Here is a 46,266-nt window from a genome sequence, read left to right as displayed (position 1 = left end):
ACACTGCCGCCCTTGACCGCCACTTCGGAAGCGGACACCGCAAGCTGATTGGCCTGGCGCGCGTTGTCGGCGTTCTGCTTGACGGTCGAGGTGAGCTCTTCCATCGAAGCGGCGGTCTGCTCGAGCGAGCTCGCCTGCTCTTCGGTGCGTGAGGACAAGTCCTGGTTGCCCGTGGCGATCTGGCTCGATGCCGTCGCGATGGTGTCCGTGCCCGTACGCACTTCGGCCACGATCTTTGCGAGATTGCTGCGCATGTGCTCGACTGCATGCATGAGGCTCGATTCGTCGCCTGCGTTGACGCGGATGTCCGCCGCAAGATCACCGTCTGCAATGCGGCGCGCCACTTCGACAGCGGTTGCCGGTTCGCCGCCCAGCTGCCTGAGCATCGCACGCCGGATGATCCAACCGACAGCCAGCAGGAGCACCGCCAGCAGGAGTGTGACGAGAGAGAAGTTCACCAGCCGTCCGAGGATGGTGGTGTTCACGGTGTCCACGTAGACGCCCGACCCGACGATCCAGCCCCAGGGCTTGAAGCCCTTGACATACGACACCTTGGGCACCGGCTTCTCGCTGCCAGGCTTGGGCCAGTCGTAGGCCACGAACCCCGCGTCCTTCGCCTTGACCGTGTTCACGAACTCGGTGAAGAGCTTCAACACCGACAAGTCCTTGCGTTGCGAGAGGTCCGAGTTTTCGAGCGCCGGGGTGATCGGATGCATCAGAACCAGCGGCCCCATATCGTTCACCCAGAAATACTCCTTGTCGTTGTAGCGCAGGCCGCGAAGGGACTGCAACGCCTGCTCCTTGGCCTGTGCTTCGCTCAGCTGGCCTTTCTCCGACAGGCCGTGGTAGTAGGCAACGAGGCCGTAGGCAGTCTCGACGGTCTGGCGGACGCTGGCCTGCCGCTCTTCCATGATGAGCTTCTGCTCGGAATGAAGAAACAACCCTGTCAGGGCGATGACGCCGACGATCGCGCCGCAGACGAGCATGCCAAGCATTCGCGCAATGCTCATGGATGGGGAGTTCAGCGACTTTGGCATGGAATGCTCTTGGGTGAATTGATCGGGTTGTCTCCCCCGTTGTTATCGGCAGTCGCCGGCGAGTGTTGAAGGGTTCAGTGGTGCCGAACGCCGTACTTTCTGTAATACGCTAACGGATCCCCGATCAAATCCAAGCTGCAAAATCCCAAAAACCGCCATCTAGAATCAACTCAACATCAAAGGCCGTTAGCGTATTCATGACGCCGATTTCTCTCTTCGACGAAGCACCCGCTGAAACCCATCGCCTGGCATTCGAGCGATGGCTCGATGCGCACCGGGCCTCAGGCTCGATGCGTCGGCCCGCTTCGATTCAGGTCTATCGAGACATGTGGGGCGCGTTCACCGCCTGGTGTCTGGGCCAGTCCCCTGCCGTCACACTGGCCTCGCTCGATCTGCAAGATCTGCAGGCCTTTCAGTCCGCGCGTTTCGGGCGCAAGAGTTCGGACCTTTCGCTCTCGCCGCGCCATGCGCTGAAATTGGTGCGGCTGATCGATCGCGTGCTGCGGCACCACGCCGCCGAGACCGACACGCCGCCGAACATGGCAGCGCACGACTGGCTCGCCGCGCATCCCGAGGTGCGCTATGCCGAGTCTGCACACGCCGATCCATTGCCCGAGTTTCTGTCCGTGGCCGAAGCCCGTCTCCTGATCGCCTTTCTGTCCAACGCCCGGCCGCGGCCGGGCCTTTCGGCAGCGCGGAGGGACACCCATGCGGCTCTCACCTGGCAAGAACTTCGCAATCGCACCTCGGTGGCGTTGCAGTTGGGCGGCGGACTGACGCCCGGCGACGTGCGCGCGCTGACGCTGGCCTCGCCCATATCGCGCGGAGGGCAGGTCCGGGACCGTCCCTGGAAAGTGGCAGTGCCGGGCGACGGCAATTCGCTGGCGCGGGAGACACCGATCGCGGCCTGGGCGGGTGAACTGCTTCAGCACTGGCTGCACGTTCGTGCGAGTTCGCGCATCGAGGGAGGCTTTCTGTTTCCGTCGACGCGCAGCGGAAAGCCATGGGGCAAGGAGTCCCAGTACAAGTGCGCCAGGGCCGTGCTGGAAGATGCCGGCATCGACAGCCGCGAGGGTGGCTCGTTCCGCCTGCGGCATACCTTTGCGCTGCGGCAACTGCGCCGTGGCTTCGAGCCCGAGGCCGTCGCGCGTTGGCTCGGTGTTGAGCCTGCGGTCATGGACCGCTACCGACGCGTGGTGGCCACTCCCATCGACATCGCCTGAAACGGGCGGCGCCAATGTGGACATGCCCGGGATTCACGCCGGTGGCTATGAGGCACGATTGCGAAGCACGACAAGCCGCGAAAGATCCAGCAGGTTGACCGATTCGACATCCACCAATTCCCAATCGTAGGAGAGCACCTGCTCCTCGAAGCGAAAGTCGGAACGAAACCCCACATGTGCCGCAGCGGAGCGGATGGAGCGTTCGAGCAACCACCAGAACTTGCTTCCGCTGAAGTGATTGAGGATGAAGATGGTGCCGTCGGGCTTGCAGACTCTGCGGATCTCTCGCACCAGTTCGGCCGGATGGGGCGTGACGGACAGCACATAGGGCACCGTGACACAGTCGAAGCTCGCATCGGCAAAACTCATCCGCTCCGCATTCATCTGCGCAATGTGAATGTCGTGATGCTCAAGATGGGCGGCACGCTCGCGTGCACGCGCCAGCATTTGAGGCGACAGATCGATGCCCACGATGCGAGTCTTTGCAGGGTAGCTCGCGAGAGCGAGCCCTGTGCCCACGCCGACTTCCAGCAGCGAAGCCGGCCCGAGTTGACTCACCCGCTCGCCCATGCGCTTGCGCCCTGGTTCCAGCACCTGGCCGAAGAGCAGGTCGTACAGGGGCGCCGCCTGGTTGTAGACGCGCTTGACGCCAGATTCGCAGATCTGCACTTGAGTACGCTTCATCGGCCAACTTGCCGGCGGCGCCGGCTCCTGGCGCGCGTTGCTTGCCGCACGGGCGCGTTGCTGTTGCTCTGCGCGGCCCCTGTCTGTCATAGCGTCCTTTCAGTGGTTCGCAAGAAGCTGTGCCGACACAAAGCCGGGCAGTGTCAGACGCCTCGGATTTCCGATGAGGACGTTGCTCCTCTCTCCGACATGGCGTGTGCTCCGCTTCTCACACCGGGCAGACTCAGCATTGCCAGATTGGGTGGGGTCATCCATAGAAAGGAAAGCCATGGCCACCAGCAGCCTCCTCGGCGGCGAGCATGCTTCGCCCAAGCCCTCAGGCACGGAAATCGATGCGCTCGGCCCCAGCGACAGCAGCGACAGCGGCAGCGACGTCCAGACAGATCGAAACCATTCAGCACTGCCTGACCAGAGTTCCGAAGGCGCCTTGCCGATCGCGCACGAAAGCGATACCGCTGCCTCCGGCACCGGCGAACTGGCATCGGCGGACACGAGCGCGCCGGAAGAAAACGCGGACATCCTGCCTGATCGCGTCGGCTACGTGCCCGGCGATGGCGGGAGCGCAGACGGCATTGCCGACGAAGATGCCGCGCAGCCCGACCAACTCGCGGTGCCCGAAGGCGATCGCTCCGATGAAGACGAAGACGAAGACGACGATGACACCGCGTGACCTCGAGATGACTCAGCGGGTCTCTTCGGCCTCGGGCTTGTCTCCGCTCTCCGGCGCGCGCGATGGGTCGTCCTTGGCGCGCTCCGGGCGGGGTTTGCCTTGGGATTTGTCTGTCAATTTGCCGGTCGTGGACGTCTCCGAGTCCTGCCTCGCGCCGCCCGTGTCTCTCGCTTGATCTGCTTGGCCGCCTTGCGGCTTGCCGCCGGGGACTGTCATCCTTGCTGCTCCTTTAAGACTTTGGAGTGTCAAGGCACAGTCCGGCGCGCCGGACGCGGTGGGCGTAGGAAATCCGCGCATCGCATTACCGGACTGTTCGACGTCGAGCGGTTCCGCCTGCCAAACCGGCAGGCGCCTACATCCCCGGCTTGCGATTCCGGATAGCTTTGCAGCACTCCCATGGCCGAATCCAAACTCGCCGTCTACGGTGCCATTGCGGCGAACGTCGCGATCGCGACCACCAAGTTCATCGTCGCCGGCATCACGGGCAGCTCGGCCATGTTGTCCGAAGGCGTCCACAGTGCCGTCGACACCTTCAACGGCATCCTGCTGCTGGTGGGCCTGCGGCTGAGCAAGCGTCCGGCGACGGACGAGCATCCATTCGGCCACGGCAAGGAGTTGTACTTCTGGAGCCTGATCGTCGCGGTGCTCATCTTCGGACTGGGCGGCGGAGCTTCCTTCTACGAAGGCTTCCAGCACATCGCCCAGCCTGAGCCCATGCGGGACCCCACCTGGAACTACGTCGTACTGGCCGCCGCTGCCCTGTTCGAGGGGTCGAGCTTCGCGATTGCACTCCGGCAATTCAGGAAAGAGGCCGGCGCCCGGCCTTTCTGGCGCGCACTGCATGCGAGCAAGGATCCGACCACCTACACAGTGCTGGCCGAAGATTCCGCGGCGCTTCTGGGTCTCGCGATCGCGGCGGCGGGCGTGTATCTGAGTCATCGACTCGGCATGCCGGAGCTCGACGGTGTGGCATCGCTCCTCATCGGGCTCCTGCTGGCGGGCGTCGCGGTGCTGCTGGTCCGCGAATCGCGCGGGCTCTTGATCGGCGAAGGTGTGCGCCCGGAGACCGCACGAGCCATTCGCGCCATGGCACGCGAGCAGCCCGGCGTGCATGCGGTCGGGCGCGTCCTGTCGATGTATCTGGGGCCGAGCGAGGTGCTGGCGGTGATCGATCTCGACTTCGATGACGGCACCTCGACCGAGGAGGCCGGCGATGCCATTGCCGCGATCGAAGCTCGCGTGCGGTCGCGCTATCCGATGATCAAGCGCCTCTTCATCGAGGCAGGCGCTGCCGCTTCAAGCGAATCGGCGCCTGCCGTTCACTAGGGCGTGGTGCGCATGACGGCCGTGGATTCGCGCGGGCTGGAGGCCTGGAGCCGCTCCAGCAGCACCCCGAGCGCCGTCACCCCGATGATCAGCGTTCCCCAGATGGCCAGGGTCAGGAAGGGGCTGAAGTCGAGCAGGTTGAAGGCAGACGAAATCACCTGCAGGATGATCAGGGCCATGATCAGCCCGCCCACCTTGCCGAAGCCGCCGAACGGGTCGACGCCCCCCAGAACGGCCGCCAGGATGGTCACCAGCAGATAGCTCTCGCCGTAGCTCGCGTTGGCCGAGTTGAAGCGAGCCATCATGACCAGCGCCGCCACCATCGCGAGAAGGCTCGACAGTACGTACACGCCCAGCAGAACACGCCGCGTATCCACGCCCGAATAGCGTGTGGCCTTCTCACTCGATCCGATCATGTAGAGCTTGAGGCCGAACGGGCTCTTGCCGAGCATGACCGCCATCGGCACGCACAGCGCCAGAAAAATGAGGAGCGCCACCGGCACACCCAGCAGCGTTCCGTTGCCGAGGAACACGATCGACTCCGGGAAGCCCGAGATCACGTTGCCGCGAGTGAGGCCGATCGACAGGCCCTTGCACATCGTCATCGTGCCGAGCGTGGCGAGGATGGGCGACACCCCCAGCCACGCAATGATGAAGCCGTTGATGAGGCCAACCAGAAGCGCCACGCCAAGGCCGGCAAGGACGGCGATGACCTGCCATGCGACCACCATGGAGCCTTGCGCGCCGGGCACGTGCGTGGTCAGCACCCAAGCCATCGCGAGTGCGCACAGGTTGGCGCAGGCGATGATCGACAGATTGAGTCCGCCCGAGAGCAGGGTGACCATCATCGCCAGCGACAGGATGCCCAGCTCGGGCAGCTGGAAGGCCATCGACTGCAGCGCGCCCACACTGAAGAAGCGGTCGCCCAGCAGCAGGCCGAACAGCGCGAGCAGCGCCACCAGCACCAGCGAAAGCATCGGCACGGTGCCCCCGTGCAGGAAGCGTCGGAAGCTCATCAATTGATCGCCTTTGCCGCGCGGCGCCGGCGCTCCGACCAGGCGGTCATCGAGACCGCCACCAGGATCGTCAATCCCACGAACCATTGGTTCCAGTAAGACGACACACCGATGAGCACCAGCCCGTTTTGCAGAATCGCCAGCAGCGCCACGCCCAGCATCGCACCCCAGACAGTGCCCACGCCACCCGTGAGGCTGGCCCCGCCCAGCACCACCGCCGCCAGCACGTCCAGTTCCTTGCCGACCAGCACCGTTGGCGTGACCGACTGCGCGAGTTGCGCCTGCACGAGCGACGCAACGCCGGCGACGAAGCCAAGATAGCCATACACCAGCAGGTTGAGCCGGAACATGTGAAAACCGAGCCGTTGCGCCGCTTCCTTGTTGCCGCCCATGGCGTAGATCTGTCGACCGATGTTGGTCCGGTTGAGCAGCAGCCATGCGGCCGCGAAAGACAGCACCAGCACGATGATCTGCAGGTTCAGCGCATAGGGCACGCCGCCTGCGTCTTCCTGCTCGAACCACCAGATGCCGTCGCGGAAGAACTTGGGGAGCGAAGTGATGTACTTCCCGCCGGTGGTGAAGATCAAGAGGCCATAGAAGATGTTGAGCGTCGCGATCGACACGATGATCGACGAGATGCGCAGCTTCGTGATGAACACTGCATTGATGAGCCCGCACATCAGCCCGACCGCCGCTGCAATGGCGAACAGTGGCACCCAGCCGAGCCCATGCTTGATGCCGAGTGTCAGCGCTACGTATTGCGCCACCGATGCTGTCGCGGTGAACGAGATGTCGATGCCGCCCGACACCAGCACGACGAGCAGTCCCGAAGCCAGGATGCCGACGAAGGCATTGGAGGTGAGCAGGTCGTACGCGTTCTGCATCGTGAGAAAGCTGCTTGTCGCCAACGAGAGCACGAGCGACAGGACCAGGATCACCGCCAGCAGCCAGAACTCGTGGCTGCGAACAAAGCGCCTCGCGAAGCTGCTATGCATCGACCACCGCCTGCAACTGTGCCTCGGACGCCTCACCCGGCACGCATTCGCCCGCCATGCGTCCGCGGCGCATCACGAGCACGCGATGTGCGTGATAGAACACTTCCGGTATTTCGTCTGATATCAGCAGGATCGCCATGCCCTTCGCGGCCAGTGCGCGCATCACCTCATAGATCCCGTCCTTGGCTGCGATGTCGACGCCGACCGTCGGGCTGTCGAGGATCAGCAGCCTGGGCTGCGTCGCCATCCATTTTGCAAGCACCACACGCTGCTGGTTTCCGCCGGACAGCGTGCGCACCGCGTTGGCCGGATCCGGCGCCTTGATCGAGAGTTCGCGTATCCAGTGCTGCGCCGTGCGCTCGCGCGCAGGCTCCGGCACGAGGCCGATGCCATTGGCCAGCTTGTCGAGCACCGTCAGCAGGATGTTCGAGGCGATGGGCTGCTCCAGCACCAGGCCCAGGTTCAGCCGGTCTTCGGACACATAGGCGATGCCCTCCTCGATGGCTTGCGCGTTGCTCTTGAGCGCAAGCAGCTTGCCTTCCAGCCGGATCTCCCCGGAGGTGGGGCGGTTCATGCCGAAGAGCGAAAGCGCGAACTCGGTACGGCCAGAGCCGAGCAAGCCCGTGAGCCCGACGATCTCGCCAGCGCGAATGTCCAGGCTGATGTCGTCGTACTGCCCGCGGCGCGTGAGATGACGCACCGACAGCACCGTCTTTGCCTGAGGCATCGCCGACACGGAGGTCTGATAGGCAAACGCCTTTCCGGTCATGAGGTGCGCGAGCTTCCTGTCGTCCATCTCGGAGGCCGGGTAGTCGCCGACCTTCGCTCCATCGCGCAGTACCGTCACGCGCTCGGCAATCTTCATCACCTCATCGAGTCGGTGCGAGACAAAGACGATGCAGATCCCATGGCGCTTGAGATCGGCAACGAGGCGCACCAATGCGTCGACCTCGTGCCGCGACAGGGACGCAGTCGGCTCGTCCATGATCACCAGCTTCGCGTCAGCGGCCATCGCACGGCAGATCGCAACCAGCTGCCGGTTGGCAATGGACAAGTCTTCCACGCGAGCATCGGGGTCGAGCGAAGCGCCGATGCGCGCCATCGCCTCCGCGGCAGTGGCACGCAGGCGCTTCCAGTTGACCGTCTGCAACGGCCCCAGGTGAGTGGCGACGGAGATGTTCTCCGCGACGGTCAGGTTCGGAAACAGCGACAGGTCCTGGTAGATCACCTGAATGCCTGACGCCGTCGATTGCACCGGATCGAGATGCAGGTACTCCCGCCCGTCGATGGCGATGCGCCCGCCCGGTTCCGGAGCCAGCACGCCCGCGATGATCTTGATCAGCGTCGACTTGCCCGAACCGTTTTCGCCGACCAGGCAGTGCACTTCGCCCGCCGGCAACGTCAGATCGACATTGCGCAGCGCGACGACGCCGCCGAAGTGCTTCGAGATGCCCCGCAGTTCGAGGAAGTTGGCCAAGCCCTAGAGCCCACCGGCGATCAGGCCCGCGATCGTGTCATTGTTGATCCGCATGATCTTGTCGACCTTGATCAGCTTGCCGGGCACGTCGACCGAAGCCTTGCCCAGGCCGGGGATCTCCACGCCGTCGGTGATCGGCTTGCCGTCCACCACCAGGCGGGCGACCGCGACCATTGCATAGCCTGCATCCGTCGGGTTCCAGAGAAAGCCCTCGCGGATGATGCCGTCGGCGATGAGGTCCTTGGCCTGCGAAGGCAGCACCGTGCCGACGATGGCGATCTTCTTTCCAAGCCGCTTCTCGCGCACCGCATTGCCCGCACCGATCGGGCCGTTGGAGCCAAAGCCCAGGATGCCCTTGAGGTTCGGATAGGCCTTGATGACGTCGAGCGTCGTCTTGTAGGAAGAGTCGATCTCGTCCGCGCCCGGAAAGCGATCGGCCGCGAGCTTCATCTTCGGGTAGTTCGCCTTCTGGTAGGCGATCGCCGCGTCGGCCCACTTGTTGTGCAGCGGCGTGGTCAGCGTGCCCACGTACACGACGTACTCACCCGATTCGCCCATGTCCTTGGCGATGCGCTGCATCTGCACTTCGCCGAACTTGACCGAGTCGATGAGCTCCACATTCCAGTCGCGCCCGGCCTGCTCCGGACCTTCGTGCGTGATGACCTTGATGCCGGCCGCCTGCGCGCGCTTGAGCACTGGCTCGCACACCTTCACGTCGAGCGGCACCAGCCCGATCACGGTCACCTTTCGGGCGATCTGGTCTTCGAGCAGCTTGACCTGCTGTGCCGGATCGACATTGGCAGGCCCGACCATGGTGGCGTCGATGTTGAACTCCTTGCCACCCTTCTGGATGCCCTTCTCGACGGCGTTGAACCACGGGATGCCCGCGATCTTGACCACCGTGACCATGGTCGGGTTCGCCGCAAAGGCCATCCTCGCCGTGAGTCCGCTGGTTCCGGCCACGGCCGCGCTTCCCAATACCTTGAGAGTCTTGCGTCTGTTCACTGGATGTCTCCATGTAGTCCCGCTCATGGCAGGTTCTGTTTTCCTCCCAGGTCAAAACAGCAAGCTGAGCGATGCTAGTCCCGCCGCTGCCGGTTGACAACGGGGTCTGTACCGCGAAGACGCAAGCTCGAAGAGGCGCTCAGCCGACGGGCGCAGCCAGATTGAGCAGGCCGGCGGCCTGAAGGTCGCGCCACAGCGCAGGCGGCACCGCCTGGTCGGCATCGGCGGAGTTCGCCAGCGCCTCCTGCGGCGTCACACCGCCGAGCAGCACCGTGACAACGGCGGGATGCGCCATGGCAAAGTGCAGCGCGGCACGGCGCAGCGGCGTGGCGTGCGTGGCGCAGATGGATTCGATCTTGCGCACGCGCGCCATGATCGCGTCCGGCGCGGCCCCATAGTCGAATTTGGCGCCAGGGATGGCACCCGTCGCGAGGATGCCGGAATTGAACACACCCGCCAACATGACGCCGAGGTTCTTCTCGAGCGCGAGCGGCAGGAATTCGTTCAGTGCGTCTTGAACCAGCAGCGAATAGCGCCCTGCCAATATCGCCACGTCGAAGTCCCCGGCCTTCGCGAACTTCACCGACACGTCCGACTCGTTGATGCCGAAGCCGATGGCTGCGACAGTCTTCTCGCTGCGCAGCTTGTCCAGGGCCTTGTAGGCGCCGTCCATCGCCTCCTTGAAGCGCACTGGCGCATCGACTGGACCGTGTGTCCACACGTCGCAATCGTGGATCAACAGGATGTCGAGTCGATCGAGCCCGGTGCGCAGCAAGGATTGTTCGACCGAGCGCATCGTGCCGTCGTAGGAATAGTCGAAGCGCGCGGCATGGGGGTGGCCTCCCGCGAAGCCGGGAGAAAAGACATCGGGGTTCTTCGGTGGCGGCCTGGAGAAGGGATCCATCACGCGGCCGACCTTGGTCGACACGATCACGTCCTCGCGCAGCACGTGGCGCAGACCCGCACCGATGCGCGCTTCGGCGAGCCCGTTGCCATAGTGCGGAGAGGTATCGAACACGCGCACCCCGCTGGCGTAGGCCTGCTCAATGGTGACGATGCAGGTTTTCTCGTCGAGCAGCTCGTACAGGTCGCCCATCGGCGCCGTCCCGAGCCCAAGGGCCGAGAAGGCGAGCTCCGTTCCGTTGCGAGTCGTGAATCGACGTGACTGCATGGCATGTCTCCTCTTTGGGTGCCGGGTAAACAACCTCGGCCCGGAGAATAGCGCCAGACGGTCGGTTTCGACACCCTTCCGTCATGCCATGCGGCGCGTCAGGGGTTCCTTGAAGATGTCGATTTCGCGGGGTCTCGCTTGCCGCGCACATCTTCTTCGTCGCCGACACGGTGCCCCTCGGTGACCGGGCCGTTGTAGACGGAATCGAGGACAGGGCCGCGGTCGGTATCGACACTCGTCACCGCGTCGTGATAGGCGGCTTTGCCGACGTGCTCCATTGACGCATTGCCCGGCTCCTGACTGCTGGCGGATTCGTCGATCTCGTTCGGTTGCTGTGGCACCGGCTTCTGAAGCCCCTGTCCGCTGGCTTGCGACCAGCGGGTTTCGCCAGGGGCAGCGGTTTGCTCGGCCCTGGTCTTCGCACCGTGGGTTTCGGCTTTCGCGGCTGGATCTTTGCTGTTCATGTGTGGTCCTGTTGGGGCGCACGGGCTGAGACAAAGTCGCTCTAAGCCCGGCGAAACCTTCAGGCTGCGCCAACCGCGGCCGGATCCGGTAGGCGCGTATTTACAGCGTCCGTAGGAAATGTCGCGCGACCGCCAAGCAGGAGCGCGCGTCAACCCGAGATGGAGATGGGGAGATGTGCCCTGCAAAGCAGGTCGGCCATTCAGAGCACGGTTTCGCCCCGGATCACATCCGATGACCTGCGCAGCTGCGCGGCCAGAAGGCGTTCGAGGCGTGTGGGTGGCGTACGGTGCACGAGGAGATCGATGCCCCAGCCGACAGCCACCAAAGCGCCAAGTGCTGCAAGAGTGAAGATTGCTGATTCCATAAAGCCGGCTCCGTCGGTGTGCTCGCTGTCGCAGCGCGCACTTTGCCTGCGTCGGATCGCCCGCCGAAGGCATCAATGACACCTTCGGAAGTGACAAATTCACTTTTCGGACCCGGAGGGATTTGATAAGTCCCGATCGTCGAAAGGTATTGACGAAACGCTGCCTCTCGCATAATCTGCAGGTTATATAACATTTTGGTTATGCACAAGACCATCCGGCTATGCAAGAACAGGCACTGAACGCGGCGTTTGCCGCACTGGCGGACCCCACCCGAAGGGCCATCCTTTCGCGGCTCGCCCTGGGCGAAGCGAATGTCACGGAACTTGTCCAACCCTTCGAGCTGAGCCAGCCCGCGATGTCGAGGCATCTCAAGGTCCTGGAGGAGGCGGGACTGATCACGCGAGGCCGGGTGGCGCAGTCGCGTCCGTGCCGCCTCGCTCCCCAAGCGCTCAAGGAGATGGCCGATTGGCTCGACGGATACAGGGAGTTTTGGGCCGAGAGCTTTGACCGGCTCGATGGCTATTTGGACGAACTTCAGCAACTGGAGAATCAGCATGCAACTCACAAGACAAAACACCGTTGACGCGCGGGCCGACAACGAGCTTTCGATCACCCGCACGTTCAAGGCGCCGCGCAGCCTCGTGTTCAAAGCCTGGACCGAGCCCGAGCACTTGGCGCACTGGTCGGGGCCACTGGGTTTCACGACTCCGCACCACGAGATGGACCTGCGCGTCGGAGGGGTGTATCGCGCATGCCTGCGGGCGCCGGACGGCGTGGACCACTGGGTCAAGGGCAGCTATCGCGAAATCACGCCGCCCGAGCGGCTTGTGATGACGCACTGCTGGACCGATGCCGAAGGGCGCCCGACGGGTCCGGAGACCGTCATCACCGTCACCCTGACCGAAAACAACGGCGAGACACTGATGCGCTTTCATCAAGCGCTCTTCGAGACTTCCGCATCTCGCGACGGGCATTCGCAAGGTTGGTCGCAAAGCTTCGATCGACTCGTCGACTACCTCGGCAACGTTGCACCACGAGCGCAGTCATGAAGCTGTACTACAGCGAAACCATGAACCCGCGAAAGGCATGCGCCGCGGCTCGATACCTTGGCTCGCCTGTTGAGTTCGTCCGAGTGGATCTCCAGGCCGGCGAGCACAAGACGCCCGAATTCCTGAGTCTCAATCCAAATGGACGAGTCCCCGTCCTGCAGGATGGGCCAACGACGCTGTGGGAGGCCAACGCCATCATGTGCCGCCTGTCGGACAAGGCGGGCCGGGATTTCTGGCCCCATGACGAGCGGCAAGTCGAAGTGCTTCGATGGTTCAGCTGGGACTCCCAGCATTTCACGCGCCATGCCGGGACTCTTTATTTCGAGAACCTCATCAAACCGGCCATAGGCTTGGGTCCTGCCGATGTTGCCGCAGTCGAAGCAGCCACATCCAACTTTCGTACGGCTGCGGCGGTGCTGGAGTCTCACCTGGCTCGAAACAGCTATCTGGTAGGCGAGACGTTGACGGTCGCGGACTTCGCTGCCGCCGTGACCTTGCCTTATGCCGAGCAGATTCAATTGCCGCTCGGTGATTTTCCGGCAATCCGAAGGTGGCATGAGCGGTTGAACGAGTTGCCCGCCTGGCGAGAACCCTTTCCCTGAAGCCATCCACTCGCAGCGGGGTGCTTCAGATGGTTTGCTCATTTCGAATCAACGATTCGGTCGTTTGGGAAACCGGGCCGCGACCACAGAATCGCGCGCTCCGATTCATCACCTTCTTCCGAGCACCATCCGATGAGCACCCATGCACCCTCCTCCATCGACACGAGCTTCGGCGATCTGCGAATTCGCCGTGTGGCCGGCCACATCGGCGGCGAAGTCGAGCATTTTCAGCTCCGGCCTGACCTCGCGCCGCAACTGATCGAGCAGCTGAACGCGGCCCTGGTCAGGCACAAGGTTCTCTTCTTCCGGGGACAGGGCCACCTCGACGACGCATCGCACCAGGCTTTGGGCGCACGCTTCGGCCGCACGGTGTCGCACCCGACAGTGCCCTCGCCCGAGGGCACGCGGCTCTTCGAGCTCGATGCGTCCAAGGGCGGCGGCCGCGCCGACTCGTGGCACACCGACGTCACCTTCGTGGAGGCATTCCCGAAGATCTCGATCCTGCGCGCCGTGAAGATCCCGGCCTTTGGCGGCGATACCGTCTGGGCCAACACCGCGCTGGCGTATGAGCGGCTGCCCGAACAGCTCAAGCAGCTCGCGGATCGGCTGTGGGCCGTGCACAGCAACGACTACGACTATGGCGCCGACCGCGTCCAGGTCGAGTCGGCGCGGCTCGACCATCACCGCAAGGTGTTCGTCTCTGCCGTGTTCGAGGCCGAGCATCCTCTCGTGCATGTTCATCCGGTGTCTGGCGAACGCGCGCTGCTCCTCGGGCACTTCGTGAAGAAGCTCGTGGGCCTGTCGAGCAGCGAATCGGCACGCATCTTCGAGCTGCTGCAGAACCGCGTGACACGCCTCGAGAACACAGTGCGTTGGAGTTGGCAGCAGGACGATGTGGCGATCTGGGACAACCGGGCCACGCAGCACTTCGCGATCAATGATTACGGAGACCAGCCGCGCCTCGTGCGGCGTGTGACGGTGCACGGCGAGCCGGCAGTGTCCATCGATGGCCATCGCAGCCGCACGCGAAGCCGCCCCGAAGCCATCAATGACGCACGCATCGATGAAGTCATCGTTGCCACCGCCTGAATTTCCCGTGACTCCGCAAGCCCTGACCCATGACCCATCCTGATTTTCAGCGCCGCCGTCTACTCCAGACCTCGGCCGCACTCGGCGCCAGCGCACTCCTGCCGCACATCGCCGGTGCCCAGGGCAGTGCCAAGAAGTTCGCAGGCGTCACGCTGAACGTCTCTACGTTCAGCGCGGCCTATCCCAAGCTGCTGCAGCAGTGGCTACCGGAATTCGAGGCGCTCACCGGTGCGAAGGTCAACTTCGATGCGCCATCGTTTCCGGTCTACAACCAGCGCGCGGACCTGGAACTCTCCACCAAGGGCTCTGCCTACGACGTCGTCAATGTCACGTTCATCTACTCGAGCCGCTGGATCAATTCGGGCTGGCTCACGCCGCTGGACGACTACATCCGAAACCCGAACCTCACGCCTGCGGATTGGGACATCAACGACTTCCTGCCCGGCGCGCGCGCGCCGGAGACCGGCAGGGACGGGAGGCTCTATGGCGTGCCATGGACGGCCGAAGCGCTGCTGACGGCATCGTCGCGCTTCGATCTCGTGGAGAAGGCCGGCCTGGCCTTTCCGGACACCACCGACGATCTGGTGAAGGTGCTGCGCGCCGTCAACAAAAAGGAGCGCGTGGCCGGCTTCGTCGCGGACAACCACTATGGCTGGACCTTCGTGCCCTATCTGCAAGCCTTCGGCGGCGACGTGTTCCGGAAGGCGCCGGACGATCTGTTTCCGACCCTTGATACGCCCGAAGCGATCGCGGCCGGCGAGTACTACGCCAACCTGCTGAAGGAGTTCGGCCCGGACGGGGCCATCACGTACCAACCCGACCAGGTGACGCAGGCGCTGAAGCTCGGGCGCGTCAACTTCACGGACGCCGGCCAGCTGTACCTGACGCAGCTGGGCGACCCGGCCACCAGCAAGACGGTCAAGACCGTCAAGTTCGGCCTCGTGCCGAAGGGGCCCGCGGGACGCTTCCCCGGCACCGCCGTGCACGGGCTCGGCATCCCGGCCGGTTCGAAGCAGAAGGAGGCCGCCTGGGCGTTCATTCAGTGGGCGCTGAGCAAGCAGATCACTTCGCGCGCGGTGGCGGCAGGCTATGGCTCGCCGGCGCGGCGCTCCAACATCGACTCGCCGGAGTTCCGCAGGAAGCAGGTCATCAACGGGAGCGACCTCGCGAAGCTGTCGCTCGACTCGATCGAGTTGGCGGCGAAATCGGGCCACATGAAGTACAGGACGGTCTCGGTCTATCCACAAGTCGACCAGCAGATCAACAAGGCGATCGAACTCATTGCGAGCGGCCAGCTCTCCGCGAAACAAGCCTTCCAGCAGGCCCAGGCGAACACCATTGCGGAACTGAAGCGCGGCGGCGCCAAGCTGTAGCCGACTCGCCATGGCGCATGCACTTCCCGCGGCGCATTGGCAGGCCGAGCGGCGCCGGGCGTTGCTGCTCGGCCTCTCGCCATCGCTGGTGGTCCTGCTGCTCATCACCCTGGTACCGGCCGCGGCTCTGGTGGTCGCGAGCTTCACGCCGCTGAGCCTGACCGACCCTGTCGCAAGCTTTCGCTTCGATGATCCGCTCGTCAACTACCGGCAGCTGTTGCACGACGACCGGTTCCTGGCGTCTGCCCTCGTGCAGATCAAGCTTTCAGCGTCGAGCGTGCTCCTGCAGTTGATGGCTGGCCTCGGACTGGCCCTGCTGCTCAACGGCAAGTCGCGCCTGCTCGAAGGCATGCGCACGCTGTTCCTGATCCCGATGGTGCTGCCGCCGATCGTGGTCGCGCTGATCTGGAAGATCATGTACACGCCCGACGTGAGCCCGATTCACCGCACGCTGGAGACGCTGGGCTGGCCGGTTCGCTCAGTGATAGCGAATCCGGACACTGCGCTGTGGGCCATCTCGCTGGCAGACACCTGGCAGTGGTTTCCCTTCACCATGCTGATGGTGCTCGCGACTCTGCAGATGATCCCGGACGACCCGATCGAAGCTGCCACACTGGAAGGCGCGAACCGCTGGCAACTGTTTCGCCACATCGTCCTGCCGTACCTTCGGCCCGTGCTGGTGGTCTGCGGATTGTTTCGCCTGATCGACAGCTTCAAGGCGTTCCCGCTGATCTACGTCCTGACCAGCGGCGGCCCCGGTTCGGTCACCGAAGTCACCAACTTCTACGGCTTCATCCAGGCCTTCAATTTTTCATACTGGGGCTATGCGAGCGCGATCGCGACCGTGATGCTGGCCGCGGTGTTCGTGCTGAGCTGGCTTGTGGGGCGGCTCGGCTGGAGTGACCATGACCGGCGCTAGTTCCGTGATCGACACCGCCGCCGTGCGGACCATGGGCTTCGACACGCCCCCTCCCCTTCGCGCGACTGAAGCAGGCTGGTTCTCGGCCCATGGACGCGCCATTGCAGTCTCGCTGTTGCTGCTGCTCGTGTTGTCGCCTTTTCTCTGGCTCGTTCAGCTGGCTTTTCGGCCCGCGGCCGACGTCTTCGATGAGCGCCTCCTCTTTGTGCCCACTCTGGAGGGCTTTGCGAGCCTGCTGCAAGGCAATTTCCTGAAGTCCTTCTGGAACAGCCTGGTCGTGAGCGCGCTGTCGACCGGCTTCTCGCTGGTGCTCGGGGTGCCGGCGGCCTACGCGCTGACCCGCTGGAATTTCAAGGGCCGCGACCGCATCGCGCTTTGGATCCTGGTCACGCGCATGGCGCCGCCAATTGCATTCACGATCCCGTTCTTCCTCGCCTACCAGTACCTCGGGCTGCAGGACACGGTGATTGGCCTGGCGATCGTCTACCTGACTTTCAACCTCGCGATCGTCATCTGGCTCATGCAGACCTTCTTCGAAGCGGTGCCCGCCTCGCTGGAAGAAGCGGCATGGATCGACGGTTGCGGCATCTGGCAGGCCTTCTGGCGCGTCGCGCTGCCGCTCACTGCACCCGGGCTTGCGGCGACAGCGGTGCTGTGCTTCATCTTCTCGTGGAACGACTTCTTCTACGCACTCATCCTCACGCGTACCAACGCGATCACGGCGCCGGTGGCGATCGTCAACTTCCTGCAGTACGAAGGCTGGGAGTGGACCAAGATCGCCGCGAGCGGCACTCTGGTGATGTTCCCCGTGGTCATCTTCACCGTGCTGGTTCGCAAATACCTCGTGCGCGGCCTCACCGCCGGCGGCATCAAGGACTGACATTCATGGCTTCCATCCAGGTTCGCGGGCTCTTCAAGAATTTCGGCAATACGCCGGTGATCCGAGGCATCGAGCTCGACATCCATGACGGCGAGTTCGTTGCCCTCGTCGGCCCTTCGGGCTGCGGCAAGTCGACGCTGCTGCGCATGATCGCCGGGCTCGAGAGCATCGTCGAAGGCGAGATCGTGCTCGGCGATCGGCGCATCAACGACATGGCACCGCGCGATCGAGACGTCGCGATGGTGTTCCAGAACTACGCGCTCTATCCGCACATGACGGTGGCGCAGAACCTCGGCTTCGGCCTCAAGATCCAGGGCCACAAGCCCGGCGAGATCGAGCGCCGCGTGCGGCAGGCCGCCGAGACGCTCGGGCTCGGCGGCCTGCTGCAGCGGCGACCGCGCGAGCTGTCAGGCGGCCAACGCCAGCGCGTGGCGATGGGCCGCGCCATCGTGCGCAAGCCGCAGGCCTTTCTCTTTGACGAGCCGCTGTCGAACCTGGACGCCAAGCTGCGCGTGCAGATGCGCACCGAGATCAAGTCGCTGCACCAGCGGCTCGGGACGACCACGGTCTACGTGACGCACGATCAGGTCGAGGCGATGACCATGGCCGATCGCATCGTCGTGCTCAGGGACGGACGGGTCGAACAGGTCGGCACGCCGCTGGAGCTCTATGACCGCCCTGCAAATGCCTTTGTCGCGGGCTTCATCGGTTCGCCGTCGATGAACCTGCTTGCAGGTCGGCTGCAGTTGGACGGGGCTCCACACGTGCTGACGGACGACGGACTGCAGCTCCCCCTTGCACAGGTTTCGCGCGGAGCCCATGGCGATCGCGTGCTGTATGGCGCCCGGCCGGAACACTTCACGATCGACGCGGAGCGCGGCGTAGCGGCTGACGTGGTGGTCGTCGAGCCCACCGGTTCCGAGACGCAGGTGGCGTTGCGATTCGGGGGCCAACAGGTGGTGGCGGCCTTTCGGGAGCGCATTGCCGCGCGCGCCGGAGACCGCCTGGCGCTTCGGCCGCTCGCGCATGAAGCGCATCTCTTCGATGCCGTCGGAGGACAGCGGCTCAACTGACAACATCGCATCCCTGCCGACGAACCGCCCGGACCTTCGCTTCGCCATAGGCCTTTTGCACACTGCCCGCCGCATTCGATCACTGCCATCATCAAACCTCGCAAGCAAACCTGCTTTCGCTTTGGGGCGGACATGCAGGGCAAGGAGGTATCTCGTGGCAACGACTATCGAAGCGCAAGGCGGAGCGAGGCTCGCTGCCGTTGACGAACACACCTCCGCCAGCCTCGTCGTTCAACCCACGGCTTCGCATCCGATGCCGCAGTTGATGTCCGGCGTCACTCAAGCTCATGCAGCGCCTGCATCCCTGGCGATCCAGTCGAATCTCGCCGCTAGCGCCCTGCTTGCGACGCCGGACAGTTCTCTGGACGTCCTCGCCTTCGGTCGGCAGGCGGCCCAATTCACCGCGCCCGCCAATCAAAAGCCCTTGGTCGAACCGACCGACAGCTTCATGGCGTACATCAATGCGAACCTCTACCTGCCGCAGGTCGAAGGCCCTCCCATCCAGCTGCCTGGAGCACTGCCACGCCGCGTGGACCATCGTGCCTGGCAAACCGATTTCCGAGTCAGCCAGGGCGGTCGCGGAACCTGCTGGGCTTTCGCGGGCTGCGCCGCGCTCGAGGCTGCGTATGCGCGCCAGGGCATTCATGTGAAGCTCTCGGAGCAATATCTCTTTCATATCTCGAAGGCGCACGAGAACCAGCGCGCGGGCGGCGGCATCCATTCGCTCATCGGCTTTCAGGGAAGCGCCGACGTCGTGCATCACATCAAGTATTGGTATCTGCCGATCTACGACTATGGGCCGTACATCGACCAGGGGCCGCTGCAGCAGCTCGCGGACTCGATCCCGGGCACGGGCGGCGGACTCGCCAATGCGGCCGGCGGCACGCTGGCGCAGGCTGACTGGTTCGAATACGACCTGCGCAACATTCCGCTGAATGCCTCGTGGTTCTGCCAGTACAGCGTGGACAACTTCAGCGTCATCACGAACTACACCGACAACGACCTGAAGAAGGTTCTGGCCGCGGGCTATGACGCCGTCATCGACGTGCCTGGCCACACGATGGTCTGCTATGGCTACGACGATGACCTCGGGGTATGGCTGATCAAGAATTCACAGGCATTGCCGGGCTTCCAGACGATGAAGTATTCGGGCGATCCGGTGTTCACGCTGACGAGGAATGCGGCCTACTACATCACCTCCGTGCGCGCGCCGCAGATCCAGTGGGGGCCGCTGTGGGTTGGCCGCTGGGAGATCGATCATGACGGCTGGCGCGGCCGGCTGGTGATTCGCCGCTATCTGGACATCCGAGCGGAATCTGGTCCGCCGCCCGCCAGCGCCCCGATCTCCCTGGGCACCTGGTATGGCCTCGATGGCGGCGTGCTGCCGGTGAGCGGCGGCTTCGTCGATGGCGGCCGGGGTCTCAGATGCAACATTGGCACGCAGCCTTTCGAGATCTATCTGCACTCCAGCGATCCTTACCGTGCCGCGGGCCGATGTCTCTGGAACAACATCTGGTTCGGCGTGGTGATGTCGCGCGGGACCGAGCTCGGCGCCGGCGCGACATTCGACCGCAGCGAAACGATCGGCCTGTGGGACACGGTGCACGATGGCTGGAAGGGCCAGGTGCGCGTGGGCGTCGACGCCAGCTACAAGCAGGCCGCCGATGGTGTGGCGCGCGCTGCGTGGATCGATGCAGCCCCCGCGAATGCATTGCACCAAGTCGACCTGCACGTGGACTTCGGCGGCGACAACCGCAACCAGCACTTTCAGCTGCTGCATCACACGCATGAAGATGGCCTGATGGGCGGCGTCACTCAATGGAGTCAGCGCGACTGGCCGGTCGAAGCGAGGATGTCGGCCAATTTCTATGTCGTTCGCGATGACGGCACCCTCAACTGGTATCGCCATCTCGGGCGCTACACCCGGAGCTTCGACTGGGACCCGCCGAAGGCTGTCGGTACCGGATGGAACGGCTTTCACTCGCTGTTCGGTGGTGGCGATGGCGTGATCTACGCCATCCGAAACGACGGCGTGCTGCTCTGGTACTACCACGAGGGCCGCAACCAGGGCGCCTTCCAATGGAATGGACCCAAGGAAGTGGGCACCGGCTGGAGCCAGCTCTCCCGCGTGTTTGCCGGTCCGGGCGGAGTGATCTACGCTGTGAAGTCCAACGGCGACCTGGTGTGGTATCGGCATCTGGGGCGGCGCGACGGCGCCTTCTCATGGGAGGGGCCCTACACCGTCGGCTCAGGGTGGAACGCCTTCACCGACGTGACGGGGACACCCGGCGGGTCCATCTATGCACTGACGCCGGACGGCCGGCTGCTGTGGTACAGGCACTATGGCCTTGACCATGGCTATCCCGTCTGGGTCGGCGCCGTTCAGGTCGGCGTGGGTTGGCAGGCGTTCGACCGCATCTGGGCGGCAGGCAACGGCTTCGTCTACGGCCGCAATCGCAATGGTCAGCTCTGGGTCTGGCGGCACCACGGTTTCGAGACAGGCGCGGGCGATTGGACGTCGGGGGTGCAGGTGGGAACGGGCTGGGGAGGCCAGGGAGTTCGGGACGTGCTCTTGACCTGATGCCTGGTCAATGACGCCGAGCGCGGTTCATTGCGTTCATTGCGTTCATTGCCTCGCCAGGTTTTCTTTTCGCGCGATCTGGCCAAGCGTCTCATACACCAGGCGGATGGGTGCGATGTTCCAGCCCAGGCGTTCGCGAATGCGCAGCACCGCGCGCATGGCCAGCAACGAGTGGCCTCCCAGGTCGAAGAAATTGTCCGCGGGCGAGATGTCTTCCTGGCCAAGCAGGTCGGACCAGATTTCGGCGATGGCGATTTCTTCGGGTGTCGGCAACCGTTCGCTGGGTTGCTGCGATGCCGCCCCTGCATCGCTGGCGGGCTTTGGCAGCGCGCTGCGATCGATTTTGCCGTTTGGGAGCAGCGGCAGTTGGTCCAGGCAGACGAAGTGCTGCGGCAGCATGTAGTCCGGCAGGCGCTCGCGAAGAAACTGCCGTAGCGCGGCCGGATCGGTCCCCTGTGTGTGCGTTACGCAATAGGCAACCAGTCGGACATCGTCTTCGCCTTCGGAGCGCGTGTGGACCACGCACTCGCGAACCGAAGGGTGTGCCGACAAAGCCGCCTCGATCTCGCCCAGCTCGATGCGAAAGCCGCGCACCTTCACCTGATGATCCAGCCGGCCCATGTGTTCGAGCACGCCGTCGTGGCGCCATCGAACCAGGTCGCCCGTACGGTACAGGCGCGCGCCGGGTTCGTCGCTCCAGTGATCGGGCACGAAGCGCTCGGCCGTCAATTGATCGCGCCGGTGGTAGCCCAGCGCGACACCCATTCCGCCAATGCATGCTTCACCAGGCGCACCGATGGCACACGGCTGGCCAAGCGAGTCGAGCACCCACACAGAGGTATTGCCGATCGGGCGGCCGATGCTGATGCCCTGCTCTGGCGATTGCACCTGCCAGCACGTCGACCACACGGTGGTTTCGGTCGGGCCATACATGTTCCACAGCGCCGTGCTGCGTTCCATGAGTTGCTCGGCCAAGGCGGGCTGCAGCGGCTCGCCGCCGATGAGCGCGCGAAAGCCCGGCCCACCGGTCCAGCCGGTGTCGAGGAGCGCGCGCCAGGCCGACGGCGTGGCCTGCATCACGGTGGCCTCATGGCGCTCCAGCAGTTCGCGCAATTGCGTCGGGTCACCGACCTGCTCCCGGCTCGCCACGATGACTTGCGCGCCCACTGCAAGCGGCAGCAGGAGTTCGAGCACTGCGATGTCGAACGACAGTGTGGTCACCGCCACCAGCCGATCGCTCTCGAGCAGTCCTGGCTCACGCGCCATCGCCACCAGGAAATTGACCGCGGCCCGGTGCGGCAACGCGACGCCCTTGGGTTGGCCCGTTGAGCCCGACGTGTAGATGATGTAGGCCGCATCCAGCGGCTGGGCATCCAGCGCCGCATCCGGCGCCAGCGCGAGAGTCGATGCATCGGCGGTTCCGAGGACATTCGGGTCGAGCAATGGCACATCGACGCCATCGAAAGGCGCGGCCAGAGCCTGCGGGACCAGGATGGCGGAAAGGTCGGCATCCTCGGCCATATAGCCAATGCGGGCCGCAGGAAAGGTTGGGTCCAGCGGGACATAGGCTGCGCCCGACTTCAGCACGCCGAGCAGCGCCACCAGCATGGAGGCGTCGCGCGGCAGGCTCAGCCCGACGCGGTGCCCCCGCGCGATGCCACGCGCACGCAGCGCGCGGGCCAGCATGTTCGATTGCGCCTCGAGTTCGCCGTAGCTCATCTCGCGCCCGGACGCATCCACCACGGCGACCTTGTCGCGCCATGCTTCGCTGGCTGTGCGCAGATGCCGATGCAGCACCGGCTGCTCGGGCAGCGGCATCTGCGTGGCGTTCCAGTTGTTGCGAAGCAGGGCCAGTTGGGCCGGAGCAACCACCGAGTAGGCGGACAACGGCCGCTCCGGGTCGGCCAGCACCTGTTCGATCAGGGCAATGAAGTTCTCCAGCATGCGCTCGGCGGTCACACCCGCATAGAGCTCGGTCGAGTATTCGAGGTGGATGCGGTGCGCGAACTCGGTGTCGATGTGAATCGAAAAATCGAACTGCGATGCCGTGCGCTCGTGCTCGAATTCCTCGTAGCTGAAGTCGACGGGCTCCAGTCCGCCCACCGGCGCATTGAGCACATTGAACAGGACGCGCACCAGACCTTCGGATTGCGTCATTCCGCCCTGCCCCAAGGCTTCCACGAGTTCGTCGTAAGGCGCGTCCTGGTTGGCATAGGCCTCGAGCGCCGTGTCGCGCACGCGCCGCACCAGTTGCAGGAAGCCGGGGTCGCCGGAGAGATCCGTGCGCATCACCAGAGTGTTGACGAGCGTTCCGACCAACTGCTCGGTGGCCAGATGGTGACGGTTGGCGATGGGCGTGCCCACGGCGATGTCGGTCGTGCCCGCTTGCCGTGAGAGCATGAGCTTGAAAGCCGCCAGCAGCATCACGAACGGCGTCACGCTGTGCCGTGAGCAGAAATCACGTACTGCTTCGCGCAGCCGCAAGGGCAATGCGGCCGAGACTTTCGCGCCTCGGTAGGCGCCCTGCTGAGGCCGCGCAAAGTCGATCGGCAGCGACATCGGCTCCAGGCCGCGCAGGCGATCGAGCCAATAGTCCATCTGGCGCTGGCGCTGCAACACCATCTGCGGCGAGCGCTGCCAGACGGCATAGTCGGCGTACTCGATGGGCATGGGGGCAAGCCGGGGCTCGCGACCGTCGCGCAACGCCGAGTAGAGAGCGAGCATCTCGCGCATGAGCACCGCCATCGACCAGTTGTCAGTGATCGCATGGTGCATGAGCCAGAGAAACACGTGGTCGTCCGCGCCCAGCCGCAGCAGTGTCACCCGGTGAAGCGGCGGCTGTGCCAGATCGAACGGCGTGGCCGCGCGCTCGCGCAACAGCGCACGGGCAGTGGCCAATCGTTCGCCGGGCTGCAGCGCCTGGAGATCGATGTGCTCCACCTGCACTGGGAAGCTCGGCAGGATCAACTGGACCGGCTCGCTCCCCTCCATCCTGAAGTAGGTGCGCAAGCCCTCGTGGCGCTCGACCAATCGTTCGGCTACTCGCTGGAAGAGCCCATGGTCGAGCGGCCCTCGCAGCCGAAGCGAGACTTCGACGTTGTACGCGACGGAGGCCGGGTTGAACTGCTGGATCACCCACATGCGCCGCTGCGAAAGCGAGACGGGCAGCGGCTGGCCCCGCGGCACGGTGACGATGGTCGCGGCCGCCGCGGGCGCATCGTCTCGCATCGCCTCCGCGACACGGGCAGCCAGCGCTGCGACCGTGGCGTGCTCGAAGAGCGCCTCCAGGGGCAGCAGCACGCCCAGCCGATCGTGAAGTCGCGATGCGACTTGCGACATCATGAGTGAATTGCCACCGAGTTCGGCAAAGGTTTCGAGCACGCCGAACGCGCTGGTGCCCAGCACCTCTTGCCAGATGTCCCACACGGCCTGCTCGCCGGCATCGCGCGGCGCAACCTGCGCTGTCCCGCGACCCTGCCGCTCCACCGCCAGCAGGTCGAGTTCGCCGGCCAGCCACGCTTGGCGGGTCGACTGGCGCTGGACCTTTCCGCTGGACGTGCGAGGCAGGACGCCGGCCCGAACCACCGCCACCGCTTCAATGGGCACCTCATGCGCCTGCGCCACTGCCCGGCGCACCGCGCGCGCAATGTCTGCCGCGTCTGCGCTGGCGGTGAGACGCTCGACTTCGAGCACGATCACCACGGCCTCGCCCTGGTCGCCCTGCTCGCCTTCAATCCCGCCTTCAACGCCGAAGGCCGTGCTGAAGCCTGCGCGAATCGCGGGATGAGCCAGCTCGGCCGTTTGTTCGATGTCCTGCGGATAGTGGTTCTCGCCGCGGATGACGATGAGGTCCTTGTGCCGGCCGGTCACGAACAGTTCCCCGTGGTCGACAAAGCCCAGGTCGCCGGTGCGCAGCCATGGGCCCGGTCCGTCGGCCAGCGTGGCGCCGAAGACGGCGCGCGACTGCTCGGGCTGACGCCAGTACGCCTCCGCGACTGCGGGCGAGCGCACCCAGATCTCGCCAACGCGATCCGCCGGACAACGCATGCGAGTGTCCGTGGCAACGATCGCCACTTCTGTGTCCCGCAGAGGCGCTCCGCAGCTGACAAGCGTGCGCGTCGTGCCATCTGCAACGAACTGCTTGCGCACCTGGTGCGTCTGCAAAGCCGCAGCGTTCAGGTGGAGCAGTCTCGGAGGCTTGTCGTGCGCGACGCAAGTCACACCGAGCACCGATTCGGCCAACCCGTACCCTGGCGAGAACGACGCGGGCCGCAAACCTGCCGGCGCACAAGCCTGAAGAAAGCGCTGCACCGTACCGGCTCGGATCGGCTCGGCGCCGCAACTAAGCGACACCACAGTGGACAGATCGCCGCCATAAGGCTGCCCCGCCAAGTGGCGCAGACAGGTGGCATAGGCGGAATCCGGCGCGCCGCTGTGTGTGATTCGCAAAGCGCCGAGCGCGTCCAGCCAACGCAGGGGCCGGCGCAAGAAGGTCAAGGGCGACATCAGCCAACTGGCGATGCCGAGTTCCATCGGCGCCAGGACGCCGAACATCAGCCCGTAGTCGTGAAACTGCGGCAGCCACGTGAGCACCCTGCTCTCGGCGTCTGCGCCGCTGGCGACGATCAGAGCGCGTGCATTGGCAAGCGCGTTGCCATGGGTGATGCACACGCCGCGCGGCGCCAAGGTCGATCCTGAGGTGTATTGCAGATAGGCGAGTGTGTCGGGCGCCACGGGCCCCTCGGGTGCTTCGGCTGGCGGCAGGGCCATGAGTTCACCGGGCGTGAGCCAGCGCGCGTGGGCGGCGTCTTGCGGGCCGAGCAGATCGCCCGCGGATTGGCGGATCGATTCACCGATCAAGACGAGGCTTGCACCCGCGTCGTCCACGATGAGGCGCAGACGCGGACCTGCGCGCAGCAGCCGGATCGGATCGGGCGGCGGAACAGGTACGGCCACACGGCCGGTCAGCATGCAGGCCCAGAAGGCGCGCACGAAGTCCAGCCCGGTCGCCAAGGCGAGCAACACCCGGTCGCCCGGCTGCGTGACCGTGACAAGACGTGCGGCCATCGCGCGTGACTGCTCGCCCAGTTCAGCGTAGGTCAGGCTTTCGGCCGTCGTCAGGTCGTCTCGCAGCACCGCGTAGGCTGGACGATTGCCGCCGCCAGCGCATCGGGCTTCGAAGAGCGAGGCCAGGGTGCCGGATGAGACCACCTGCTGCCCGCTGTTTCGGGAAGGGACGCCTTGAATCAAGAGAAGTCGAGCGGTCATTGATCGCGAACTGCGACAGTGGCAGATGTGGGTGCACTGCACAAAAGATTAGTCGGACGCATGATAGTGACGCCTGCATCCGCTCTGCGCCCCTTGCGGCGGGACGGTCGCAAGTCCTACAAAAGTCGACAACCACCACTGACTCGGACACCCCGTTTACGCTAACGCCGGCCTCGATACCCGGCCTTAATCCGCATAGCGCAGAAAGACAGGCGTCACTTCCCGCAAGAACTTCACCTCGTCCGGCGAAATGATTCGCGGCTCGACGTCGAAATGGATGAAGGTTCCATACGGCGTGCCATCGCTGCGGGTGAGCAAGCGTCCGTAATAGGACTCGATGAGACCGGCATGGGGATGGTCCGCCAACGCCAGATCCTTGGAGGCGTGGCTCGTCATGAATTGCCCCTTCTCGATCGCGAACCTGCAAAGGCTCTTGCTGAGCGGAACGACTTTCAGCCACGTGCGGTATTCGGCGCTCCGGTCGAACACATGCGCCGCGCGCATTGTGTCGCCGTCCAGCTTGTAAAGGCCGGTGTACCGATATTCGGTCCGGTCGTTGAGCATTGCCAACGCACGGTGAATTCCGTGAGTCGCAAGGACATTGCGAACCGCGTCGGCTTGCACGGACAAGTCAATCTCAAGCATGGAGGAGTCTTGGAAAGGAGGGCAGAAGGACTGGCGCCGCCAGTGGCTGCGGATTATTGGCGCGGGCGACAAAACCCCGCCCGGGCGGGGGCACTCGGTGGCCGTGACCTCAGCACCCTTGGCTCGCGGGAGGCGGCTCGTTCCACCGCTTTCGGGCAAAGGCTTCGACGAAGCGGGGTAGCTCTTCCAGCGCCAGGCCGTCGATGCCTGCGGCTCGCGCTCGGCCTCCGCCGCCGAATTCGCGGCACAACTCATGCGCTCCCCACGGCGAGGCCAGCGGTGCGCGGACGCTCACGGCATACCCCTGCCCCTGCGCTTTCAGCACTGCGTGCGCGCGCTCGGGCTCGGCGTTCGCGAGTTCGTTGGCAAAGCAGCCGAGCACGCGCCGACTCCAGGGCGCATCGGGCAGCAGGTGCGCACTGGCGAGCGCGCCCTCGCACAGCGGAGGCACCACGAAAGCCTGCCGGAGATCCTTGCGGCGCATCGCATCGATCTCGTCGACGACAGGCTCGTGCGCCAGCATGTCACGCGGGTCCTCATAGCGCACCATGACTTCATACAAGCGCCGCGGCGCGATGCACACGTCGCGCTCGTCGTCGCCATAGGCGTTGTAGTTGATCGCCTCGCCGAGCCGCTGAAGCAACGCATGGTCCCCCGTGTCGAAGCCGGTGCCTGGCGAGAGTCGCTCGACGGTCATCGACAGGTTGTCTCCATACGCGCCCACCATGGCCCAGGCACGATAAGCGCCGTCGAGATGCCGATCGACGAGCAGGCTGGTGCAGACGTCGCTCGCGCAATCGATGTGCGATTCAAGCAGCCGGTGGTCGGGAATGCGCTTGACCACATGGTGATCGAAGTAGCGCACGCGAACGCCGGCCTCCAGCAGGCGAAGCAGGTCGGCGCTGTTGCGCTCCATCGAAAGATCGAACACGTTGACTTCATCACCGGGCTCGGCGTCCACCTGCGCGAGCAAGGCGATGTCATGCTTCAGGCCGGTCAACAAAGTCGCCGGCGACGGATCGTGCCAGTGCCATTGCACGGCCGCACAGAGGCCGTCCGCGTCACCGTTGCACACGTCAATGCGCCGCGGGCTTTGTAGGTTTCTCGGTTGACCTGGAACGTGCAAGCGAATCCTTTCAATCAAGGACTTGACCGAAGCCGCCGTCATGAGCATACGCACAGCGCGCGAGCGGTCAAGCACCCGACGCGCGCGAGGGCCCTGCCGCGGACCTGAGAACTAGGGCACCAGAATGGCCGACCCCGGGCGACGGCGGGCCGCGATGTCCTGGTGCGCACGGGCTGCTTCGGTCAGCGGATACCGGGTGATGTCGATCTGCCCAAAAGTACCGGCGCGAAGCGCATCGAAGACGGCTTTTGTCGCCTCGGCACGCGCGTCACCCTTCAGGTGCTGCGCCATTGGGCCGCCCGTCAACTTGACGCCACGCGCCGCGAGCGCAGAAGCTTCGATGTCCGGGGCGCCCGAGGCCGCGCCGATGTTGACGATCGTGCCCCCTTCGCGAACGGCCTGTGCCGATGCTTGAAAGGTCGCCCTCCCCACGAACTCGTAGACGACGTCCACGCCTCGCGGCGCGATCGCGCGAACCTGCGCCGCCAGGTCTTGATCGCTTGAGACGAGCGCGTGGTCTACATCCGGCCGCAGCGCGTCACGCTTATTCGCGCCAGCCGTGCCGATGACGGTCGCACCTCTGGCTTTGGCCCAGCGCGACAGCAACAGGCCGACGCTGCTGGAGGCGCCTTGCACAAGGATCGTTTCGCCCGGCTGGAGCCTATGGAATCCGTTCAAGGCGGTCCAGGCGGTCAGGCCTTTGGTCAACACGGCGGCGGCCTCTTCCGTCGATACATCCTCGGGGAGGCTCACCAGCGCTTCGGCCTCGATCAGCCGCTCGGCTGCATAGCTGCCCGGCGACAGGAAATAAGCCACGCGGTCGCCAACGCCAAACTCGCTGACACCAGGACCCACTGCCTTGACGACGCCGGCGCCTTCGACGCCGGGGACTGAAGGCAATGCAACCGGATAGATCCCTTGGCGAAAGATCGTGTCGATGAAGTTGATGCCGATGGCCTCGTGCCGCAGATGCACCTGGCCTGGCCCTGGATCGCCAACCGTGGCTTTCCACTTGGAGGACTTCGGGTCCACCGTATGCGTGAAAACGAATGACTGTGCTCATGGCTGACTTTCCTGGTTTCTAGTGGACGAGTAGTGCAAGGCCGTATGCGATGAGTGCCGCCACGAACGGAACCACAAGGCACGGAAGAATGAACAACGCGGCGCCGAGCTTCTCGTGGTGCGTTTCGACAAGTCTCCAAAGCTTCATTTCGGTCTCCTGTGATGAGTCAAGCCTGCACACACGCGTCGCCTGGTCTAACGCAGGCGACCCTCCGCGCGAAGCCGCCTGCCGATTCGAGCGATCTCCGCCTCGCCTTCCTGGAGAGCTGCGCGCGACGTGTGAACGGAGTAGTAGCCCAGCACCAGGTCGTGCGGATGCGGGACCGCCGATCCGAGGATGAAATCGGTCATGCCGTCCGCCGTGAACGCCAGCGCATCTTCCGATGGCTCGAAGACACCGAGTTCATCCTGCAGGCGCTCTCCGGACACCTGCAAGGCGCCTTCAAGCGCGATGTGCAACATCCCGCAGCACGTCATGGAGCCGATCCTGCTCGATGTGGCGCGCGAACTCGGGGGCAAGTTCCTCTTCAATACCGAGCTGGTTTCGATGACGCAGACCGATGATGCCGTTCGGTCCATCTGCCGTGACCGGCTCAGTGGCGAAGAGTTCGAGGTCGTGTCTCGCTATGCGATCGGATCAGACGGCGACAACAGTGTGGTCGCAAGTTCCATGGGTTTCGAGATGGAAGGAGAGATGGGCCTGGGCGCGGCACTGAACGTCTGGATCGAAGCGGATCTCACTCCCTACGTAGCCCATCGGCCCGGAGTCCTCTACTGGATCACTCAACCGGGCAATGACTACTTCGTGGGCAGCGGAACCTACATCTGCGTGAAGCCCTTCACCGAGTGGGTGATGGTCTCGATGTACGACCCCGCCGCCGGGGAAGCCGACTTGAGCGAGCAAGCCCTCATCGCCCGGGCCCGCGCAACCATCGGTAGTGACGACGTGGCCATCCACATCAAGGGCGTATCGAAAAAAACATGCGCCCGATTTCCAGGGCACTCGGATTCGCACCGGGGCAGACTGAAGCCGAAGGCTGGGCCAATCTCGACGAGCTATTCAGCGACACGGCGCGCGGCCGCGAGCGGCGTGATGCACTGCGCGATGCGGTCGATCTGCAGAACTATCAGTTCAACTGCCACGGTGTGGAACTCGGCCAGATGTACGACTCCGGCGCAGTCGTTCCGGACGGGCGCGTGCGCCCTCCCCCGGTGCGAGACAGCGAGCTCTACTACACGGCCACGACGCAGCCGGGCGCCAGCCTTCCGCATGCGTGGCTCCAGCAGGGGCACTCGCGGGTATCGACCCTGGACCTGGTTGGAAACGGCCGCTTCACCCTGCTGACCGGCGTCGGCGGCGAAGAGTGGCGCATCGCGGCTGCCGCAGTCGCCCGGCGCCTGGGCATCGACCTCAACGTCCATTCCATCGGCGGACCGAACTGCGACGCCCATGACGTCGACGGACGCTGGCACAAGGTCTCCGAACTGTCGGATACCGGCTGCGTGCTCGTGCGCCCGGATCGCCACATCGCCTGGCGAGAGCGGGACATGCCTGACAAGCCTGCCGAAAGGCTCGAACTGGCGATGCGCACCGTGCTCGCATTGCCAACACACCCCTGACACCACCCCCAAGGAGACCGCCATGTCCTGGAACATCGCTGACGAGTCACGCTTCGGAATTCACTCCATCGACCATTTCGCCCTCGAAGTGCCTTCGCTGCCGGAGGCCGAGGCATTCTTCTCGAGCTTTGGACTGCGGGTTGCCAAGCGGCAGCAAAGTCTCGAGCTCAGCGCGCAAGGCCACTCGCACACCTGGGCGCGCATTCACGAGGGGGCTCGCAAGCGACTGGCTTACCTGAGCCTCAACTGCTTCGCGGAAGAGTTCGAAGGCTTGTGTTCCCAACTGCAACGTGCTGGTGCGCGTCCTGCGATAGGGTTGCCCTATGTGGATCGCATAGGCACATGGTTTCTCGATCCGGACGGGAACCTGCTTCAGCTCAAGATCGGACCCAAAACAACCCCCTCGGGCCTGGCGCCCATTGAAGGGATTGCCCGGCGCGCCGGTCAGCGTGGCTCGCAGTCCCGCGCAGGCGCCAGTCGAGTACACCCTGGACGCCTGTCGCACGTCGTCCTGTTCACATCGAGCGTCGACATGTCCCTCGCGTTCTATCGCAACGCCTTGGGGTTGCGCCTGTCGGACCGCTCGGGCAATGCCGTCGCCTTCACACACGCGCGACACGGCAGCGACCATCACCTCATCGCATTCGCCGCAGGCGGCGCCAAAGGCTGGCACCACAGTGCATGGGACGTGGCCAGCGTCGACGAGGTGGGCGCTGGTGCAGAGCAGATGCGCAAGGCGGGCTACACGCAAGGCTGGGGTACCGGCCGTCACGTTCTCGGCTCCAACTACTTTCACTACGTGCGAGACCCCTGGGGATCGTTCGCCGAGTACTCCGCCGAGATGGACTTCGTTCCGAGCGGCACGCTATGGCCCGCCGCGAACCACCCGCCCGAAGACTCCATGTACCTCTGGGGTCCGCAGCTGCCGGCGGACTTCGTGAACAACAACGAGTTCGTCGCATCGCGCGGCGCATCCGCATCCGCATCCGAGATTCGCAACTCCCAACTCAACCGCAAGGAAGCCAGATGATCCCGATTCCAACCATCGCAGCCGCCGCCATGCCCGCAGCCTCCGACTCGGATTCCGATCGGCCCAAAGGCTATGAATGGGATCTTTCTGCTTGTCGCGGTTCCCGGACTCATTGTGGCGATGCTGTCGCAGAAGGTCCTGCGCCAGTCTTCGCCGCGCCAGATCGCCGCTCACAGCATGACGCATGACGCATGACGCCGGGCAGCATTGCTGGCACGAGGTCTTCAGGTACCGCAACGTGCCACTCGCGGTCCTCTGTCAGTTGTTCTGGCTGACCTGCATCGTCGTTGTCGCGGCACTCTTTCCAAGCTATCTCGTCGACTATCTGCACCTCGGCATGGACCAGATGGGCTTTGTGCTGTCTTCGCTTGGTTTCGGGGGAGCGATCGGCGCGTTGACTTTGCCGGCGCTGTCGGACCGCATCGGCCGAAAGCCCGTCATGGTTCTGTCAGCAGTAGGTGCCTTCGTATCGTTCTGGATCTTCCTGCGCACGGGAGCGGAAACGACAACGTTGTTTTTCTGCCTGTTGATTGCAATGGGATGCCTCTGCAGTCTGTTGACGCTGACCGTCGGCCCGATCACTGCCGAGGCGGAGGGCTCTGACCTCGAACGCCTTGCGCCTTATGCGGGGAAGGCTGAACTTCGACAGTCAAGGAAGAAGCTCGAACTTCAGGTCGGAAAGTGGTGTGACCTTTTCCTCGCGCGTCATCTTGTACTCGGTGTTCGGGCCTAGCCATTTGTTCCAGATTTTGTCCAACTCGCCCTTCTTCTCCAACGAATAGAGCGCTTCATTCACCTTGGCCAGCAGCACGGGCTCGTCCTTCTTCATTCCGACACCGACGGGCTGGAAGACCATCGGCTCTTTGATCATCTTGAGTGCGACGCCCTCGCTCTTCGACTGATTGACCAGTTTCGTGATGGTCATGGTGTTTGCCACCATGCCTTGCGACTTGTTCTGCTGGACGGCCATGAAAGCGGACCCGGTATCCTGGAACGTCACCGGGTCGGAACCATTCATCTTGATCGACAGCTCCGATGTCGAGCCTTTGGTCGAGCTCAAGCGCTTGCCCTTGAAGTCGGCCTTGGTCGTGCCTGGGTCTGAAGCCTTCACCGCCAGCATTTCCTTAGCGACGTAGTACGGATCGCTGAACTGAATCTGCTCGCCACGACTCTTCGTATAGGCCAGGTTGGCAATGGTCACGTCAACCCGGCCGAGCTTGACCTCCGGCACCCGCGCTTCAACCGACAACGGAGTGACCTTGGCCGTCAGACCGAGTTCCTTCGCGATCGCGTTGCAGAGGTCAACGTCATGACCCACCATCTCGCGCGTCTTGGGGTCCGGCGCTGCGAAGGGCGGCACGTCGGCGAAGGTGCCGCATTTGAGTTCCTTGCGCGCACTGATCTCGGCCCACTGGTCGGCTTGTGCCGCGAGCGAGCATGCGCAGAGGACCGCGGTGAGAGCGGCATGACGGGTGACGTTGGTTTTGGGCATGGAAACTCCTGGAAGATGTTCAGGCGTGAAAGAGCGAATAGGTCCCGCGGTCAATGCGCACGCAGGTCAGACAGGAAGCGCTGTGCGCGCGGATGCTGGGGCCGGGTGAAAAAGGTTTCCGGGTCGGCCTTTTCGAGGATGCGGCCGGCGTCCATGAACCAGACCCGGTCAGCCACCTCGCGCGCGAAGTTCATCTCATGGGTGACGCACATCATGGTCATGCCGTCATTGGCCAGACTTCGCATGACCGAGAGCACCTCTCCCACCATCTCCGGGTCGAGCGCACTGGTCGGCTCGTCGAAGAGCATCGCGGGCGGCTCCATCGCGAGGGCGCGGGCGATCGCGACGCGTTGCTGCTGACCGCCAGACAGTTGCGCTGGATATGAATTGGCCTTGTTCGACAGGCCCACGCGCTCCAGCAACTGGCCGGCCCGGACTTTGGCATCACTGCGCCTGACACCCAGCACGCGCACGGGAGAAAGCACGATGTTGTCGAGCACGGAGAGATGCGGGAAAAGGTTGAAACTCTGAAAGACGAAGCCAATGCGGCTGCGCAGCTTGTTGAGTGCATTGCCGCTCATCGGCGCATGGATGTCATGGCCGTCGAAGAGCAACTGGCCGGACCTGATTTCCTCGAGCCGGTTGACCGTGCGGATGAGGGTCGACTTACCGGAGCCCGAAGGACCGCAGACCACGACCACCTCCCCCTTCTTGACCTCGGCGTTCACATCCGTCAGGGCCTGGTACTCGCCATACCATTTGTTGATGTTCGAAAACAGAATCATGGTGTCGTCCTCGCCCGGCGGTTTGAGCTCAGCAGCTTTGTGTTCAAGAGAATCCATGGTTTTGTCTCCGTTTGGCATAGGGTTCACCGTCGAATCGCGGTGTCACGGATTGGCTGCTACCGAGGGCAGCGGCGGGTCGTCTTCCGAAGTGGCGGGGGTTGTCGTTCCAAGGCGCTTGTGGGCGACGCGCCGCTCGAGCCATTGCGCGAGTTGCGTGAGGCTGAAGCACACCACGTAGTAGGTCATCGCGAGGATGAAGAAGACCTGGAACGGCTTGGTCAGCAGCTGGTTGTTGATCTGGTTCGCCGCAAAGGTGAGTTCCTGCACGTTGATGACATAGCCCAACGTGGTCTCCTTGATGGTGGAGATGAACTGGCTGAGCATGCTCGGGAGCATGTTGTAGAGGGCTTGGGGCAGGATCACGAAAGCCATGGTGCCCAGGTGGCTGTGGCCCAGCGCGCGGGCTGTTTCCGTCTGTCCCTTGGGGAGGGCCTGGATGCCGGCGCGGACCACTTCCGACAAATACGCGCCTTCATAGATAACCAGCGTGCACAGCATGGTCGTGAAGCCAGAGATCTCCGTTCCGGTCAGAAGCGGCAGAAGGAAGTAGACCCACAGGATGACCATCAGCAGAGGCACACCGCGCACGACGTACACGAGCACAGTGGTAGGCCAGCGCAGCGCGCGCCAGGGAGACAGGCGTGCCAGCGCGAGCGCCACCGATACAGGAAACGCCAGCACAATGCCGAGCACCGAGAGAATGAGGGTGGCGCATATCCCCCCCAGCGGCCCGTTCGGATATTGACCTACCAGAAGCAGCAGCCAGTTGTCGCGCAGGATGTCGAAGATGCCGAACATGTGCCTTACCTCGCCGCGGCAGTGCGATAGTGCCGCGAGATCGCCGCGCCGACGGCCATGATCAGCAGCGAGACCAGCAGATACATCACCGTCGCGAGGCTGTAGGTCTCAAAGGTACGGAAGCTCTGGCTCTCGATCTCCTTGACCGCGTGGGTCAGTTCCGCCACGCCGATGGCCATCGCAAGGCTGCTGTTCTTGAACAGCGACACGCTGTGGTTCACGAGCGCGGGTACGGCGTTGCGCACCGCCTGTGGCAGCAAGACATGCCGCATTGCACCGAAGTAGCCATGGCCGAGTGCACGCGCTGCCTCCGATTGTCCCGGCGCAATCGCACGCAGCCCCGAACGCATGTCTTCGCTGAAGTAGGCCGCCTGGCAAAGGCCCAGCGCGACCACCGAAATGAGTGCCTCTGCGTTGTTGTTTGACAGCCAGGCCTGAACGGCGTCAGGCAACAGGCTGAAGATGCCGAAGTACCAGAGCATCAGCTGCACCAGCGTCGGCACGTTGCGGTGGTAAGACACATAGGCTGCTACCACGCGCTCCGCCACGCGGTTGGTGCCGAGACGGACCACCAGCAGAAGGATGGCCATCGACATCGCGAGCAGCCATGAGCCGAGTGCGATCTTCAGGGTCAGCGCCAATCCATGCAGGAGCATGGCGCCGAAATCGGGCTTCAGCAGGATGGCGAAGAGGTCGAAGTCCTTCATGAGGTCCTCTCGTTGGACAGGCGGCTTGGTCAGGCCCGCACCATCTCCGGCTTGGCGGTGGAAAGGCCGCCGGGTACCTGCAGCGTGGGCGTGATCTCCATGTGGCCGATGTTCACAGCGACAGGTGCCGCGATCGCGAAAGCAATGGCGCTGGCGATGTCCGGGGCCTCTGGCAATTCGTAGCCATCGACGAAGCGCTTGCGCGTCTCCTCGGAGTCGCCATGAACGTGCGCGAAGATATCCGTAGCGACCCGCCCCGGGCAGATCTCGGTCACGCGCACTCGCTTGCCGAAGCAGTCCACGCGCAACTGGCTCGATAGCATGCTGACGGCGGCCTTCGTCGCGTGGTAGGTACTGTTGCCGCCAAAGTTGTAGGCGGCGGCGATCGAACTGATGTTGACGACGTGACCGTTGTCGCGGGCCACCATGCCCGGAACGACGAGGCGGCAGAGATGCAGCACGGCGCGCAGGTTGACGTCCACCAGGAGGTCGATTCCTTCGGCATCGGCCGTCAGGATCGAGCCAGGGCGATCGACGCCGGCGTTGTTCACGAGCACATCGAACTTGACCTCCTTCGTGAGCCTGGTCACGCCTTCCAGGTCGCTCACGTCGATCGCGTGAGGGATGCAGCCCGTGCGCGCGGCGAGTTCCTTGAGCTTGTCGCCGCTCCGGGCCAACGCGTGGACCTCCAGGCCTTCCTTGCGAAGGCGCTCGACGACTGCGGCGCCGATGCCGGAGGAGGCCCCTGTCACGAGGGCGGTCTTGTAATCGGAGAAGGGCATGGGATCACTTTCTTTCTGAAGAGGGGCGACCTGTTTGACCGTGGCTATTTGGCCCTTTTTCGTCGGCTTGAATTCACTGTATCGACCGCACGTCGGTCGCGCCAAGACGGATTGGCTGTGGAGAGATAAGCCACTCTTATGTCGCCCTCGAAGGGTGCAGGTGGGCTTAGGGAAAGCACCATGTCCGTGCCGTTTCAACGGGCTGCGTCAAGCAGACTGGCGTGAGATCGGAACGACGCGACCGTGCGCCTCGACCACCTCGCGCACCCCGCGCGCGAGGGTCACTGCGCCCGGGGTGTCGCCGTGGACCAGGATGGAGTGCACGCGCATCGGTATCTTGTTGCCGGTATAGGTGGTGACGGTCCCCTCTTCCAGCAATTGACGCACACGAGCCAACACCTGATCCGCGTCGTGGATCACCGCGTTCGGCAGCTTGCGTGGGACCAGCAGGCCCGTGTCATCACAGGCGCGATCGGCCAGGAAAGTAGTACGGATACGCAGCCCACAGCGATCCGCCGCATCCTCGATGGCCCGGCTGGCCGAAGAACTGATCGTGAGCGACGAATCGAAGTCCGCCACCGCCCGCACCAGCGGCGCCGCGAGTTCCGCATCCGCCGCCGCCATGTTGCCGAGCGCGCCGTGAAAGCTCATGTGCGTCATGCGGTGCCCGACGGTGCGTGCGATGCCGGCCAGAGCACCGAGCTGGTAGACGACCGCCGCGACGAGTTCGCGCGTGTCCATCTGGATGGCCCGGCGGCCGAAACCGACCAGGTCCGGAAAGCCGACGTGCGCGCCGACGTCGACGCCGCGCTCCAGTGCGGTGCGCACGGTGCGGTCCATCGTCTGCGGGTCGCCTGCATGGAAGCCGCAAGCGACGTTCGCGGATGAGACGATGCCCAGTAGAGCCTCGTCATCGCCCATGCGCCAGCAGCCGAATCCCTCCCCGAGGTCTGCGTTCAGGTCCATGTCCATGAGAGCGTCCTTGGATGTCAGAGGGGGTGCAGGTCGACCAGTGCAGCGCCATAGCCCACTGTTGCGCCATCCTCCACGCGCAGCGCGGCGACGGTGCCGGCTCTGGAGGCGGTCACCGGCAACAGAAGAACGCCGATGCGCAGCAGTCCCAGCGTCTTCCCGGCGTGTACGTGCGTGCCGGCGCGCACGAATGGCGCCGAGGCGCAAGGGTGTGCATGAAGGAACACTCCGACCGAAGCGGAAGTCACGGTGTCCAGAGGCGGCGCATCATCGTTGCGTTGACCGCCGTTCCCCAGCCGCACGGTCGCCTCCGGCATACGCAACTCGAGAAAGCCGATGCCGTACGCCGCCATCCAGCGGGCGATCTGGTGCAGTTCGTCGGGCGCCTTCTTCACGCGGCGACTCCCGTTGGCGCGGTGCGTTGCAGCGCCACCATGCGCGCCACCTTCGCGAGCCAGCCTTCCTTCTCATCGAGCGCGGCCACAGCCTCTTCCCAGGTGGTCTCGATGAAGCGAATTCGGCTGCCGATCGGCGCCTGGCCCAGACGCCATAGATCGGCTTCGATCACCGCGCCAAATTTAGGGTAGCCGCCCGATGGTTGTGCATCTCGCATCTGGATGATGGGTTGACCGCTGTGAGGCACCTGGATCACGCCCGGAACGATGCCATGCGAACGCAATTCCATCGGCGCAAGCGGCCTCAACTCGGCGCCGGACAGCCGGTATCCGTAGCGGTCACTCTGGGCCGTGATGCGCCACTCGCCGGCCCAAAAAGCCTCGCGCGACGTCGCCTCGAAACCCAGGTACTCGGCGCCAGGCAGCACCCGCAGTGCGACTTTTCCGTCGCGTTGCTGAGGCAAGGCGATGGATGGCGGCACCAGCCCGAAGCCGGTGCGGCAGGCGCGCTTCGGATCGGCGGCCCGCAGGACGTCTCCCTTGCGCAGCGCCCGGCCCGCATGGCCGCCGAAGGCGCCACGCAGCTGCGTGCTTCGAGATCCAAGCACCTCCGGCACGTCGATTCCGCCCGGCAGGCACAGCACGGCGCGGCTCGCCCGCTGATTACCCTGCGGGACGCCCAGCGACAGCACCTGACCGGCGCGTGCATGGTGCGACCACCACGGAAGCAGCGATTCGGCATCCAGCTTCGCGCCCCAATCCGCGCCGGTCAACGCAAAGATGCTGTCTTCGGCGAAGCGAACCTTGAATGGAAAGACAGGGATCTCGATGCCCGCGGCACCCGGGTCATTGCCCAGCAGCAGGTTGCCCGCGGCCAAGGCCAGATCGTCCATGGCGCCGGCCGTACCGACGCCAAAGCGCAGGCTGCCCACGCGCCCAAGGTCCTGCACGGTCGCGAGCGCCGCATTGGAAAGTATTTCGATCATGCGTCTATCCCTTCGACAAGAAATCGAATGCGGTCACCCGGCTGCAGCGTGGCTGGCGGGTTTCGCCCCGGGTCGAAGAAGCTCATGGTGGTGCTTCCGATGGTGTTCCAGCCGCTCGGGCCCGCCGACGCCGAAACCCCGGTCTGTGCGCCGCCGATCGATACCGCGCCGCCCGGAATGCTGAGCACCGGCACCTGGCGCCGCGGCGTTGCAATCCGAGGATCCATGCCGCCGAGATAGCAGTAGCCCGGATGGCTGCCAAGCGCGTACACCAAGTACAGCGGCGCGCTGTGCAACTCCACGATCTCCTCGACAGACAATCCCGTGTGCGCAACGACGTCCCCCATGTGTGGGCCGGCCATGCCTCCATAGCGCACCGGCAACTCGACGATGCGGCCCTCGCGGGTGAGCGGCGTGACGGCTTCCCACGAAGCCGCCAGGCGTGCCTTCAGCTCGTCAAGCACGCGCGGCGGACGAACGAAGCTCAGCATCAAGTTGTTCATGCCGGGGACCGCCTCGCGCACCTCGGGCCATGCGGCCACCTCCTGCGCGAGTGCCCAGATGCGCTGCTGTGAACCAAGCTCCATCGCGCCGGGCGCTTCGAAGAGCAGCGCAGTGGTGCCGAGCGGGCTCATCGTTGGAGCCGATCCAGATGTCGAGAGGGTCACTGCGTGCTCCTGCGCTGCAGCCAGCGCTCGAGGTGGTGGATGTCGACCCCCCCGGTGACGAAGCCGTCATCCTGAAGGAGCGCGCGATGCAGCGCTACGTTGGTTGCGATGCCCTCGACTTCCAGTTCGCTCAGCGCGAGCCGCATGCGGTCAAGCGCGTCCTCGCGGCTCGCGCCGTGCACGATCAACTTGCCGATCATCGAGTCGTAGTACGGTGGAACGCGATAGCCCACCCCCGCGTGCGAATCGAAGCGCACGCCAAAGCCTCCCGGCACGCGCCAGCCCGTGATGCGTCCCGGTGACGGAGCGAAGCTGTTGGGGTCCTCCGCATTGATGCGGCATTCGATCGAATGTCCCGCACAAAGGACGTCGGCCTGCGTGATCGTCAATCGCTCGCCGCGCGCCATTCGCAGCTGTTGCTGCACGATGTCGATGCCGGTGGTCATCTCGGTCACCGGGTGCTCGACTTGCAGCCTGGTGTTCATCTCGATGAAATAGAAGGCGCCCTTCTCGTAGAGAAACTCGAAAGTGCCGACGCCGCAGTAGCCGATCTGCCGGCAGGCCGCCGCGCAACTCTCCCCGACCTCCGCCATCAGCGCCTCGTCGATCCCCGGTGCTGGGGCCTCCTCGATCACCTTCTGGTGCCGACGCTGGAGGGAGCAGTCCCGGCTTCCGAGCCAGATGGCGTGACCATGCCTGTCGGCAAGCACCTGGATCTCGACGTGCCGCGGATGCAGCAGGAACTTCTCGATATAGACCTCCGGATTGCCGAAGGCGCGCCGTGCCTCCTCCCGTGTGAGCGCGAGCGCCTCCAGCAGCTCGCCCTCCTCCCGCACCACGCGCATGCCCCGACCGCCTCCCCCGCCGGCCGCCTTGACGATCACCGGGTAGCCGACTTCGAGTGCAAGTGCTCGGACGGCCTGAGGATCGTCGGGCAGTCCATCATCGGGCCCCGGAACGCAGGGCACGCCGGCGCGTCGCATTGCGCGCTTTGCCGACACCTTGTCGCCCATCACCCGAATGCAGGCGGCGCTCGGTCCGACAAACTGAAGTCCGGCCTGCTCGACTTTTTCCACGAAGCCCGCGTTCTCCGAAAGAAAGCCGTAGCCGGGATGGATCGCCTGCGCTCCGCTCACCTCCGCCGCATAGAGCAGCGCCGATTGATTGAGGTAGCTATGGCCAGGACTGGCCGGCCCGATACACAGCGCCTGGTCTGCCTGTTGCACATAAACGGCGTCGCTATCGGCCTCGGAATGCGCGACCACGGTCTTGATGCCGAGGCCGTGACAGGCGCGCAAGATACGCAATGCGATTTCGCCACGGTTTGCAATGAGAACGGTGTCAAACATGGCGACCTCAGGCCAAGCGAAACAAGCGCTGGCCGGCTTCGACCTCCTGGCCCGAATGCACGAGCACTTCGGCGATGGTCGCGTCGGTCTCTGCCCGAACTTCGTTGAAGACCTTCATCGCCTCGATCACGCACAGCGTGTGCCCCGCCAGCACCGATTGCCCCGGCTTCACGAACAAGGGCTCACCCGGCGCGGGCTGGAGATGAATTACGCCGTAAAGCGGCGCGAGGCACTCGATGGGGCTCGCGCCCGAGCCGTCGCCCGACGGGTCTGCTCGAGGCAGCCCGCGGTGATCATCGCGGCGGTCGTTCGCCTTTCCAGGCGCGTCCGCAGAATCCCCATCGACGACCGGATTGAGCGGGGTCAAAGAGTTCGAAGTCGCTTGCTTCACGAGCCGCAGCGTGCATCCGTCTTCGCTGTACTCCAGCTCCGACAGCTCCGATGCCGCCAAAGCCTCGATGAGGATTCGAATTTGTTCCTGGTTCATGCCGGACCCGCCGAATCACGGCGGGATCTCCTTGGTGGCCGACGCATTCCGCGAACACGTGACGGCAGACATGAAAGGTAGCCCGCGAACGCTGCGAAGCCAAAGACGGATTGACTGTGCCGGGATAAGGCCCGCTTATGACGCCGCGGCGATCGGCCGTCCGCCGCTCGCAACGGCGTTGCTCGACAGCTCCGTGACCAACTCCAGCAGAATGTCCTTCACTGCCTGGGCAGGCTCGGACAGCGGCAGGTGGTCCGACTGGCACAGCGCCAGAGGCGCCTCGATCACAGGGTCGACGATCTGGAACTGCCAGGCACCACACGCGGCCACCACCTCGCGGGCCATCGAGGCGGGCAGGATCGTGGCGCCCAGTCCGTCGGCCACCGCCGCGGTCAACGTGAAGGCCGATTCGATCTCTGCCGCAATGCGCGGCGCGCCGCCGATCCCGCTGAAGGCCGCATCGACCAGCTTGCGTACCACGTTGTAGGGACGCGGCAGGAACAACTCCATCTCGCGCAGATCAGCCAGCCGGACCGGCTGAGCCGGCGCCGGGATCGACGCCGGCCCGACCAGATACAGCGGCTCCTTGAGCAGCGGCAGGAAGGTCAGCCCGTGGATAGCCTTGTCACCATAGAGCACGGCCAGGTCCATGCGGCCGTTCATGATCAACTCGCTCAGCGTGGTGCCGTAGTTCTCATTGAGGTAGAGCAGGATGCCCGGGTGGCGCGCACGAACGGTGCGCAGCAGGGGCAGCGAGAGCGCCGCCGCCGCGGTGCCCGGAGCAAGACCGACCGACACCTGGCCCGAGACGCCCTGCCCCGCGGCCTCCATGTCGGTTTGCGCCTGCTCGCACTGGCGCAGGATGATCTGTGCATGGCGGTACAGCACCTTGCCCGCCTCGGTCGGGGTCACCCCTCGCTTCGTACGCACCAGCAGTTGCTGCCGCACCTCGCCCTCGAGCGTGGCCAGTTGCTGGCTCAGCGCCGGTTGGGCGATGAAAAGCACCTCGGCGGCCTGGGTCAGGCTGCCAATGTCCACGATCTTGACAAAGTACTTGAGTCGCCGCAGGTTCACGCCGGCCTCCGAAGCAAAAGTCGAGCCTAGCACTGGCGAAGCGAGGGGGTCATCAGGGGGTTCCATAAGCTCTCCCTATACGACCAGAGCGATCTCGTCTTGGCGTCGAAAGCGCGATCTGCGTACCGTAGGGTCCTGCCATCCCACTCCAGGAAGTCATGACCACCTCCCGCATTGCACAGCGCGTACGGCGCATCAAGCCCTCGCCCAGCACCTCCGCCGCCGATCGCGCCAACGAGCTGCGTCGCCAAGGTAAATCCATCGTCAACCTCGTCGTCGGCGAGCCGGACTTCGACACGCCGCTGCACATCCGCCAGGCAGCGGCCGCAGCGATGAACAAGGGCGCCACGCGCTACACGCTGATGGCGGGAACGGTCGAGCTGCGGCAGGCGATCGCAGGCAAGCTCCAGCGTGAAAACAGCTTGACCTATGCGATGAACGAGATCATCGCCACCAATGGCGCCAAGAGCGCGATCTTCAATGCCTTCGCGATCACGCTCGAGGCGGGCGACGAGGTCATCGTGCCTGCGCCCTACTGGGTCTCCTACCCGGACATGGTTCTCGCTTGCGATGGCAAGCCGGTGATCGTCGGTTGCCCCGAGGTCAACGGTTTCAAGCTCACACCCGCTCAACTTGAGGGCGCCATCACTGCGCGCACCCGCTGGCTGCTCGTCAATTCACCGAGCAATCCGACCGGCGCGGCCTACACCGCCGACGAGTACCGCGCACTGGCCGATGTGCTGGCGCGCCATCCACACGTCATGGTGATGACCGATGACATTTACGAGCACATCCGCTTCGACGGCGAGAAGACGCCACATATCCTGGCTGTGGCACCCGAGTTGCGGGATCGCACGCTGGTGGTGAACGGCGTCTCGAAAACCTATGCAATGACCGGCTGGCGTATCGGCTACGTGGCCGGTCCCGCCGACCTGATTCGCGCGATGGACACGCTGCTGTCGCAGTCGACCGGCAACTGCTGCTCGATCAGCCAGGCGGCCGCGGCCGCCGCGATGAACGGGGACCAGTCGTTCGTTGCAGAGAGCGTTGCTGTCTACAAGCAGCGCCGCGATCGAACGCTCGCGCTGATCAACGCCACCCCCGGCCTGAGTTGCGCCACGCCGCCGGGCGCGTTCTACCTGTACATCAACTGCTCGGGCTTGATTGGCAAGACCACACCCGCCGGCAAGAAGTTGAGCGAAGACGGGGACGTCGTCATGTATCTGCTCGAAAGCGCCGGGGTCGCCACGGTCGCCGGCACGGCGTACGGCCTCTCACCTTACTTCCGCCTGTCCATCGCGACGTCGGTCGAGATCCTGGAAGAAGGCTGCTCACGGATCGCCCGTGCCGTCACCGAGCTGCACTGAACACGTCGCGAGCCGTCCCGCCATTCAACCAAGAACCCGCGAAGCACCATGCCCTACAAAGCCATCCGCAAGAACCCGTCGGCCACACAGGTCAATCCCAAGATTCTCGAGGCCCTGCGTGAGATCCCCGTCGCCGCGCTGAGCGACAACATGCACCGCAACATCGGCACGACCGGTCTCAACCCCTACCACCGTCCTGTCGCGCACACCATGGCGGGCACTGCCGTCACCGCGCGCTCACGCGGTGGCGACAACCTGACCTATCTGCGTGCACTCGAGTTCTGCCGCCCCGGCGATGTGCTGGTCATCGATGCCGGGGGCATCCTCAACAACGCCGTTGTCGGCGGCATCCTGTCTTTCTACGCAGCCCACATCGGCGTCCGCGGGGTCGTCGTGGATGGCGCGATCCGTGATGTGGCCGAAATCCGCGAACGCGAGTTTCCGGTCTACGCGCGCGGCATCACCCATCGTGGCCCCTACAAGGACGGCCCCGGAGAGATCAACGTTCCCGTGTCCGTGGGCGGCATGGTGGTCAATCCGGGCGACATCGTGGTGGGCGACCAGGACGGGTTGATGGCGTTTTCGCCGGAAGAGGCCGAACTGCTCATCAAGAAAGCGCGTGCCCATCTGGACACCGAAGCAGAGACGATCCGCGCCATGAAGGAAGGCCGCTGGGACCGGTCGTTCATCGATGCGCTCGAGGCGCGCTGCCCGAACTGAGGGAAAAGACAATGCGACCCTCCATTCTTCTGACCAGGGCCACCTTTCCCGACATTGCAGACCGCCTCCGGACGCACTTCGAGGTCGAGGACAACCCCGAGGACACCATCTGGAGCGCCGATGAACTGAATCGCCGACTCCAGGGCAAACATGGCGTGATGAGCACTGGCAGCGAGCGCATCGACGCCACGTTGCTGGACGCCTGTCCCCAACTCAAGGCCGTCTGCAATGTCGGCGTGGGCTACAACAACGTGGATGTCGCCGCCTGCACGGCACGGGGCGTGCTGGTGACCAACACGCCGACGTGCTGACCGAAACCACCGCCGATTACGGGTTCGCCCTGATGATGGCGACCGCGCGCCGCATTGGAGAGTCCGAGCGCTTCCTGCGCCGCGGCGAGTGGACCAAGACCGGTATCTACGACATGTTCGTCGGTGGCGACGTGCATGGCGCCACGCTGGGCATCCTCGGGATGGGGCGGATCGGACAGGCGATTGCGCGCCGAGGCGCAGCCGGGTTCGGCATGAACGTGATCTATCACAACCGTTCGCGCCTGCCCGAAGCGCTCGAAGCCAAAAGCGCGGCCCGGTATGTCGACAGGCAGACACTGCTGAAAGAGGCGGACCACCTCGTGCTCGTGGTGCCCTACTCCTCCGCGTCCCACCACGCGATCGGCGCTGCCGAGCTGTCGCTGATGAAGCGCTCCGCGACCCTTACCAACATCGCACGCGGGGGCATCGTCGATGACGCTGCATTGGCGCAAGCACTGCGAGATGGCACGATCGCCGCAGCAGGCCTGGACGTGTTCGAGGGCGAGCCCGGCATCCATCCCGATCTCCTTGCCGTGCCAAACGTCGTACTGACCCCGCACATCGGCAGCGCCTCGGTACGCACGCGTCATGCCATGGCGGCACTCACGGCGGACAACCTGATCGCCGCGCTCGGCTTCGGCCCGGCCGCCGGGCGCCCATTGACGCCCGTCAACCCGCAAGTCCTGGAAAACTGAACGATGCCGCACAAGCTACTCGTCATGGGCGTGGCAGGTTGTGGCAAGTCGAGCGTCGCCGCGTCGCTGGCGCGCGCCCTGCAAGGCCGGCTCATCGAGGGCGACGACTACCACCTGCCGGAGAGCCAGGAGAAGATGCGGCGAGGCATTGCCCTCAACGACCGTGACAGGGACCCATGGATCGCCAAGCTCGGTTCGCTGATGTCCGCGGCTTCTGAGCACACGGTGCTCACCTGCTCCGCGCTCAAGCGCAGCTACCGCGAACGCCTGCGCAGCGCCGAGCCGGCAATGAAGATTGTCTTCCTCGAAATCAGCCGCGAAGCATCCAAGGCCCGCGTCGCTGCGCGCCCGGCGCATCTGTTCCCGGCCAGTCTCGTGGACAACCAGTTCCAAGTGCTCGAGCCGCCCGTCGGCGAGCCCGGCGTGTTCCGGACAGATGCATTGCAGCCGATTCAGGCGCAGTGCGATGCCGTGCTGGGCTGGCTCGGCGAAACCCCTTTTCCTGTTGGAGATTCGTGTGCACTCCGTCCTCAAGTCGTTTGATCTCACCGGCCGAACCGCACTCCTCACCGGCTCCAGCGCCGGCATCGGATATGCACTCGCGCGAGGCCTGGCAGGGGCGGGCGCCCGCGTGATCCTCAATGCCCGTTCCCCTGACAAGCTGGAGAAGGCCGCGGCGCAATTGCGCGGCGAAGGCGGCACGGTCTTCACCGCGGCTTTCGACGTCAGCGATGGCAATGCCGTGAACGCTGCGGTCGAACGGATCGAAGCCGATATCGGACCGATCGACATCCTGGTCAACAACGCCGGCATGCAGCGCCGCGCACCGCTGGACCAGTTCGACGAAGCGCATTGGCACGAGCTGAT

At 64.5% G+C, this 46,266-nt stretch carries 47 protein-coding genes and 2 pseudogenes; 21 read left to right on the top strand and 28 right to left on the bottom strand.

Annotation, left to right across the window (positions count from 1 at the left end; all coding sequences use genetic code 11):
• Positions 1–1,037, bottom strand: a 1,037-nt coding sequence (locus AC1DEK_RS29150) for a cache domain-containing protein (protein ID WP_478128805.1), incomplete at its 3' end; no start/stop codon positions are given.
• Positions 1,038–1,234: 197 nt separating this feature from the next.
• Between AC1DEK_RS29150 and AC1DEK_RS29145 the strand changes: the two genes are divergently transcribed.
• Positions 1,235–2,260, top strand: coding sequence for a tyrosine-type recombinase/integrase (locus tag AC1DEK_RS29145; RefSeq protein ID WP_478128804.1), 1,026 nt, complete (start codon positions 1,235–1,237; stop codon positions 2,258–2,260).
• A 45-nt stretch (positions 2,261–2,305) separates the two neighbouring features.
• Here the strand turns inward: AC1DEK_RS29145 and AC1DEK_RS29140 are convergent, their stop codons facing one another.
• Complete coding sequence (locus tag AC1DEK_RS29140; RefSeq protein ID WP_478128803.1) at positions 2,306–2,944, bottom strand: class I SAM-dependent methyltransferase; 639 nt, start codon at positions 2,942–2,944, stop codon at positions 2,306–2,308.
• 268 nt (positions 2,945–3,212) lie between these two features.
• Here AC1DEK_RS29140 and AC1DEK_RS29135 point away from each other — a divergent pair, with 268 nt between their 5' ends.
• Positions 3,213–3,614 carry a hypothetical protein gene (locus AC1DEK_RS29135; RefSeq protein ID WP_478128802.1) on the top strand — a complete coding sequence of 134 codons (402 nt, stop codon included), beginning with the start codon at positions 3,213–3,215 and terminating at the stop codon, positions 3,612–3,614.
• A 12-nt stretch (positions 3,615–3,626) separates the two neighbouring features.
• On the opposite strand, the gene AC1DEK_RS29130 is transcribed toward AC1DEK_RS29135, so the two are convergent.
• Positions 3,627–3,830, bottom strand: coding sequence for a hypothetical protein (locus AC1DEK_RS29130; protein ID WP_478128801.1), 204 nt, complete (start codon positions 3,828–3,830; stop codon positions 3,627–3,629).
• A 180-nt stretch (positions 3,831–4,010) separates the two neighbouring features.
• Between AC1DEK_RS29130 and AC1DEK_RS29125 the strand changes: the two genes are divergently transcribed.
• Positions 4,011–4,940 (top strand): cation diffusion facilitator family transporter, encoded by a 930-nt coding sequence (locus AC1DEK_RS29125; RefSeq protein WP_478128800.1) that lies wholly within the window; start codon positions 4,011–4,013, stop codon positions 4,938–4,940.
• Here the strand turns inward: AC1DEK_RS29125 and AC1DEK_RS29120 are convergent.
• From AC1DEK_RS29120 to AC1DEK_RS29090, 7 genes are all read right to left on the bottom strand, one after another.
• Positions 4,937–5,956, bottom strand: a complete 1,020-nt coding sequence (locus tag AC1DEK_RS29120; protein WP_478128799.1) for an ABC transporter permease — start codon at positions 5,954–5,956, stop codon at positions 4,937–4,939. The two genes, AC1DEK_RS29125 and AC1DEK_RS29120, sit on opposite strands and share 4 nt — an antisense overlap.
• On the bottom strand, positions 5,956–6,951 hold the full coding sequence (locus AC1DEK_RS29115) for an ABC transporter permease (protein ID WP_478128798.1): 996 nt from the start codon (positions 6,949–6,951) through the stop codon (positions 5,956–5,958). The genes AC1DEK_RS29120 and AC1DEK_RS29115 overlap by 1 nt, the downstream gene beginning before the upstream one ends.
• Positions 6,944–8,428, bottom strand: a complete 1,485-nt coding sequence (locus AC1DEK_RS29110; protein ID WP_478128797.1) for a sugar ABC transporter ATP-binding protein — start codon at positions 8,426–8,428, stop codon at positions 6,944–6,946. Before AC1DEK_RS29110 ends, AC1DEK_RS29115 begins: the two co-directional genes overlap by 8 nt.
• Positions 8,429–8,431: 3 nt before the next feature.
• Complete coding sequence (locus tag AC1DEK_RS29105) at positions 8,432–9,433, bottom strand: substrate-binding domain-containing protein (protein WP_478128796.1); 1,002 nt, start codon at positions 9,431–9,433, stop codon at positions 8,432–8,434.
• Between the two features lie 139 nt (positions 9,434–9,572).
• On the bottom strand, positions 9,573–10,604 hold the full coding sequence (locus AC1DEK_RS29100) for an aldo/keto reductase (RefSeq protein WP_478128795.1): 1,032 nt from the start codon (positions 10,602–10,604) through the stop codon (positions 9,573–9,575).
• Between the two features lie 98 nt (positions 10,605–10,702).
• Entirely contained in the window at positions 10,703–11,068 is a 366-nt protein-coding gene (locus AC1DEK_RS29095; protein WP_478128794.1) for a hypothetical protein, read from the bottom strand.
• A 200-nt stretch (positions 11,069–11,268) separates the two neighbouring features.
• Positions 11,269–11,433 (bottom strand): hypothetical protein, encoded by a 165-nt coding sequence (locus tag AC1DEK_RS29090; RefSeq protein WP_478128793.1) that lies wholly within the window; start codon positions 11,431–11,433, stop codon positions 11,269–11,271.
• A gap of 221 nt (positions 11,434–11,654) precedes the next feature.
• Between AC1DEK_RS29090 and AC1DEK_RS29085 the strand changes: the two genes are divergently transcribed.
• The 9 genes from AC1DEK_RS29085 to AC1DEK_RS29045 all read left to right on the top strand — a co-directional run bounded on the left by AC1DEK_RS29085 (position 11,655) and on the right by AC1DEK_RS29045 (position 21,000).
• Complete coding sequence (locus AC1DEK_RS29085; RefSeq protein ID WP_478128792.1) at positions 11,655–12,017, top strand: ArsR/SmtB family transcription factor; 363 nt, start codon at positions 11,655–11,657, stop codon at positions 12,015–12,017.
• Positions 11,989–12,483, top strand: coding sequence for an SRPBCC family protein (locus tag AC1DEK_RS29080; RefSeq protein WP_478128791.1), 495 nt, complete (start codon positions 11,989–11,991; stop codon positions 12,481–12,483). The genes AC1DEK_RS29085 and AC1DEK_RS29080 overlap by 29 nt, the downstream gene beginning before the upstream one ends.
• Positions 12,480–13,085: a glutathione S-transferase family protein gene (locus AC1DEK_RS29075; protein ID WP_478128790.1), complete on the top strand. Its 606-nt coding sequence runs from the start codon at positions 12,480–12,482 to the stop codon at positions 13,083–13,085. Before AC1DEK_RS29080 ends, AC1DEK_RS29075 begins: the two co-directional genes overlap by 4 nt.
• Positions 13,086–13,217: 132 nt before the next feature.
• Complete coding sequence (locus tag AC1DEK_RS29070) at positions 13,218–14,174, top strand: TauD/TfdA dioxygenase family protein (RefSeq protein WP_478128789.1); 957 nt, start codon at positions 13,218–13,220, stop codon at positions 14,172–14,174.
• A 29-nt stretch (positions 14,175–14,203) separates the two neighbouring features.
• Positions 14,204–15,547, top strand: coding sequence for an ABC transporter substrate-binding protein (locus AC1DEK_RS29065; RefSeq protein WP_478128788.1), 1,344 nt, complete (start codon positions 14,204–14,206; stop codon positions 15,545–15,547).
• A 10-nt stretch (positions 15,548–15,557) separates the two neighbouring features.
• On the top strand, positions 15,558–16,466 hold the full coding sequence (locus AC1DEK_RS29060) for a carbohydrate ABC transporter permease (protein ID WP_478128787.1): 909 nt from the start codon (positions 15,558–15,560) through the stop codon (positions 16,464–16,466).
• Between the two features lie 31 nt (positions 16,467–16,497).
• Entirely contained in the window at positions 16,498–17,346 is an 849-nt protein-coding gene (locus tag AC1DEK_RS29055; RefSeq protein ID WP_478128809.1) for a carbohydrate ABC transporter permease, read from the top strand.
• Positions 17,347–17,351: 5 nt separating this feature from the next.
• Positions 17,352–18,419 carry an ABC transporter ATP-binding protein gene (locus AC1DEK_RS29050; RefSeq protein WP_478128786.1) on the top strand — a complete coding sequence of 356 codons (1,068 nt, stop codon included), beginning with the start codon at positions 17,352–17,354 and terminating at the stop codon, positions 18,417–18,419.
• Positions 18,420–18,573: 154 nt separating this feature from the next.
• On the top strand, positions 18,574–21,000 hold the full coding sequence (locus AC1DEK_RS29045; protein WP_478128785.1) for a tachylectin-related carbohydrate-binding protein: 2,427 nt from the start codon (positions 18,574–18,576) through the stop codon (positions 20,998–21,000).
• A gap of 45 nt (positions 21,001–21,045) precedes the next feature.
• Here the strand turns inward: AC1DEK_RS29045 and AC1DEK_RS29040 are convergent, their stop codons facing one another.
• The 6 genes from AC1DEK_RS29040 to AC1DEK_RS29015 all read right to left on the bottom strand — a co-directional run bounded on the left by AC1DEK_RS29040 (position 21,046) and on the right by AC1DEK_RS29015 (position 29,578).
• Entirely contained in the window at positions 21,046–26,268 is a 5,223-nt protein-coding gene (locus AC1DEK_RS29040) for an amino acid adenylation domain-containing protein (protein WP_478128784.1), read from the bottom strand.
• Positions 26,269–26,454: 186 nt separating this feature from the next.
• Entirely contained in the window at positions 26,455–26,913 is a 459-nt protein-coding gene (locus tag AC1DEK_RS29035; RefSeq protein WP_478128783.1) for a hypothetical protein, read from the bottom strand.
• Positions 26,914–27,022: 109 nt separating this feature from the next.
• On the bottom strand, positions 27,023–27,988 hold the full coding sequence (locus AC1DEK_RS29030; RefSeq protein WP_478128782.1) for a DHHA1 domain-containing protein: 966 nt from the start codon (positions 27,986–27,988) through the stop codon (positions 27,023–27,025).
• Positions 27,989–28,150: 162 nt separating this feature from the next.
• Complete coding sequence (locus AC1DEK_RS29025) at positions 28,151–29,071, bottom strand: quinone oxidoreductase family protein (RefSeq protein ID WP_478128781.1); 921 nt, start codon at positions 29,069–29,071, stop codon at positions 28,151–28,153.
• Positions 29,072–29,120: 49 nt separating this feature from the next.
• Positions 29,121–29,249, bottom strand: coding sequence for a hypothetical protein (locus tag AC1DEK_RS29020; RefSeq protein WP_478128780.1), 129 nt, complete (start codon positions 29,247–29,249; stop codon positions 29,121–29,123).
• A gap of 47 nt (positions 29,250–29,296) precedes the next feature.
• The gene (locus AC1DEK_RS29015) at positions 29,297–29,578 is read right to left on the bottom strand and encodes a hypothetical protein (protein ID WP_478128779.1); all 282 of its coding nucleotides are present in this window, start codon (positions 29,576–29,578) and stop codon (positions 29,297–29,299) included.
• Between AC1DEK_RS29015 and AC1DEK_RS29010 the strand changes: the two are divergent.
• The 4 genes and pseudogenes from AC1DEK_RS29010 to AC1DEK_RS28995 form a co-directional block, all read left to right on the top strand.
• A pseudogene (locus AC1DEK_RS29010) lies at positions 29,553–30,032 on the top strand (FAD-dependent monooxygenase); the annotation flags it as partial. The gene AC1DEK_RS29015 and the pseudogene AC1DEK_RS29010 sit on opposite strands and share 26 nt — an antisense overlap.
• A gap of 50 nt (positions 30,033–30,082) precedes the next feature.
• Positions 30,083–30,721: an aromatic-ring hydroxylase C-terminal domain-containing protein gene (locus AC1DEK_RS29005; RefSeq protein WP_478128778.1), complete on the top strand. Its 639-nt coding sequence runs from the start codon at positions 30,083–30,085 to the stop codon at positions 30,719–30,721.
• 22 nt (positions 30,722–30,743) lie between these two features.
• The gene (locus tag AC1DEK_RS29000) at positions 30,744–31,751 is read left to right on the top strand and encodes a VOC family protein (RefSeq protein ID WP_478128777.1); all 1,008 of its coding nucleotides are present in this window, start codon (positions 30,744–30,746) and stop codon (positions 31,749–31,751) included.
• Between the two features lie 184 nt (positions 31,752–31,935).
• Complete coding sequence (locus tag AC1DEK_RS28995; RefSeq protein ID WP_478128776.1) at positions 31,936–32,484, top strand: MFS transporter; 549 nt, start codon at positions 31,936–31,938, stop codon at positions 32,482–32,484.
• On the opposite strand, the gene AC1DEK_RS28990 is transcribed toward AC1DEK_RS28995, so the two are convergent.
• The 12 genes from AC1DEK_RS28990 to nac form a co-directional block, all read right to left on the bottom strand.
• A complete protein-coding gene (locus AC1DEK_RS28990) occupies positions 32,401–33,243 on the bottom strand; it encodes an ABC transporter substrate-binding protein (protein WP_478128775.1) in 843 nt (280 codons plus the stop codon). The two genes, AC1DEK_RS28995 and AC1DEK_RS28990, sit on opposite strands and share 84 nt — an antisense overlap.
• Positions 33,244–33,293: 50 nt before the next feature.
• On the bottom strand, positions 33,294–34,028 hold the full coding sequence (locus AC1DEK_RS28985; RefSeq protein WP_478128808.1) for an amino acid ABC transporter ATP-binding protein: 735 nt from the start codon (positions 34,026–34,028) through the stop codon (positions 33,294–33,296).
• 102 nt (positions 34,029–34,130) lie between these two features.
• A complete protein-coding gene (locus tag AC1DEK_RS28980) occupies positions 34,131–34,886 on the bottom strand; it encodes an amino acid ABC transporter permease (RefSeq protein ID WP_478128774.1) in 756 nt (251 codons plus the stop codon).
• Positions 34,887–34,891: 5 nt separating this feature from the next.
• Positions 34,892–35,593: an amino acid ABC transporter permease gene (locus tag AC1DEK_RS28975; RefSeq protein ID WP_478128773.1), complete on the bottom strand. Its 702-nt coding sequence runs from the start codon at positions 35,591–35,593 to the stop codon at positions 34,892–34,894.
• A 29-nt stretch (positions 35,594–35,622) separates the two neighbouring features.
• Positions 35,623–36,375, bottom strand: coding sequence for an SDR family oxidoreductase (locus AC1DEK_RS28970; protein ID WP_478128772.1), 753 nt, complete (start codon positions 36,373–36,375; stop codon positions 35,623–35,625).
• 207 nt (positions 36,376–36,582) lie between these two features.
• Positions 36,583–37,347: a LamB/YcsF family protein gene (locus AC1DEK_RS28965; RefSeq protein WP_478128771.1), complete on the bottom strand. Its 765-nt coding sequence runs from the start codon at positions 37,345–37,347 to the stop codon at positions 36,583–36,585.
• A 17-nt stretch (positions 37,348–37,364) separates the two neighbouring features.
• Positions 37,365–37,742 (bottom strand): acetyl-CoA carboxylase biotin carboxyl carrier protein, encoded by a 378-nt coding sequence (locus AC1DEK_RS28960; RefSeq protein ID WP_478128770.1) that lies wholly within the window; start codon positions 37,740–37,742, stop codon positions 37,365–37,367.
• A complete protein-coding gene (locus AC1DEK_RS28955; RefSeq protein WP_478128769.1) occupies positions 37,739–38,728 on the bottom strand; it encodes a 5-oxoprolinase subunit C family protein in 990 nt (329 codons plus the stop codon). Before AC1DEK_RS28955 ends, AC1DEK_RS28960 begins: the two co-directional genes overlap by 4 nt.
• Positions 38,725–39,363: a 5-oxoprolinase subunit PxpB gene (gene pxpB / locus AC1DEK_RS28950; RefSeq protein ID WP_478128807.1), complete on the bottom strand. Its 639-nt coding sequence runs from the start codon at positions 39,361–39,363 to the stop codon at positions 38,725–38,727. The genes AC1DEK_RS28955 and pxpB overlap by 4 nt, the downstream gene beginning before the upstream one ends.
• Positions 39,364–39,392: 29 nt before the next feature.
• Positions 39,393–40,745 (bottom strand): acetyl-CoA carboxylase biotin carboxylase subunit, encoded by a 1,353-nt coding sequence (gene accC / locus AC1DEK_RS28945; RefSeq protein WP_478128768.1) that lies wholly within the window; start codon positions 40,743–40,745, stop codon positions 39,393–39,395.
• Between the two features lie 7 nt (positions 40,746–40,752).
• Positions 40,753–41,232, bottom strand: a complete 480-nt coding sequence (locus AC1DEK_RS28940) for an acetyl-CoA carboxylase biotin carboxyl carrier protein (RefSeq protein ID WP_478128767.1) — start codon at positions 41,230–41,232, stop codon at positions 40,753–40,755.
• A 135-nt stretch (positions 41,233–41,367) separates the two neighbouring features.
• Positions 41,368–42,306, bottom strand: a complete 939-nt coding sequence (gene nac / locus AC1DEK_RS28935) for a nitrogen assimilation transcriptional regulator NAC (RefSeq protein ID WP_478128806.1) — start codon at positions 42,304–42,306, stop codon at positions 41,368–41,370.
• A 158-nt stretch (positions 42,307–42,464) separates the two neighbouring features.
• On the opposite strand from nac, the gene AC1DEK_RS28930 reads away from it, so the two are divergent.
• From AC1DEK_RS28930 to AC1DEK_RS28910, 5 genes and pseudogenes are all read left to right on the top strand, one after another.
• Positions 42,465–43,673: an aspartate transaminase gene (locus AC1DEK_RS28930; RefSeq protein ID WP_478128766.1), complete on the top strand. Its 1,209-nt coding sequence runs from the start codon at positions 42,465–42,467 to the stop codon at positions 43,671–43,673.
• Between the two features lie 48 nt (positions 43,674–43,721).
• Positions 43,722–44,393, top strand: a complete 672-nt coding sequence (locus AC1DEK_RS28925) for an RraA family protein (protein WP_478128765.1) — start codon at positions 43,722–43,724, stop codon at positions 44,391–44,393.
• Positions 44,394–44,404: 11 nt separating this feature from the next.
• Positions 44,405–45,399: pseudogene (locus AC1DEK_RS28920) on the top strand (2-hydroxyacid dehydrogenase).
• Positions 45,400–45,402: 3 nt separating this feature from the next.
• The gene (locus tag AC1DEK_RS28915; RefSeq protein WP_478128764.1) at positions 45,403–45,942 is read left to right on the top strand and encodes a gluconokinase; all 540 of its coding nucleotides are present in this window, start codon (positions 45,403–45,405) and stop codon (positions 45,940–45,942) included.
• On the top strand, positions 45,917–46,266 hold a 350-nt coding region (locus tag AC1DEK_RS28910; RefSeq protein ID WP_478128763.1), incomplete at its 3' end, for an SDR family NAD(P)-dependent oxidoreductase. The genes AC1DEK_RS28915 and AC1DEK_RS28910, both read left to right, overlap by 26 nt.

Source organism: Variovorax sp. 10N420 (assembly GCF_056394705.1).
The sequence above is the reverse complement of the archived record's forward strand: the minus strand, read 5'-3'. Positions and strand labels throughout refer to the sequence as shown.

Coding starts and splice junctions, on each gene's coding strand:
- AC1DEK_RS29145 (WP_478128804.1), top strand. CDS start 1,235: ATGACGCCGATTTCTCTCTTCGACGAAGCACCCGCTGAAACCCATCGC.
- AC1DEK_RS29005 (WP_478128778.1), top strand. CDS start 30,083: ATGCGCCCGATTTCCAGGGCACTCGGATTCGCACCGGGGCAGACTGAA.
- AC1DEK_RS29060 (WP_478128787.1), top strand. CDS start 15,558: ATGGCGCATGCACTTCCCGCGGCGCATTGGCAGGCCGAGCGGCGCCGG.
- AC1DEK_RS28975 (WP_478128773.1), bottom strand. CDS start 35,593: ATGAAGGACTTCGACCTCTTCGCCATCCTGCTGAAGCCCGATTTCGGC.
- AC1DEK_RS29085 (WP_478128792.1), top strand. CDS start 11,655: ATGCAAGAACAGGCACTGAACGCGGCGTTTGCCGCACTGGCGGACCCC.
- AC1DEK_RS29125 (WP_478128800.1), top strand. CDS start 4,011: ATGGCCGAATCCAAACTCGCCGTCTACGGTGCCATTGCGGCGAACGTC.
- AC1DEK_RS29015 (WP_478128779.1), bottom strand. CDS start 29,578: ATGACGTGCTGCGGGATGTTGCACATCGCGCTTGAAGGCGCCTTGCAG.
- AC1DEK_RS28995 (WP_478128776.1), top strand. CDS start 31,936: ATGACGCATGACGCCGGGCAGCATTGCTGGCACGAGGTCTTCAGGTAC.
- AC1DEK_RS28925 (WP_478128765.1), top strand. CDS start 43,722: ATGCCCTACAAAGCCATCCGCAAGAACCCGTCGGCCACACAGGTCAAT.
- AC1DEK_RS29050 (WP_478128786.1), top strand. CDS start 17,352: ATGGCTTCCATCCAGGTTCGCGGGCTCTTCAAGAATTTCGGCAATACG.
- AC1DEK_RS29130 (WP_478128801.1), bottom strand. CDS start 3,830: ATGACAGTCCCCGGCGGCAAGCCGCAAGGCGGCCAAGCAGATCAAGCG.
- AC1DEK_RS29120 (WP_478128799.1), bottom strand. CDS start 5,956: ATGAGCTTCCGACGCTTCCTGCACGGGGGCACCGTGCCGATGCTTTCG.
- AC1DEK_RS29040 (WP_478128784.1), bottom strand. CDS start 26,268: ATGACCGCTCGACTTCTCTTGATTCAAGGCGTCCCTTCCCGAAACAGC.
- AC1DEK_RS29065 (WP_478128788.1), top strand. CDS start 14,204: ATGACCCATCCTGATTTTCAGCGCCGCCGTCTACTCCAGACCTCGGCC.
- AC1DEK_RS29000 (WP_478128777.1), top strand. CDS start 30,744: ATGTCCTGGAACATCGCTGACGAGTCACGCTTCGGAATTCACTCCATC.
- AC1DEK_RS29115 (WP_478128798.1), bottom strand. CDS start 6,951: ATGCATAGCAGCTTCGCGAGGCGCTTTGTTCGCAGCCACGAGTTCTGG.
- AC1DEK_RS29075 (WP_478128790.1), top strand. CDS start 12,480: ATGAAGCTGTACTACAGCGAAACCATGAACCCGCGAAAGGCATGCGCC.
- AC1DEK_RS28970 (WP_478128772.1), bottom strand. CDS start 36,375: ATGCCCTTCTCCGATTACAAGACCGCCCTCGTGACAGGGGCCTCCTCC.
- AC1DEK_RS28930 (WP_478128766.1), top strand. CDS start 42,465: ATGACCACCTCCCGCATTGCACAGCGCGTACGGCGCATCAAGCCCTCG.
- AC1DEK_RS28990 (WP_478128775.1), bottom strand. CDS start 33,243: ATGCCCAAAACCAACGTCACCCGTCATGCCGCTCTCACCGCGGTCCTC.
- accC (WP_478128768.1), bottom strand. CDS start 40,745: ATGTTTGACACCGTTCTCATTGCAAACCGTGGCGAAATCGCATTGCGT.
- AC1DEK_RS29055 (WP_478128809.1), top strand. CDS start 16,498: ATGGGCTTCGACACGCCCCCTCCCCTTCGCGCGACTGAAGCAGGCTGG.
- AC1DEK_RS29100 (WP_478128795.1), bottom strand. CDS start 10,604: ATGCAGTCACGTCGATTCACGACTCGCAACGGAACGGAGCTCGCCTTC.
- AC1DEK_RS29080 (WP_478128791.1), top strand. CDS start 11,989: ATGCAACTCACAAGACAAAACACCGTTGACGCGCGGGCCGACAACGAG.
- AC1DEK_RS28965 (WP_478128771.1), bottom strand. CDS start 37,347: ATGGACATGGACCTGAACGCAGACCTCGGGGAGGGATTCGGCTGCTGG.
- AC1DEK_RS29090 (WP_478128793.1), bottom strand. CDS start 11,433: ATGGAATCAGCAATCTTCACTCTTGCAGCACTTGGCGCTTTGGTGGCT.
- AC1DEK_RS28915 (WP_478128764.1), top strand. CDS start 45,403: ATGCCGCACAAGCTACTCGTCATGGGCGTGGCAGGTTGTGGCAAGTCG.
- AC1DEK_RS29035 (WP_478128783.1), bottom strand. CDS start 26,913: ATGCTTGAGATTGACTTGTCCGTGCAAGCCGACGCGGTTCGCAATGTC.
- AC1DEK_RS29070 (WP_478128789.1), top strand. CDS start 13,218: ATGAGCACCCATGCACCCTCCTCCATCGACACGAGCTTCGGCGATCTG.
- AC1DEK_RS29095 (WP_478128794.1), bottom strand. CDS start 11,068: ATGAACAGCAAAGATCCAGCCGCGAAAGCCGAAACCCACGGTGCGAAG.
- AC1DEK_RS29020 (WP_478128780.1), bottom strand. CDS start 29,249: ATGAAGCTTTGGAGACTTGTCGAAACGCACCACGAGAAGCTCGGCGCC.
- AC1DEK_RS28985 (WP_478128808.1), bottom strand. CDS start 34,028: ATGATTCTGTTTTCGAACATCAACAAATGGTATGGCGAGTACCAGGCC.
- AC1DEK_RS28955 (WP_478128769.1), bottom strand. CDS start 38,728: ATGATCGAAATACTTTCCAATGCGGCGCTCGCGACCGTGCAGGACCTT.
- AC1DEK_RS29140 (WP_478128803.1), bottom strand. CDS start 2,944: ATGAAGCGTACTCAAGTGCAGATCTGCGAATCTGGCGTCAAGCGCGTC.
- AC1DEK_RS29135 (WP_478128802.1), top strand. CDS start 3,213: ATGGCCACCAGCAGCCTCCTCGGCGGCGAGCATGCTTCGCCCAAGCCC.
- AC1DEK_RS28980 (WP_478128774.1), bottom strand. CDS start 34,886: ATGTTCGGCATCTTCGACATCCTGCGCGACAACTGGCTGCTGCTTCTG.
- AC1DEK_RS28940 (WP_478128767.1), bottom strand. CDS start 41,232: ATGAACCAGGAACAAATTCGAATCCTCATCGAGGCTTTGGCGGCATCG.
- pxpB (WP_478128807.1), bottom strand. CDS start 39,363: ATGAGCCCGCTCGGCACCACTGCGCTGCTCTTCGAAGCGCCCGGCGCG.